At 58.2% G+C, this 57,671-nt stretch carries 50 protein-coding genes and 7 pseudogenes (2 of these 57 only partly in view); 36 read left to right on the top strand and 21 right to left on the bottom strand.

All coding sequences use genetic code 11. The features are described from left to right. From IM739_RS23995 to IM739_RS23975, 5 genes are all read left to right on the top strand, one after another. On the top strand, positions 1-255 hold the final stretch of the coding sequence (locus tag IM739_RS23995) for an ABC transporter permease (RefSeq protein ID WP_237371841.1). 720 nt of this gene lie to the left of the window's left edge; the window shows 255 of its 975 coding nt (coding positions 721-975); its start codon lies beyond the left edge, outside the window; it ends in the stop codon at positions 253-255. Continuing rightward, the gene (locus IM739_RS23990; RefSeq protein ID WP_237371840.1) at positions 252-1,124 is read left to right on the top strand and encodes a MurR/RpiR family transcriptional regulator; all 873 of its coding nucleotides are present in this window, start codon (positions 252-254) and stop codon (positions 1,122-1,124) included. The genes IM739_RS23995 and IM739_RS23990 overlap by 4 nt, the downstream gene beginning before the upstream one ends. Before the next feature lie 6 nt (positions 1,125-1,130). Further along, the gene (locus IM739_RS23985; RefSeq protein ID WP_237371839.1) at positions 1,131-2,003 is read left to right on the top strand and encodes a ribokinase; all 873 of its coding nucleotides are present in this window, start codon (positions 1,131-1,133) and stop codon (positions 2,001-2,003) included. Between the two features lie 37 nt (positions 2,004-2,040). Next, entirely contained in the window at positions 2,041-2,739 is a 699-nt protein-coding gene (locus IM739_RS23980) for a dihydroorotase (protein ID WP_237371838.1), read from the top strand. Positions 2,740-2,848: 109 nt separating this feature from the next. After that, positions 2,849-2,992: a hypothetical protein gene (locus IM739_RS23975; RefSeq protein WP_237371837.1), complete on the top strand. Its 144-nt coding sequence runs from the start codon at positions 2,849-2,851 to the stop codon at positions 2,990-2,992. A gap of 119 nt (positions 2,993-3,111) precedes the next feature. Here the strand turns inward: IM739_RS23975 and IM739_RS23970 are convergent, their stop codons facing one another. Then, complete coding sequence (locus tag IM739_RS23970) at positions 3,112-3,453, bottom strand: helix-turn-helix domain-containing protein (protein WP_237371836.1); 342 nt, start codon at positions 3,451-3,453, stop codon at positions 3,112-3,114. A 55-nt stretch (positions 3,454-3,508) separates the two neighbouring features. Here IM739_RS23970 and IM739_RS23965 point away from each other — a divergent pair. Continuing rightward, positions 3,509-4,349, top strand: a pseudogene (locus tag IM739_RS23965) (LysR family transcriptional regulator). 325 nt (positions 4,350-4,674) lie between these two features. Here IM739_RS23965 and IM739_RS23960 read toward each other — a convergent pair. Then, complete coding sequence (locus tag IM739_RS23960; RefSeq protein WP_442981180.1) at positions 4,675-4,815, bottom strand: type IV secretory system conjugative DNA transfer family protein; 141 nt, start codon at positions 4,813-4,815, stop codon at positions 4,675-4,677. A gap of 589 nt (positions 4,816-5,404) precedes the next feature. Here IM739_RS23960 and IM739_RS23955 point away from each other — a divergent pair. Both IM739_RS23955 and IM739_RS23950 read left to right on the top strand, forming a co-directional pair. After that, entirely contained in the window at positions 5,405-6,391 is a 987-nt protein-coding gene (locus IM739_RS23955) for an AAA family ATPase (protein ID WP_237371835.1), read from the top strand. 3 nt (positions 6,392-6,394) lie between these two features. After that, a complete protein-coding gene (locus IM739_RS23950; RefSeq protein ID WP_237371834.1) occupies positions 6,395-8,908 on the top strand; it encodes a S8 family peptidase in 2,514 nt (837 codons plus the stop codon). 414 nt (positions 8,909-9,322) lie between these two features. Here the strand turns inward: IM739_RS23950 and IM739_RS23945 are convergent, their stop codons facing one another. The 4 genes and pseudogenes from IM739_RS23945 to IM739_RS23930 form a co-directional block, all read right to left on the bottom strand. Next, a complete protein-coding gene (locus tag IM739_RS23945; protein ID WP_237368160.1) occupies positions 9,323-10,156 on the bottom strand; it encodes an IS5 family transposase in 834 nt (277 codons plus the stop codon). 72 nt (positions 10,157-10,228) lie between these two features. Continuing rightward, positions 10,229-10,786 (bottom strand): annotated as a pseudogene (locus IM739_RS23940) (IS3 family transposase); the annotation flags it as partial. 234 nt (positions 10,787-11,020) lie between these two features. Continuing rightward, complete coding sequence (locus IM739_RS23935) at positions 11,021-12,046, bottom strand: IS110 family transposase (protein WP_237371833.1); 1,026 nt, start codon at positions 12,044-12,046, stop codon at positions 11,021-11,023. 108 nt (positions 12,047-12,154) lie between these two features. Further along, positions 12,155-12,498 (bottom strand): annotated as a pseudogene (locus IM739_RS23930) (transposase); the annotation flags it as partial. A gap of 62 nt (positions 12,499-12,560) precedes the next feature. Here IM739_RS23930 and IM739_RS23925 point away from each other — a divergent pair. Beyond that, positions 12,561-13,580, top strand: a pseudogene (locus IM739_RS23925) (IS110 family transposase). A gap of 232 nt (positions 13,581-13,812) precedes the next feature. Here IM739_RS23925 and IM739_RS23920 read toward each other — a convergent pair. Then, positions 13,813-13,929: pseudogene (locus IM739_RS23920) on the bottom strand (transposase); the annotation flags it as partial. A 31-nt stretch (positions 13,930-13,960) separates the two neighbouring features. Here IM739_RS23920 and IM739_RS23915 point away from each other — a divergent pair. Further along, a pseudogene (locus IM739_RS23915) lies at positions 13,961-14,705 on the top strand (IS6 family transposase). A gap of 298 nt (positions 14,706-15,003) precedes the next feature. Here IM739_RS23915 and IM739_RS23910 read toward each other — a convergent pair. From IM739_RS23910 to IM739_RS23875, 8 genes are all read right to left on the bottom strand, one after another. Continuing rightward, on the bottom strand, positions 15,004-15,924 hold the full coding sequence (locus IM739_RS23910) for an electron transfer flavoprotein subunit alpha/FixB family protein (RefSeq protein ID WP_237371832.1): 921 nt from the start codon (positions 15,922-15,924) through the stop codon (positions 15,004-15,006). A 25-nt stretch (positions 15,925-15,949) separates the two neighbouring features. Next, positions 15,950-16,699, bottom strand: coding sequence for an electron transfer flavoprotein subunit beta/FixA family protein (locus tag IM739_RS23905; protein ID WP_113142569.1), 750 nt, complete (start codon positions 16,697-16,699; stop codon positions 15,950-15,952). Between the two features lie 11 nt (positions 16,700-16,710). Then, positions 16,711-18,141, bottom strand: a complete 1,431-nt coding sequence (locus IM739_RS23900) for an aldehyde dehydrogenase family protein (protein ID WP_237371831.1) — start codon at positions 18,139-18,141, stop codon at positions 16,711-16,713. A 13-nt stretch (positions 18,142-18,154) separates the two neighbouring features. Then, positions 18,155-18,889 carry an ABC transporter ATP-binding protein gene (locus IM739_RS23895; protein ID WP_237371830.1) on the bottom strand — a complete coding sequence of 245 codons (735 nt, stop codon included), beginning with the start codon at positions 18,887-18,889 and terminating at the stop codon, positions 18,155-18,157. Further along, positions 18,886-19,704 carry an ABC transporter ATP-binding protein gene (locus tag IM739_RS23890; RefSeq protein ID WP_237371829.1) on the bottom strand — a complete coding sequence of 273 codons (819 nt, stop codon included), beginning with the start codon at positions 19,702-19,704 and terminating at the stop codon, positions 18,886-18,888. Before IM739_RS23890 ends, IM739_RS23895 begins: the two co-directional genes overlap by 4 nt. Further along, on the bottom strand, positions 19,701-21,014 hold the full coding sequence (gene livM / locus IM739_RS23885) for a high-affinity branched-chain amino acid ABC transporter permease LivM (protein ID WP_237371828.1): 1,314 nt from the start codon (positions 21,012-21,014) through the stop codon (positions 19,701-19,703). Before livM ends, IM739_RS23890 begins: the two co-directional genes overlap by 4 nt. Positions 21,015-21,027: 13 nt before the next feature. Beyond that, complete coding sequence (locus IM739_RS23880; protein ID WP_237371827.1) at positions 21,028-21,945, bottom strand: ABC transporter permease subunit; 918 nt, start codon at positions 21,943-21,945, stop codon at positions 21,028-21,030. A gap of 75 nt (positions 21,946-22,020) precedes the next feature. Further along, positions 22,021-23,136, bottom strand: coding sequence for a branched-chain amino acid ABC transporter substrate-binding protein (locus IM739_RS23875; RefSeq protein ID WP_237371826.1), 1,116 nt, complete (start codon positions 23,134-23,136; stop codon positions 22,021-22,023). A 311-nt stretch (positions 23,137-23,447) separates the two neighbouring features. Here IM739_RS23875 and IM739_RS23870 point away from each other — a divergent pair, with 311 nt between their 5' ends. The 6 genes from IM739_RS23870 to IM739_RS23845 are packed head-to-tail and all read left to right on the top strand — an operon-like array spanning position 23,448 to position 32,166. After that, positions 23,448-25,544, top strand: a complete 2,097-nt coding sequence (locus tag IM739_RS23870) for a hydantoinase/oxoprolinase family protein (protein WP_237371825.1) — start codon at positions 23,448-23,450, stop codon at positions 25,542-25,544. Positions 25,545-25,555: 11 nt separating this feature from the next. After that, positions 25,556-27,223 (top strand): hydantoinase B/oxoprolinase family protein, encoded by a 1,668-nt coding sequence (locus tag IM739_RS23865; protein WP_237371824.1) that lies wholly within the window; start codon positions 25,556-25,558, stop codon positions 27,221-27,223. Beyond that, positions 27,220-28,431 (top strand): pyridoxal phosphate-dependent aminotransferase, encoded by a 1,212-nt coding sequence (locus tag IM739_RS23860; RefSeq protein WP_237371823.1) that lies wholly within the window; start codon positions 27,220-27,222, stop codon positions 28,429-28,431. The genes IM739_RS23865 and IM739_RS23860 overlap by 4 nt, the downstream gene beginning before the upstream one ends. A 13-nt stretch (positions 28,432-28,444) precedes the next feature. Further along, positions 28,445-29,257, top strand: a complete 813-nt coding sequence (locus IM739_RS23855) for an NAD-dependent epimerase/dehydratase family protein (RefSeq protein ID WP_237371822.1) — start codon at positions 28,445-28,447, stop codon at positions 29,255-29,257. A 9-nt stretch (positions 29,258-29,266) separates the two neighbouring features. Next, positions 29,267-30,460 (top strand): NAD(P)/FAD-dependent oxidoreductase, encoded by a 1,194-nt coding sequence (locus tag IM739_RS23850; RefSeq protein ID WP_237371821.1) that lies wholly within the window; start codon positions 29,267-29,269, stop codon positions 30,458-30,460. Between the two features lie 20 nt (positions 30,461-30,480). Beyond that, complete coding sequence (locus IM739_RS23845) at positions 30,481-32,166, top strand: thiamine pyrophosphate-binding protein (protein WP_237371820.1); 1,686 nt, start codon at positions 30,481-30,483, stop codon at positions 32,164-32,166. Between the two features lie 129 nt (positions 32,167-32,295). Here IM739_RS23845 and IM739_RS23840 read toward each other — a convergent pair whose 3' ends face one another. Then, positions 32,296-33,027 carry a FadR/GntR family transcriptional regulator gene (locus IM739_RS23840; RefSeq protein WP_237371819.1) on the bottom strand — a complete coding sequence of 244 codons (732 nt, stop codon included), beginning with the start codon at positions 33,025-33,027 and terminating at the stop codon, positions 32,296-32,298. 49 nt (positions 33,028-33,076) lie between these two features. Next, positions 33,077-36,145 carry a D-2-hydroxyglutarate dehydrogenase YdiJ gene (gene ydiJ, locus IM739_RS23835; RefSeq protein ID WP_237372006.1) on the bottom strand — a complete coding sequence of 1,023 codons (3,069 nt, stop codon included), beginning with the start codon at positions 36,143-36,145 and terminating at the stop codon, positions 33,077-33,079. A 97-nt stretch (positions 36,146-36,242) separates the two neighbouring features. Here ydiJ and IM739_RS23830 point away from each other — a divergent pair, with 97 nt between their 5' ends. From IM739_RS23830 to IM739_RS24210, 7 genes are all read left to right on the top strand, one after another. Continuing rightward, positions 36,243-36,992, top strand: coding sequence for an SDR family NAD(P)-dependent oxidoreductase (locus tag IM739_RS23830; RefSeq protein ID WP_237371818.1), 750 nt, complete (start codon positions 36,243-36,245; stop codon positions 36,990-36,992). After that, positions 36,985-37,725 carry an SDR family oxidoreductase gene (locus IM739_RS23825; RefSeq protein WP_237371817.1) on the top strand — a complete coding sequence of 247 codons (741 nt, stop codon included), beginning with the start codon at positions 36,985-36,987 and terminating at the stop codon, positions 37,723-37,725. Before IM739_RS23830 ends, IM739_RS23825 begins: the two co-directional genes overlap by 8 nt. A gap of 48 nt (positions 37,726-37,773) precedes the next feature. Continuing rightward, positions 37,774-39,087 carry a DUF3422 domain-containing protein gene (locus IM739_RS23820; protein WP_237371816.1) on the top strand — a complete coding sequence of 438 codons (1,314 nt, stop codon included), beginning with the start codon at positions 37,774-37,776 and terminating at the stop codon, positions 39,085-39,087. 9 nt (positions 39,088-39,096) lie between these two features. Next, entirely contained in the window at positions 39,097-39,273 is a 177-nt protein-coding gene (locus IM739_RS23815; protein ID WP_237371815.1) for a hypothetical protein, read from the top strand. 20 nt (positions 39,274-39,293) lie between these two features. Further along, a complete protein-coding gene (locus tag IM739_RS23810) occupies positions 39,294-40,079 on the top strand; it encodes a pyrroline-5-carboxylate reductase (protein WP_237371814.1) in 786 nt (261 codons plus the stop codon). A gap of 176 nt (positions 40,080-40,255) precedes the next feature. Next, entirely contained in the window at positions 40,256-40,522 is a 267-nt protein-coding gene (locus IM739_RS24215; protein WP_442981179.1) for a carboxylesterase family protein, read from the top strand. Continuing rightward, the gene (locus IM739_RS24210) at positions 40,494-40,640 is read left to right on the top strand and encodes a carboxylesterase family protein (RefSeq protein WP_442981187.1); all 147 of its coding nucleotides are present in this window, start codon (positions 40,494-40,496) and stop codon (positions 40,638-40,640) included. Before IM739_RS24215 ends, IM739_RS24210 begins: the two co-directional genes overlap by 29 nt. Positions 40,641-41,252: 612 nt before the next feature. On the opposite strand, the gene IM739_RS23805 is transcribed toward IM739_RS24210, so the two are convergent. The 3 genes from IM739_RS23805 to IM739_RS23795 all read right to left on the bottom strand — a co-directional run bounded on the left by IM739_RS23805 (position 41,253) and on the right by IM739_RS23795 (position 43,668). Next, on the bottom strand, positions 41,253-41,924 hold the full coding sequence (locus tag IM739_RS23805) for an HAD-IA family hydrolase (protein ID WP_237371813.1): 672 nt from the start codon (positions 41,922-41,924) through the stop codon (positions 41,253-41,255). An 87-nt stretch (positions 41,925-42,011) separates the two neighbouring features. Then, positions 42,012-42,758 carry a pyridoxine 5'-phosphate synthase gene (locus IM739_RS23800; RefSeq protein WP_237371812.1) on the bottom strand — a complete coding sequence of 249 codons (747 nt, stop codon included), beginning with the start codon at positions 42,756-42,758 and terminating at the stop codon, positions 42,012-42,014. 10 nt (positions 42,759-42,768) lie between these two features. Next, a complete protein-coding gene (locus IM739_RS23795; protein WP_237372005.1) occupies positions 42,769-43,668 on the bottom strand; it encodes a sugar-binding transcriptional regulator in 900 nt (299 codons plus the stop codon). Positions 43,669-43,905: 237 nt separating this feature from the next. Here IM739_RS23795 and IM739_RS23790 point away from each other — a divergent pair, with 237 nt between their 5' ends. From IM739_RS23790 to IM739_RS23745, 10 genes are all read left to right on the top strand, one after another. Then, complete coding sequence (locus tag IM739_RS23790; protein ID WP_237371811.1) at positions 43,906-44,847, top strand: tagatose-bisphosphate aldolase; 942 nt, start codon at positions 43,906-43,908, stop codon at positions 44,845-44,847. Then, positions 44,840-46,273, top strand: coding sequence for an ROK family protein (locus IM739_RS23785; RefSeq protein ID WP_237371810.1), 1,434 nt, complete (start codon positions 44,840-44,842; stop codon positions 46,271-46,273). The genes IM739_RS23790 and IM739_RS23785 overlap by 8 nt, the downstream gene beginning before the upstream one ends. 178 nt (positions 46,274-46,451) lie before the next feature. Further along, positions 46,452-47,441: an ABC transporter substrate-binding protein gene (locus tag IM739_RS23780; protein ID WP_237371809.1), complete on the top strand. Its 990-nt coding sequence runs from the start codon at positions 46,452-46,454 to the stop codon at positions 47,439-47,441. Positions 47,442-47,568: 127 nt separating this feature from the next. Continuing rightward, positions 47,569-48,633: an ABC transporter permease subunit gene (locus IM739_RS23775; protein ID WP_237371808.1), complete on the top strand. Its 1,065-nt coding sequence runs from the start codon at positions 47,569-47,571 to the stop codon at positions 48,631-48,633. After that, positions 48,626-49,372, top strand: a complete 747-nt coding sequence (locus IM739_RS23770) for an ATP-binding cassette domain-containing protein (protein ID WP_237371807.1) — start codon at positions 48,626-48,628, stop codon at positions 49,370-49,372. Before IM739_RS23775 ends, IM739_RS23770 begins: the two co-directional genes overlap by 8 nt. Positions 49,373-49,728: 356 nt before the next feature. Then, on the top strand, positions 49,729-50,805 hold the full coding sequence (locus IM739_RS23765; protein WP_237371806.1) for a Gfo/Idh/MocA family protein: 1,077 nt from the start codon (positions 49,729-49,731) through the stop codon (positions 50,803-50,805). Then, positions 50,805-51,638 carry a sugar phosphate isomerase/epimerase family protein gene (locus IM739_RS23760; protein ID WP_237371805.1) on the top strand — a complete coding sequence of 278 codons (834 nt, stop codon included), beginning with the start codon at positions 50,805-50,807 and terminating at the stop codon, positions 51,636-51,638. The genes IM739_RS23765 and IM739_RS23760 overlap by 1 nt, the downstream gene beginning before the upstream one ends. Then, a complete protein-coding gene (locus IM739_RS23755) occupies positions 51,635-52,444 on the top strand; it encodes an alpha/beta fold hydrolase (protein WP_237371804.1) in 810 nt (269 codons plus the stop codon). Before IM739_RS23760 ends, IM739_RS23755 begins: the two co-directional genes overlap by 4 nt. Positions 52,445-52,448: 4 nt before the next feature. After that, positions 52,449-53,150 carry a ribulose-phosphate 3-epimerase gene (locus IM739_RS23750; protein ID WP_237371803.1) on the top strand — a complete coding sequence of 234 codons (702 nt, stop codon included), beginning with the start codon at positions 52,449-52,451 and terminating at the stop codon, positions 53,148-53,150. A 15-nt stretch (positions 53,151-53,165) separates the two neighbouring features. Continuing rightward, the gene (locus IM739_RS23745; RefSeq protein WP_237371802.1) at positions 53,166-54,158 is read left to right on the top strand and encodes an ROK family protein; all 993 of its coding nucleotides are present in this window, start codon (positions 53,166-53,168) and stop codon (positions 54,156-54,158) included. A gap of 225 nt (positions 54,159-54,383) precedes the next feature. Here the strand turns inward: IM739_RS23745 and IM739_RS23740 are convergent, their stop codons facing one another. Continuing rightward, positions 54,384-54,791, bottom strand: a complete 408-nt coding sequence (locus IM739_RS23740; protein ID WP_237371801.1) for a beta-eliminating lyase-related protein — start codon at positions 54,789-54,791, stop codon at positions 54,384-54,386. A 244-nt stretch (positions 54,792-55,035) separates the two neighbouring features. Between IM739_RS23740 and IM739_RS23735 the strand changes: the two are divergent. From IM739_RS23735 to IM739_RS23720, 3 genes and pseudogenes are all read left to right on the top strand, one after another. Continuing rightward, a pseudogene (locus IM739_RS23735) lies at positions 55,036-55,788 on the top strand (IS110 family transposase); the annotation flags it as partial. 578 nt (positions 55,789-56,366) lie between these two features. Beyond that, on the top strand, positions 56,367-56,876 hold the full coding sequence (locus tag IM739_RS23725; protein ID WP_237372004.1) for a helix-turn-helix domain-containing protein: 510 nt from the start codon (positions 56,367-56,369) through the stop codon (positions 56,874-56,876). A 127-nt stretch (positions 56,877-57,003) separates the two neighbouring features. Continuing rightward, a protein-coding gene (locus IM739_RS23720; RefSeq protein WP_237371800.1) for an ABC transporter substrate-binding protein crosses the window boundary here: on the top strand, positions 57,004-57,671 show its 5' portion. The gene runs 274 nt beyond the window's last position; the window shows 668 of its 942 coding nt (coding positions 1-668); it begins with the start codon at positions 57,004-57,006; the stop codon falls past the right edge of the window.

Below are 57,671 nucleotides of genomic sequence, written 5' to 3'. Positions count from 1 at the left end.
CGCCTGGGCGCTGCCGAACCTATCCTTGGCAACCTCTGGGAACTGGACGCCATCGCGGCAGCAGCCATTGGCGGTGCGTCGCTGATGGGCGGAAAGGGTAGTGTCGTCGGCACAATCCTCGGGGCGATCATCCTCGGCAGCATGCGCAACGGTCTCACGTTGATGAATGTTCAGGCCTTCTATCAACTGCTGGCGACCGGGCTTATAATTCTCGTTGCGATGATGATCGATCGCGTAACGAGAGGTCGTGGATGAATTCCCTGAATGACTTGAAGGCGGTCGGCCCGCGCATTCGAATGATGATGCCGCTGCTCACGCCACTGGAGGCGCGGGTTGTGGAAACGGTGTTCGCATTGCGCAACTTCACCGACGAGACGGCGCTGAAGGAGATCGCGGCGGAAGCTGGGGTGTCCGAGGCGATGGTGGTGAAGATCGCCAAGAAGCTCGGCTTTTCGGGCTATCGCGACTTCAGGTCTGCCGTGTCGCAGTACAGCCAGCTGCCGACCGCTGAAATGCATCAGGAATTGTCGATCGAGGATACATCGCGGGAGATCATTCAAAAGGTGTTTCGGACTTCGATCAATGCACTCGAAGAGACGCTGGCGATCATCGACATGGACGCCTTCGATCGGGCAGCCGACCTGGTCAATCAGTCCGGGCAGCGCGATTTCTACGGTGTTGGCGGATCGGCCCAGATCGCCCGCGACGTCGCTCACAAATTCCTCCGCATCGGCATTCGCGCCAATGTCCAGGACGATTCGCACATGATGCTGATGTCGGCAGCGCTGCTCGGTCCGAACGATGTCGCTATCGGCTTTTCCCATTCCGGCAACACGACGGCCGTGATCGAGGCGATCCAGCTGGCGCGCCGGAATGGCGCACGGACGATCGCAATCACAAACTACAATTCATCCGCGCTGGCGCAGATCGCCGATATCGTTCTCTGTTCAACGGCGCAGGGTTCGCCGCTGATGGGTGAGAATGCGGCCGCCCGCATTGCCCAGCTCAATATTCTCGATGCCTTGTTCGTCGCTGTCGCGCAACGGAACTACGGCGTCGCGGAAAAGAACCTGCAAAAGACCATGGCCGCAGTCATGTCGAAGCGCAAAGACAAGATTGTGTAAGGAACCATGTCCCAGGTCATCGTTTTCGGAAGCCTTCACTATGACATCATCGTCCACGGACCCGGACGCCCGCGCAAGGGCGAGACTGTGACCGGCGATCGCTGGTTTCCCAAATGCGGTGGCAAGGGTGGAAACCAGGCAATCTCGGCGGCCAAGACCGGCGTGCCCACAGCGATGATCGGCGCAGTGGGCGATGACGATTTTGGACGCGTTCTAGTTGCTAACCAGGCCAGCGGGCGCGTAGACAGTAGGTTCATTCGTATAGTCGAGAATGTTGGCAGCGGCATGAGCGTGGCGATCTTCGACCAGGATGGCGACTATGGCGCGGTCATCGTGTCTGGCAGCAATCTTGCCTTGGGGCAGGTGGATGTCGATGCCGCATCCGAGCTCTTTTCCAGGGGCGGTGTTCTCGTCCTGCAGAACGAGATTCCAGATGCTGCCAATGTTGCCGCTGCTCGGGCGACGAGATCGGCTGGTGGACGCGTTGTCCTCAATGCGGCCCCGGCGCGCGACCTTTCTGTTGACCTTATGGAGCTAGTCGACGTGATTGTCGTCAATCAGATCGAGGCAGAGCAACTAACCGAGGGTCCGGTCGTCGACACGCTTGATGGCGCACTGGATGCGGCCCGCCGTCTTGCGCAGATCTACCCTGTCGCAGTGGTGACGGCAGGTGGCGAAGGTGTCGCGTGCGCTACGGGCGAGGGTCTGGAGTTGGCTGTGCCCGCGCTCAAGGTGAAGCTAGTCAGCACGCATGGTGCTGGCGACGAATTTACCGGCGTGCTTGCCGCCGAACTTGCGAAGGGCAGTGAGATCGCCGTCGCTATCAATGCCGCTAATCTGGCGGCCGCGACCCTCGTCAGTACGCCCCAAGCCAATTAGGCTGTCAATCGGCTCGGAGATCGCCGAGATCGAGGCCGTGTCACGGATCATCACCTTCGCTCGCGAGACCGGCACGCGCTGCCATGTTGTACACCTGAGTTCGGGCAAGGCCGCCGAGCTGATCTCCGACGCCCGGGAGACCGCGCCGATTACTGTCGAGACCTGCTCGCACTACTTGCTGCTCGACGAGGATGATCTGGTGCGCATTGGCCCCAAGGCCCGTTGCGGCCCTCCGCTGCGCCCGCGCGAAACCATCAACCTGCTGTGGGATCACCTGCTGGATGGCAGCATCGACATGCTTGCCTCCGATCACTGCCCCCATCTTCCCGAAGCCAAGGCGGTCGGCGAGGAAAGCATCTGGAAGGCGGGCATGGGTCTGACCGGCATCCAGACGACGGTGCCGCTGCTGTTCAGCGAAGGCGTCGTTAAGTGCGGGCTGCCGCTGCATGAATTTGCCCGCCTGACGGCTGCGGCCCCGGCCCAGATCTTCGGGCTCTATCCGAAAAAGGGTACCGTTGCTCCCGGCAGCGACGCGGATCTCGTTTTCTATGATGCCGGTGAGGAATGGACGATCCGCGGAGCGGACTTTCCCGGTGTCGCCAAGTGGACGCCGTTCGAGGGCACCGGCTGCACTGGCAGAGTGGTCCGAACTATGGTGCGGGGAACGCAGGTTTTCCGCGCTGGTAGCATCATGGTGGAAGCGGGATACGGAAGGTTCCAGCGAGCGGTCGCCTAGCAGCAGCTACTGGATGCACAGGAGCGATGCAACAAGAGGTGATCTCACGCACAATTTATCCATCCAACTTCCACGAGAGTGTTCGCCAGATCTGTCAGTCGTGAGCTAGATGACTGGCCATACCTCACTTGAGCGGATCCAGAATTCTGCAGCGAGACGAGAGAAGATCTACGAGGACGACAGCTATCAGCAAATCGAGACGGCCCCCCATGTTATTGGCAAGGCACTGGCGACGGAGAACTGGGGTTTCTAAGTCTTAACGCCTCTAAGAATTCGGATGAGATTGACGCGGAACAACAGCGGGGTCGTAAGTTCGACCCCGCTCAAGGCGACCAAAGACGGCGTCTGGGCACGTCACTCGATAGACAAAATTCATGTGGCGCTATCGCGACGCGCTGTGACAAGTGCTTCGACCATGATTGCGACACGTTCAAGATCGTCGCGATCTAAGACCCGCATTCCAGCAATCACGCGCTCGTGAAGCAGGTCTTTTTGCGTGCTCACCAGAGTTTCTGTAGGTGCTGAAAGCAAATTGTTTACAGACGTGGCCAAAACACCAGCAATCTTCACCAATGTTGCGAGGTCCGGTTCGCGCTGACCGCTCACGTAGTTTCCATACCGGCGCTCACTCAAGCCTGCTCGTCGAGCGGCCTCTGCGTTTGAGATACCAAGTTGCGCGGCTCGTTGGCGTAGATTTGTGGCGAATGGTTCCATACCCACATTTTGTTCATGATAAGAACCACGGGTCCATGTACGATACGTGGTGTCAATGGAACTGCGCCAACTCCACTACTTCGTCGCCGTCGCCGAAGTAGTTGCACTTCAACCGTGCGGCCCTGCGGGTTCACATCGCCCAGCCGGCGCTGAGCACGCAGATCCAGGCGCTGGAGAGGGAGCTTGGCGTTCAACTGCTGTTGCGTTCGACACGACGGGTGGAACTGACCAGGGCAGGGGCGACGTTCTACGATCGCTGTGTCCGGATCCTCAGTGATATCGATCTGTCGACCGAGATCACGCGATCTGTCGCCGGCAAGACGGTGACTCGGATCAAGATTGGCACAATCTATCCGGCCACCACCGGCGTGCTGCCGCGGTTCCTGGCAAAGATCGCCCGGAAGTATCCCAACATCCAGCTTCATATCCAGAGCGGCTCGACCGGCGATATCATCCGCGGGCTGGAAAGCGGCCAGATCAATCTCGGCTTCATCCGTCCAGTGGAGAACATCGGCAGCCTGCGCTCCATGAACATGGCAAGCGACGAGTATCTGCTTGCCGTCCCGAACGACAACAAGCTGGCCGGGCGGAATGATCTGACAATCGATGATCTGCGCGATCAGCGGATCATCTCGTTTTCCAGGCAGAACCTCTCCTATACGGAACGGTATTTCGCGGACGTGTTTGCCGAGCATGATCTGACCCGCAACATCGCCTATAGCTGCGACGACACCTTTGCGCTGGTATCACTGGCCTCGGCCGGTCTTGGCATCGGCTTTGCGCCACAATGGACAAAGGACATGCCGAACCGGAGTTTTGAACTGAAGCGGGTGAGGGGCATCGATTTCCGCATCGGCATGGGTGTCTCCTGGAACTGCGAGGATCCGACTGCGTAGCGTGATGACATCGTCGATATCGCCCGCTCACTGGTCAGGGCAGGATAGTTCAGAGCAGGATAGATCAGGCAGGGCAGGGCAGGCCAGGTAGCGCACTGGTGCGCTGAAAGTGGAATGAGACGACGGGGTCAGTCGGTCCCGGTTCCCGACCCACGCTGGTGCGTGGTTCGGCGCTATGCTGACCCTCCTGCGGCTGACCCGGGAACCGCCGTCTCATGCGCGAATTCCCGAACCTTGGCTTTGCCACCGCTATGCTCGGTCCTCCGATATGCTCATTCTGGTTTGGCTCACGGGCTCGCCGTCGGCTGTCGCCTCTGCGGCCAAGCTATCGCTCGTCCGGATCGAACAGGCCGCTGATGAACTCCCGATCGGCGTGGTAGACGAGCTTGTTCGTAATAATCGGGTGCTGCCCGGCGAGGAACAGCAGCTGCCGGTGCTGTGGCAGGGTTCGAACCTCATCTGTCAATCGCCAGTATACGATGATGATCCGCCAACTCGACGAAGCGGTGAATGGAGTGCCGACGGCGCTCTACACGGGAATCATGAACGGGCTCTCATCCACCGCAAAGGAACTGATGGCAACCCCCATGCCGGGATCGGCGACGGAGGAGACGGCCTGCCCCACCTTCGAGTGGGTCGACTAGATCAAGGTCTAGGAGTTTGGGCAGGGTGGGTTCCTACAGAAAACCCAAGGCTGGGTGAACGATGAAGGTTTGGTGCTCGCGTGGCGAGATAGCCAGCGCGGCCCCTCTGGAAATTCGCGTGCCGATTTCCACTGCACAGCGAACCGACGATTCGGGATGAAAAATCACGTCGCACATACCATCCTTGGTTGCGGTTAAATTTCTTTGTACTGTCTCGTCAATTCCTGGGAACTGTTGCAGCGTTAAATTGATTTTCGCAACGACCATCAATAAACTGGATTTTAACCAGTTCTTGGGGAGAGGCGTCTATCTCTCGAAAGTGCCGATGAGTCGCCGCGAGAGGATCACGATGACGCGAAATTGGATATTTGGATCAGAAGGAGCGCGACGCACGAGCCGAGCGGCTGCGTCATGACGACCGCCCAGCAGTTAATCTCGCTCTTGAAGAGCCACGTTGAAGGCGACGACGAGCAATTCCTGACGATTGCGTTGCAGGCCGCCGCGAATGAGGCCCGAAGAGGCCACGGCAAACTCGCAATGCAACTTCGTGAACTTGTCGACGCAGCGCGTGCCAACAAGGATCGTGCGCCCGGGCGGACGAAGGCTCCTGTTCCCCTCGCGCAGCCGCGAGGCGACCTCGCGAACCTCGTTGCCGTTCGCTATGCCGACGTCCGGTTGTCGAGCATGGTTCTTCCGACTGAGCTCGAGGCACGGCTGAAGCGAGTCATCCTCGAGCAGCGGCAGCAGCACAAACTGCGCAGCCATGGTCTGACACCACGGCGCAAGCTCCTGCTCGTCGGTCCGCCAGGATCCGGAAAGACCATGACGGCGGCCGCTCTCGCCGGTGAGCTCCACACGCCTTTGTTCACCGTTCAGCTCGATGGTTTGATGACGAAGTTCATGGGGGAGACCGCTTCGAAGCTGCGACTGGTGTTCTCGGCTATGAACGAAACTAAGGGCGTCTACTTTTTCGACGAATTCGACGCTATCGGGGCGAAGCGAGCTGAACGAAATGACGTCGGGGAGGTTCGGCGCATCCTCAATTCGTTCCTCCAGTTCCTCGAAGAGGATGAGAGCGACGGTCTGGTGGTGGCCGCGACGAACCATCCGGAACTGCTCGATCCGGCGCTCTTCCGCAGGTTCGACGACGTCATCGAGTACAGCTTGCCCAGCGCCGAGGTCGCAACGGGCATTTTTCAGGCGCGGCTCTCCAGCTTCGACACTCGCGATATCGATTGGGCAAAAGCAGTTTCCGACGCTGCAGGTTTGAGTCAGGCTGAGATCGTCAGGGCCGCGGCTGACGCGGCAAAATTGGTCATCCTGTCCGACCGGGAACTCATCACACAGAACGATCTCGTCATTGCGATCGCCGAACGCAAAGGAGCGGCGTCGCAGTAAACGATGGCAGAAGAACCACCGCGTCCACTCCAACACGTCTATCTGCCCGGTCATGGGGACATTCAGGACTACACCGCCAGAGGTGGCGGTGGCGGCGCGGACGTCCCGGCGCGTGAGCGAGCCGAACATGCGGGAAAGCTGACTGAAGCTCTCACCCGCGCAGTTGCGGATGCCGAGGTCCAGTTGAAGGCCCGCGAGCCGGAACTCGCCGGCGGAACGCCTGGTTTTTATCTCGAATTTGAGCTGCCCTCATCCCAGGGCGAGATCGTCGATAAGCTCGAAAACCGCCAGGGCAAGTTTCCGATCGAACTCGTCAGCGTTCGCCCGGTGGGAGAGGGAGGGGACACGATCGCCGCCACGGTATTCGTTCCCGAACGGCAGCGAGACTACTATCTGAAAAAGGTCGCTCAGTATCGCGACGAGGACCGGATTCAGAAAGTGGAGGTCGACGGGGAGATCGTTGAGAAGAACAACGGCCCCAAGAACGAAGTGCTGGTGGCCTCCCTCGAAACCGCACGCCTGGCGGTAGCGAGATCCCTCTATACCGACGACGAGGCGTTCTTTCCGGCCCCTGCGACCGGCATCTGGTGGGAAGTTTGGCTACGCCTCGGGACAGCAGACACCTTCGCGGCGGCGGCGCGGCGATTGGAGTTGCCTGTCCGTCAACATGCTCTGCAGTTTCCGGAGCGCGAGGTGTTGATCGTCCATGCGACTGCCGAGACGCTCGGCCGGATCATCGCGCACACCGATGCGATCGCGGAGCTGAGAACGGCCCGTGATACCCCGGCCTTCTTCATGGAGATGGATGGCGCAGAACAAAGAGCATGGGCTGCAGAAACTGCGGGCCGCATTGTTGCCCCCGATGGAGACGGACCTTCAGTTTGCCTTCTCGATTCCGGTTCGACACGCCGTCATCCCCTGATCCAGCCGGCTCTTGCTCAGGCGGATCAGCAGGCATTTGATCCGGGCTGGAACGTCGAAGACATCAGCAATCAGGGCCACGGCGGGCATGGCACCCAGCTTTCGGGCGTGGCCCTCTATGGTGACAACCTGGCCGACGTCCTCGCCGGCGATGGGCAGATCGTCCTGACACACCGTCTGGAGTCGGTGAAGATCCTGCCGGACCACGGCGCAAACGATCCCGACCTCTTCGGCGCGATCACTGCCCAATCGATCGCGCGCGCCGAGATCGTGGCACCGAACCGGCCCCGGGCCATTTGTCTCGCGCTCACCAGCGATGGAGATCACTGGCGCGGCCGCCCTTCGTCCTGGTCCGCCGCGCTCGATAAGCTCGCCTATGGCGCCGATAACGCGCCGCGGCTGATCGCGGTCTCTGCAGGCAATATCCGGGAAGACATCCACCAGAACGACTATCTCGAACGCAACGATACCACGCCAATTGAGAGCCCAGCGCAGGCATGGAACGTACTGACAGTCGGTGCTTTCACCGAGAAAACAACGATCACTGATCCTGTCTTCGATGGATGGGGTGTGATGGCGCAGGTCGGCGATCTTATGCCTCGCAGCCGCACCTCCGTCAGCTGGAACCACGATTGGCCGCTCAAGCCGGATGTCGTGTTCGAAGGCGGCAATCTCGGCATCGATCCAGCCACGCTCGTCGGGGACCATCTCGACGACCTTGCCCTCCTGACGACCTACCGGACGCCAGAGAACCGTGCGTTCACGACGACCGGCGAAACCAGTGCGGCAACGGCGCTTGCGGCAAGGATGGGCGCGCGCATCCTTGTGCAGCGTCCCAACCTGTGGCCTGAAACAGTCAGAGCCCTGATCGTGCATTCGGCGGAATGGACACCGGCGATGAAGGCCCATCTCGGCGCGATCAACAAGAACGCGCTGCTGCGGCGCTATGGTTTCGGGGTGCCGTCCATAGTGCGGGCCCTCGGCAGTCTCAACAATGACGTCACCATGGTCGTCGAGAACGAGATGCAGCCCTTCATCACCATCGGGAGCAAGATCGAAACCAAGGATATGGTGCTGCATGAGCTGCCTTGGCCAACCCAGGAGCTCGAAGCTCTTGGCGAAACCCAAGTTCAGCTGCGGATCACCCTCAGCTATTTCATCGAGCCAAACCCAGGTGAGCGCGGCCAGACCCGGCGTCACAGCTATGCCTCGCATGGACTGAGGTTCGCGTTGAAGCCGAGCGACGAACGTGCCGACGTGTTCCTGCGCCGTATCAACGCTGCCGCGGGCGCTCGGCCGCCAGCACGGGCGGCCGGAGACGCAGGTTGGACACTGGGGCCGGTGCTGCGCAATCGGGGCTCCCTACATGCGGATATCTGGGAGGGCAATGCAGTCGAGCTTTCCCAGCGTGACGCGATTGCCATCTATCCAACCGGCGGTTGGTGGCGGGAGAACACGGGACAGAGAAGGGGCAATACGGTCGTTCGATATGCGCTTGCGGCAACATTGCGAACCGCGGCGGAGGTCGATCTTTATACCCCGATCAACACCCCCATCCAGCCAGAGGTGGCGCCTGAGATCCTGATTGAGACTTAGCCATGGCGCGTGCAACCGCGCGGGTGGTTGTAGACCTCGGCCACTCGCGTGGCTCCAAACGGAGGATTTCATCAATCGGGCTGTCGAATTGTCGAAGCACCGTCGCATGGCCAACGGTCTGGGTATCGCCGTCGGTCCCTCAATGTCAAACCGATCTCTTGATGCTGGTGCGACGACGGCGGGCTCGGCGAAGGGCTTCATGGTTCTGACGATGGAGGACGAGGCCGGCGCTGCAAACGTTAAAGCGCGGGATTTCAGGTGGAAATGTGTCGTTGAGCGACCGAGGCAAAGGAGGAAGCGTGCGTCTAACAAAGGCGGATGGTAATCCTCCCGTTTTTAACGGGGCTCCGCAGTAGAATTCACGCGGCCATCTTCAGTTTCTGTGCGGGCGTTAGAGCCTGACTCGAAAAGACCTCAATAGGCATGGTACCTTGCGAGCCTCCGAGTGAGAATGCGGATATGAGCGATAAGCATCCAGGCTTCAGCGGAAGCGATTGATTTTTCCCAATCCTTGGCCAGTCGTCTGCATCGGCCAAGCCAGGCGAATGTGCGCTCCACGACCCAGCGACGCGGCAGCACTTCAAAGCCTTTTGCCTTGTCTGTTCGCTTGACGATTTGCAACGTGAACTTCGCGACCTTGCGCAATGCGGCCCGCAGCTTCGGACCGGCATAACCGCCGTCAGCAAAGATGTGCCTGAGCCAAGGCCAGCGTCTGAGGATGGTTTTGAGAGCCGCCACTGCACCATCGCGGTCTTGAATGTCAGCGCTGTGGACGGCGAGCCCCACCATCAAACCGAGCGTGTCGACAACGATATGACGCTTGCGGCCTTTGATCTTCTTGCCCGCGTCAAAGCCCGCAATCCCGCCGCTTTCAGTCGTTTTGACGCTCTGACTGTCTATCACGCCTGCCGTCGGTGAGGCTTCCTTTCCTTCCAGCTCTCGCGTCTCCATAACGAGATGATGGTTGATCCGCGTCCACAAGCCAGTCGCCCGCCACTCGTAGAAGTAACCCTGCACAGTTGAATAGGGTGGAAAATCTTTCGGTAGCATCCGCCATTGGCATCCGGTCGACGCGATATATAGCAGTGCGTTTAAAACTTCGCGCAATTCCGTCTTGCGCGGTCGACCAAGCCTACGGGGCATCGGCATAAACGGAGCAATCAGCGACCACTCCCTGTCCGTCAGATCACTTGCATAACGCCCCGTCCGTCGGCCATATTGGCGACGGGTGAAATCAGTCCAGCCCATTGCGGTCTCCATCGAATCCTAAGCAAATCCGAAGGAATCACAACTGGCTGATTTCACTCAATTCTTTTTCGGTCAGGTTCTTATGCCGCCGATGCCCATATTGGGCCGTTCGTTGTTATAGGTCCATAGCCACTGCGTGGCGAATTCCTGCGCCTCCTCGATGCTTTCAATGATGTACTGGTCAAGCCATTCATGTCGGACGGTGCGGTTGTAGCGCTCGACATAGGCATTCTGTTGCGGCTTTCCGGGCTGGATGTGGCTCAATGCAATTCTTTGCGTTGCTGCCCATTCCATCAGTTTGCCACTGACATACTCAGGTCCGTTGTCCACACGAATGGCGAATGGTCTGCCTCGCCATTCGATGATCTGGTTCAGGCTGCGGATGACGCGTTCAGCAGGCAGCGAAAAGTCCACCTCAATGCCCAGCCCCTCGCGGTTGAAGTCATCCAGGACATTCAACAGCCGGAATTGCCTACCGTCTTCCAAACGATCCGCCATGAAGTCCATTGACCAGACCAGGTTCGGCGCATCAGGCACAGTCAGAGCGTCGGGCTTGTCCCGCCTCAAACGCTTGCGTGGCTTGATCCTGAGGTTCAACTCCAGCTCACGATAGATGCGGTATACGCGCTTGTCGTCTAATCGTTCAAGGTATTTTCCAGGTCGTCTTTGTCGCTGTTAAGCCAATGCGTTGTCGTCTTCGAGGTCAGGTGTTCATAACTGCCTCACAATGGCGCCATGCTTTAAAGTCTCTCGATGTGATTCACGCTGTCAGCGCTTGTCATGATGCGTGCAGCAAAGCGGGTCTCGAGATGACTTTGGCCAGACCTGGAACGTGCCTGGCATTCTTTGTTTATGCTTGTCAGTTTATCCGGCGAAACTGCGGTTCTCGAACATGGTGTTGGTCTTCCACATCGTGAGGAGCGTCACTGCCAGCTTGCGTGCCAGTGCAACGCGCGCCTTCCAGCTTCCGCATCGAGCACTCAGGCGTAAGCCCCATTGCTTCAATGCGATTGCAGGAGATGCACGATACAGGATCACCGTTGCCACCTCGAAAAGAAGTTTCCTTGTTAAACGATCTCCCGTCTTCGAAATACGGCCGCCAATGTCGACTTCGCCAGATTGATATCGCTTCGGTGTCAGCCCAAGATATGCGCCGACGTCGCCGGTAGCCCGAAACCGCGTCGGATCATCGACGGCGGTTACGAATGCGATCGCTGCAAGGCTGCCTACCCCAGGTGCGCTTGCAACCAGCCGACAAGTCTGGTCTTGCCGTGCGAGGCGAGCAAGTAGTCGGTCAAAAGCTCGGCGCTGATCCTTAAGACCGGATAGCACCGACAACAGCCTCTCGAACAAATCGCGCAAGATAACGTCGTCTGGCAGGGCTCGACGAACTGACTGCTCAAATACCTGTCCTTTACCCGCCGACAAAATCAATCCGAAGGTCTTTGCCAGTCCTCGGATCTGATTGATCATGGCTGTGCACATCCGGACGATGCGTTCCCGCGCCGTGAGCACGGCCCGAATGCGGTATCGGTCGAAGGACTTTATCGACACCGGCTCATACCAACCACTAAGCACCAAACGAGCGAGCCCATAGGCATCGTTGCGATCCGTTTTATTAGCTTGCAACTTCAATGCCGCCGCAGCCCGCCGCGCGTGGATGCAATCGACCTGGACGCCGCACTCCCGCAGAGCATGCCACAGCCATACAGCCTGGGGACCAGTCTCCATACCCGCCCGGACCAGATCTGGCGCCTTCTCACGGATGATCGCTGCGATCTTGTCAGGACAACTGCGCACAGTGCCCTCCCAAATCCTCTTGCCAGCCTCGTCCACAACACAGACAGCCGTTTCCTTCATTGACACGTCGAGTCCCACAAAATGCTTCATCTTCTCCTACTTGCTGATGAAAGCAGCAATTTAGCACGAGGGCTGCCTCTCTGATTACGCCATGTGATTCCACAGATGCCCCCGGACATTGCGCAGGTAAAGGAATCACAGACCGAAGCCCCAGCTCTTCTTTGCTCGCGTCAGCCCAATGAGGAGATCGGCGATCTGTTCGTTCTCCTCGTTCAGCTTGGCGCTGTAACGATAGCAGGTCTCGCTGACCTCGAAGGTGTGGCCGGCGAGCGCAATGCTCACCCCGCGCAACGCCACTGCTTTCCCGGCCATCTCCCGGCGTTGAGATGGCCGCGTCACTTTTTTCCCAGAGCCTCTTTGAGCAGTTCGGCCTGCATGCTCATCTCCGCATACATCTTCTTCAGTCGACGGTTCTCGTCTTCCAGAGCCTTCATCTGGCTGATCATCGACGCGTCCATGCCGCCGTATTTGGATCGCCATTTAATGGGATGGACTGTTCCCCCACCCCGCAGTCAAACTGGTCGCGCCTACAAAGGAGGTTGTCATGGCAAACGTTGCGGTTCTGGGAATTGATATCGCCAAGAATGTGTTCCAGCTTCATGGCGTAGACGCTGATGGTCAGGTTGTCCTGAGACGACGCGTGATGCGCGATCAACTGCTGCAGGTAACCGAGGCTATGCCACCTTGTCTGATCGGGATCGAAGCTTGCACGGGTGCCTTTCACTGGCAGCGGCATTTTGAGGCCCAAAGGCATACTGTGAAGATCATCGCGCCGCAGTATGTGAAGCCGTTCTTGAAGGGCCAGAAAAATGACGGCAACGATGCGCAGACAATATGCATTGCCGTTCAACAGCCACATATGCGCTTCGTGCCGAAGAAATCGATCATCCAGCAGGATATCTAGGGCCTCCACCGTGCTCGGCAGAGGTTGGTCAATCACCGTGTCGCCCTAATCTCTCAGATGCGGGGCTTGCTTCTTGAGCGCGGCGTAGCGATCGCAAAGTCGGCCTCGATCGCCCAGCGAACGATACCGGAGATCATCAACAATCCAAGAATCGATATCACCGAGCTGACACGCGATATCATCGGCACCCTCCATGCCTTCCTGCTGCAGATCAATGAAAAGATCAGATACTTCGACAAGCAGATCGAAGCCGTCTTCCGCGAGAGCGACGTCTGCCAGCGTATCGCCAAGATACGTGGCGTCGGCCCAAAGACTGCAACGGCAGTCGTTGCCGCTGTCGGTGATGGAGCCGACTTCAAGAATGGCCGGCACCTGGCTGCATGGATGGGCCTTGTCCCGCAACAACATTCCAGCGGCGATCGCCGCGTACTGCTTGGAATCAGCAAGCGAGGTAGTCAGCATCTACGAACGCTTCTGGTCCATGGCGGGAGGTCAGTGGTGCGAACAGCACAACGGAAATCCGACCCTGCCAGCGAATGGGTCAACGAGCTTAGGGAAAGGCGTGGTTACAATCGCGCAGCGGTTGCCGTCGCCAACAAGAACGCAAGGGTGATCTGGGCCTTGCTTCAGCACGGTGGTGAATACCGAGCCAATCCCTGAGAGCAGGCATGCGAATTGCAGGCTGAAAGTTGAAATGGAATGAACGGTCGGACCGGCACATACGGAACCTGTCTTTTATAATGGCCGACAAGGCCTCCCATTTGTTGAGGCTTATGTGTGCGGATACCCCATTTGGGCGCTTCGGAAATGATGACGCCGTATAGATGTTTGCAATCGACCAGCGTCAGACCGCTTCAACATCAAGCTTGCAAAGGGGGAACAGTCCATAGATGTAAAAGCTAGCAGTGCTCATCCCGTGTTCCCGGCAAAGCTCAGGCACAGGGACCCCACCTTCTGCCTGGCGCAGGATGGCCAATATCTGCGGTTCGCTAAATCTGCTCGTCTTCATCAAAATCTCCTCGATCATAAAGCCCGAGAAAATTCTACTTTTGAAGCCCGTTAATTGCCGGGGGGATTACCATTTCAAAGGCAGGCATTTCGAGGCCTGGCTGATTGTACAGGCGGTTGCCTGGTACCTGCGCTACCCGCTCAGCTATCGGGACTTGGAAGAGATGTTTCGCGAGCGGGGCTTCGAGGTCGATCATAGCACCGTCAACCGCTGGGTATTGGCTTATGCGCCGATGATCGAGAAACGGCTGCGGCAGTTTCGGCGACCCCATTGCGGCTCGGTCTGGATCGATGAGACCTACGTCAAGATCCGCGGCAAATGGCGCTATCTGTACCGAGCCATCGATAAACACGGCAATCCGGTGGATTTCCTGTTTGACCGTTAAGCGCGATCTCGACGCCGCCAAGCGGTTCTTCCGCAAGATGCTCAAAGACGAACCCTTGTTATCGCCGAACAGGATCGGGACGGACGGGGCCAACACCTTCCCTTCAACGATCAAAACGTCGGTTGATGATGGGCTTCTACATGCCGATCCCGTCCACTATGTCACCAAGCACCTCCAGCAAGGCATCGAAAGTGACCATTTCCGGGTAAAGAAGAATATGCCAAAGATCGGTGGCTTCCAATCCTTCAACACGGCGCGGCGAGCCATTGCGGGTTTCGAGGCGATGCTGTGGTTGAGGAAAGGCTTTGGCTTTTCCGGCGGCTGGACTGTCAACGACCAGAACGATTTGCTTGCGCGCCTCTTCGGACTGCAAAAGGTTAACAAAGCATGAAAATGAGAGTGCGCAGGGGTAATCGCGCGCTCCGAAAATGTTTGCGACAGGCCCAGTTCCATCTCAGTCCGAGTTTTCATCATGGTGCTTTACGCCTGTCGGGTATGCGGTGTCGGATTTTGTTTCTGTCTTGTGCTCACGGCCGGAGCTGACCGGATGTTGATTAACAGGTCCCAACGGGGTGTCGTTTTCCAAAATTCGCACCACATGTTCCATGCTGATTTGGCAAGGCATCTTCATTGAAGTCACTCCTTTGATCGATCGGTCAGTCTGAAGTAGAGTGCAGATGCTACGCCATTTAGACGAGTTCCGGCAGGGCTTCGAAGAGATCGGCGACGAGGCCGTAGTCGGCCACCTGGAAGATCGGCGCTTCCTCGTCCTTGTTGATCGCAACGATGACCTTCGAATCCTTCATGCCGGCAAGATGCTGGATGGCACCCGAAATGCCGCAGGCGATGTAGAGCTGCGGGGCGACCACCTTGCCGGTCTGGCCGACCTGCCAGTCGTTCGGGGCATAGCCGGCATCGACCGCGGCGCGCGATGCGCCGACGGCGGCGCCGAGCTTGTCGGCCACCGGCAGGATGACCTGCTGGAACTTTTCCGACGAACCCAGTGCTCGACCACCGGAGATGATGATCTTGGCCGAGGTCAGTTCCGGACGGTCCGAAGAAGACAGCGCGTCCGAGACGTGTGTCGACAGGGCCGGGTTGGCAACGGCTGCGATCGTTTCCACGGCCGCGGACCCACCTTCGGCAGCGGCGGCAAACGAGGCGGTCCGCACCGTGATCACGCGTTTCGCGTCGGTCGACTGCACGGTCTGGATGGCGTTGCCGGCATAGATCGGACGCTTGTAGGTATCGGCGGACACCACTTCGATGATTTCCGAGACCTGCATCACGTCGAGCTGGGCCGCCACGCGCGGCAGGACGTTCTTGCCGACCGACGTGGCCGGCGCGATGATCGTGTCATAGCTGCCGGCAAGCGAAACGATGAGGGCTGCCAGCGGTTCCGCGAGGTTGTTGGCAAGGCTTGCATCGTCGGCGAGCAGGACCTTGGTGACGCCCGACAGCTTGGCGGCCGCATCGGCGGCTGCCTTGGCGCCGGCACCCGCGACCAGCACGTGCACGTCGCCGCCGATCTTGGTGGCGGCGGTCAGTGCCTTGGCGGTCTGATCGGACAGCGTTGCGTTGTCATGTTCTGCCAGAAGAAGAATGGCCATTTTCGTAATCTCCTATCCGTTCCGCTTACAGCACGCCGGCTTCGTTCTTGAGCTTGTCGACCAGTTCGGCGACGCTCTTGACCTTGACGCCGGCCTTGCGGCCCGACGGTTCCTCGGTCTTCAGCACCTTCAGGCGGGCCGTCGTGTCGACGCCGAAATCGGCCGGCGACTTCTTGTCGAGCGGCTTCTTCTTCGCCTTCATGATGTTCGGCAGCGACGCGTAGCGCGGCTCGTTGAGGCGAAGGTCGGTGGTGACGATCGCCGGCAGCTTGACGTCGATGGTCTGCAGGCCGCCGTCGACTTCACGCGTCACGGTCGCCTTGTCGGCGCCGAGGTCGAGCTTCGAGGCGAAGGTCGCCTGGCTCCAGCCGAGCAGGGCCGACAGCATTTGGCCGGTCTGGTTGCTGTCATCGTCGATCGCCTGCTTGCCGGTGATCACCAGGCCCGGCTGTTCGGCTTCGACGACGCCCTTGAGGATCTTGGCGACGGCGAGCGGCTCGACGGCATCATCGGTCTCGACCAGGATGGCGCGGTCGGCGCCCATGGCGAGCGCCGTGCGCAGCGTTTCTTCCGCCTTGGCCGGGCCGATCGACACGACGACCACTTCCTCGGCCTTGCCGGCTTCCTTCAGGCGCAGTGCTTCCTCGACGGAGATTTCGTCGAACGGGTTCATCGACATCTTGACGTTGGCCAGCTCGACGCCGGTGCCATCCGGCTTCACCCGGATCTTCACGTTGTAGTCAACAACCCGCTTTACGGTCACTAGGATTTTCATGGGTTCCTTCCTCAGGCAAGCGTGTAGGCTGTTTTCACGGATGTGTAGAATTCCGAGGCATACCGACCCTGTTCGCGTGGCCCATAGGAGGATCCCTTGCGGCCGCCAAACGGTACGTGGAAGTCGACCCCTGCCGTGGGAAGATTGACCATCACCATGCCGGCTTCCGAGTTGCGCTTGAAATGGGTGGCATGTTTCAGGCTCGTGGTTGCAATGCCGGACGACAGCCCAAAATTCGTGTCATTGGCGACAGAAAGGGCTTCGTCGTAGTCGCGAACACGGATAACTGCGGCAACCGGACCAAATATTTCCTCGCGCGCAATGCGCATCGTATTGGTCGCTTCCGTGAACAGGGCAGGCTGAAGGTAAAAGCCGGGGTTGCAGCGTTCTAGGCGCTCGCCGCCGAAGGCCAGATTTGCACCTTCCTCTTTGCCGATCCCGATATAGTCGAGATCCTGTTTGAGCTGGCTTTCGTCAACGACCGGACCAATATGGGTTCCAGCTTTCAGCGGGTCGTCGATGACCAGGGATTGCAGCCTGTTCGTCAGCGCCGCGACGAAGCGGTCGTGAATGCCTTCCGTTACGATCAGGCGAGAAGATGCCGTGCAACGCTGTCCTGTCGAGAAGAATGAGGAATTCGCGGCGGCCTCGACTGCGACATCAAGGTCGGCATCGTTGAGCACGACGAAGGGATTCTTGCCGCCCATTTCGAGCTGGAACTTGCGATTGTGCTCGATTGAGGCAAGTGCCACCCGCTTGCCGGTTCCGGTCGAACCGGTGAAGGTCAGCGCGCTGACGTCGGGGCTGTCAAGTAGCACCTGACCAACGACACTGCCACGGCCCATGACCAGATTGACGACACCAGCCGGAGCGCCAGCCCGGTAAAGGATGTCGACAAGTGCCCAGGCGCAGCCTGGAACCAGATCCGCCGGCTTCATGACGATCGTGTTGCCGTACGCCAGTGCGGGTGCAATTTTCCAGGCTGGAATGGCAAGCGGGAAATTCCACGGCGTGATGATACCGACGACCCCAACCGCTTCACGCGTTATTTCGACACCTACACCCGGACGGACGGAGGGAAGTATCTCTCCTGACAGGCGCAAAACCTCCCCGGCAAAGAAGTCGAAGATCTGTGCCGCACGTGTGACCTCGCCAATGGCCTCCGGTAGCGATTTGCCTTCCTCGCGCGCCAGAAGACGCCCGAGTTCTTCTTTGCGGGCGAGGATTTCATCGCCGGTTTTACGCAAAATGGCATGGCGTTCGAGAATGGGGGAACGTGACCATGCCGGGAAAGCCGACTTGGCAGCTGCAATTGCAGCCCTTGTCTCATCCGCATTGGCGCGGGCATATTCTCCTACGGTTTCATTGGTGTTGGCGGGGTTGATGTTGAGCGAGACCTCGCCCGAAACCCATTCGCCACCGATCAGATTCTGGTGCAGCATGTTGTAACTCCGTTCAATGGAGGCCGAGATAGGCTTTTCGCACTTCGGCATTGTCGAGCAGCGACGCGCTGTCGCCGGAAAGATGGATCCTGCCGTTCACCATCACATAGGCTCTCTGTGAAAGCTTGAGGGCATGATTGGCATTCTGCTCGACGAGAAAAATCGTCTTTCCCATCGCCGCAATTTCGCGCAGCACTTCGAACACCCGTTTGACGACAAGCGGCGCAAGGCCGAGCGAAGGCTCATCGAAAAGGATAAGTTCGGGTCGCGCCATCATGGCACGGGCAATCGCCAGCATCTGCTGCTCGCCGCCTGACATGGTGCCTGCCGTCTGGTTTCTGCGTTCGCGTAGTCGGGGGAACAGGTCGAACATTGTTGTCCGGTCTTCGTCGAAATGATCCATGCCGATTGGCGTCGTGCCCATCATCATGTTTTCTTCAACAGACATTTCCTGGTATATCTGTCGGCCCTCCGGGACGAGCGCGATGCTTCGACGCGAGATCTGGTTTGTCGGAACCTTGGTGATATCCTCGCCGCGGTGGAGGATCTTGCCGGTCGACGCACGTGGATTGCCGAAGATCGTCGAGAGAAGCGTTGTCTTTCCAGCGCCATTGGCACCGATCAGGCTGACGATCTCGCCTTCGCAGATATGGACATTTACCTCCTTCAGTGCCTCTACGGGGCCATAGAAGGTGTGAACGCCGACAAATTCAAGAAGTGTCTTTTTACCGTTTTCAGATGCGCTCATGACTGAACCTCTTCTTCACTCACTCCGAGATAGGCGGCCACGACAGCTGGGTCGTCGGCCACGTGCGCGGGTGTTCCGTCCGAAATGACTTCTCCATGGTCAAGCACGACAATGTGGTCTGAAATGCTCATGACCAGCCCCATATCGTGCTCGATGACAAGAACCGTGAGTTCGTGCTCGGCGCAGAGGCTCCGAATGACATCCGACAACTCGCGCGTTTCTGAAGGGTTGAGGCCGGCGGCAGGCTCATCCAGGCATATGAGACGGGGATAGGTGCACATCGCACGGGCGATTTCCAGGCGCCTTTGACGCCCGTAGGGCAATTCGCCCGCCAAACGATTGGCATCGCTGAGAAGGCTCATCTGTTCGAGCCAGAAATAGGCGCGATCAATTGCGTCCCTCTCTGCTCTTCGAAACGCTGGAGTGCCAAATATGCCGCTCAGCATGTTGTTGTTTGTCGCACGATGCTGTGCGACCAACAGGTTTTCGATAACCGACATTTCCTTGAAAAGGCGAATGTTCTGGAATGTCCGAGCGATGCCCGCGCGGGTGACCAGATGCGAGCCGCCGGTGATCGGTCTCGTAACCAGATCGCCAATGTCTTGCGCGCCATTCTCGCCGTTCAGGACAATACTGCCTTCGCTGGCCCGATAAAAGCCTGTGATGCAGTTGAACATGGTCGTCTTGCCGGCACCATTCGGCCCGATCAGCGCTGTGATGGCGCCTTTCTCGACGGAAAAGCTGACGTCGCGGTTTGCGATAATACCGCCGAAGCGCATGGTTACATTGTTGATTTCGAGCAGTGGCGCGTTCATCGGCCGGCCTCCTGTGCGTTCAATTCAACAGCTTTGGCAGCCATCTGTTCTTTGGCGCGTGAGGAGGGGAAAAATGCCGGGCGCGTGACGCGCACAAGTCCGCGCGGCTTCCAGATCATCATCACGACCATGAGAATGCCGAAGACCAGAACGCGATATTCTGCAAATTCCCGCAGCAGCTCTGGCAGGATTGTCAGGACGAGGGCCGCCAGGATGACGCCGACGGTAGAGCCCAGGCCTCCCAAAACCACGATCGCAAGAATGAGCGCGGATTCGAAGAAGGTGAAGGAGGTCGGGTTCACAAAACCCTGGTGGACGGCGAAGAAGACCCCGGCAAGGCCACCGGTGGATGCGCCCAGCATGAATGCGGAGAGCTTGGTGAAGACGTGGTTGACGCCAAGCGAACGGCAGGCAATCTCATCCTCGCGAAGTGCTTCCCACATACGGCCGATCGGCATAACCCTCAGCCGTTCGACCGCGAAGATGACCCCGCAGACGACGAGAAAGAGCACGATATAGATGAACCAGAATTTATAGTCGGCGCTATAGGGTATGCCGAGCCATTCATGAATAGGGGTGCCGCCCTGTTTGGCAGTTCTGCTGAACTCGATGCCGAACAGTGTTGGAGCGGGGGCTGGTGCGCCATTCGGGCCTCCGGTGAACGCCAGCCAATTGTTGAGCACAAGCCGGATGATCTCTCCGAAGCCGAGCGTGACGATGGCGAGATAGTCACCATGCATCTTGAGGACGGGGAACCCGAGGATCATGCCGAACAGGCCGGCCAGGAAAGGAGCGATGATCAACGCGCTCCAGAAGCCGAGACCGACGTATTGCGAGCCGAGTGCCAGAAGGTAGGCGCCCACGGCATAGAATGCCACAAATCCGAGGTCGAGCAGGCCTGCTAATCCCACTACAATGTTGAGCCCAAGTCCGAGAAGGCAGTAGATCAGGGCCAGGATGGCAATGCCGAGAATGTATTTGTCGGCAAAGAGGGGCAGGGTCAGTGCTGCAACGAAGGTGACGGCCAGAATAAGCAGCGGTGACGCTTCCTTGCCGGTGCGAACCGTTACGCCGCCGCTGCCGCTGGAAATCCGTTCCCACAGGCTGCGACCGGTCCTGCTTGAGCTGATCAGGGAGATTGCCACCCGTCCGGCGGTGACGACAGCGGCGAGGCTTACCGCGCTCATAAGTTCGTTGTTGAAGGAGAAACCATCGAGGACAAGGCCGGATATGGGGCCGAACAGGATCAGCGAGATTGTGAATGTGATGAGTGCTTCCTTGAGAAGCGCTTTGAACCGTGTTGCTCGCATTGCTAATCCCTCCTCAGACTTTCTGGATTTCGGGCTTGCCGAGCAGGCCGTAGGGTCGGAAGAACAGAAGGGTGATCAGAAGGCTGAAAGCAAAAACGTCCTTGTAGTCGGTGCTCACATATCCGGCGAACAGTGCTTCGGTCAGGCCCAGCAGAATGCCGCCGAGAACGGCGCCGGGCAGGGAGCCGATGCCGCCAAGAACGGCGGCCGTAAAGGCCTTGATGCCCATGACGAAGCCGATGAAGAAGTTGAAGGATCCGTAGTTGAACGTGACCAGGGTTCCGCCGACGGCGGCTGTTGCTGCTCCGATGACAAAGACAGTGGAGATGACCCTGTCTGTGTTGACGCCCAGGATCGCGGAAATGCGGATGTTCTGCTGGGTGGCGCGGCACTCACGCCCGATCCTGGTGTAATTGATCACATAGGTCAGAATACCCATGGCGATCAGTGAGGCGAACAGGATCACAGTCTGCATGTAAGTAATCTGGGCGAAATGCACGTCGCCGCCGAAACGGAAGGCGCCGTGTATCAGCGTGGGAACGCCCTGGTCGCGTGCGCCCTGGGCAATCTGCGCATAGCTTTGCAGCATCAGGGAGATGCCGATGGCGGAGATCAGCGGCGCAAGCTTGGTCGAGCCACGCAGCGGCCTGTAGGCAACCCGTTCGATGGCCCAGCCATAAACGGCGGTGATGGCGCAGGTGATGACCAGAACCGAGATCAACGCGAACGGAATGGATTGAACGCCGAAATATGTCAGAACAGCGAGCGTGATGGCTGCGATATAGGCCGACACCATATAGACGTCGCCATGGGCGAAATTGATCATGCGGATGACACCGTAAACCATGGTGTATCCAACTGCGATCAGGCCGTAGATTGTGCCCAGCGTGATGCCATTGATCAGCTGTTGCGCCAATATGAAAAAATCCATGGCGGACCCCTTTTATTTGCTTTTTTGGCATGCAAGTCCGGCCGGACGGAAAGTCCGACCGGATACGTGAAGATCTTACTTCACGAGGACAGGGGTGCCCTTGTCGTCGAAATTGTAGAAGACGAACTGGAAGTCCTTGATGTCGCCCTTCTCGTCCCATGTGATCTTGCCAATGGCAGAATCAACGGTGTTGCTGCGCAGCCATATGGCCTGCGATTCGAGATCTTCGCCGGCCTTCAAAGCTGCAACGACGGCCTGTGCATTGGCGTAGCCGTACAGGACGTAGTTGGCAGGCGTTACGTTTTCTTTCGTCAGGGCTTCCTGCACGGCCTTCGTTGCCGGGTCGGCGAGCGGGTCAGGCGTTGCGGAGTAGTAGACGTTGGAAAGGTTGGCCGCGCCGCCGACAGCAGCAACCAGCTCTGTCTGGGCAAACGCATCGCCACTGACGAACGCGACATCGATACCCTGCTCCTTGAGCTGGCGGATCAGCGGGCCACCTTCAGGAATGAGGCCGCCGAAATAGACAGCCGTTGCGCCGGAGCTCTTTATCTTGGTGACCAGCGCGTTGAAGTCGCGTTCACCGCGCGTCAGGCCTTCATAGAGAACAGGCTTGATGCCGCGCGCTTCGATTGTGTTCTTGACAGCGTCCACCAGGCCCTGGCCGTAGGTGTCCTTGTCATGGATCAGCGCAATCTTGTCCTTCTTCAGTGTGTCGAGGATGAAACTGCCGGCAACCACTGCCTGCTGGTCGTCGCGACCGCAACCGCGGAACAGATTGTCGAAACCACGATCTGTGACGGTCGGATTGGTGGACGAGGGGGTCATTTCCAGAATTCCGGCGTCGTTATAGATCTCTGACGCAGGAATGGTGCTGGACGAGCAGAAATGGCCGATGACGGCCTGGACTTTGTCCTGGTCAACAAATCTGTTGGCAACGGCTACGGCCTGCTTGGGCTCGCAAGCGTCATCGCCTTTTACCAGTTCAATCTGTTTGCCGTTGATGCCTCCGGCCGCATTCACTTCCTTGACGTATACGGAGACGCCGCTGAAGACCTGTTCGCCGAATGTGGCGTTCGCGCCGGTATAGGGGCCCGCGACGCCGATCTTAATCGTGTCGGCTGCAAAGGCATTCGAAAGAAGCAATGCCGATGCGAATGCGGATGTCGCAAGAAGCTTGGTGATCGTTTTCATGAAGATTCCCTCTGGTTGAAGCTAAAGCACGTTCAAGTCAGCTCGATGCAGGTTGCTCCCGCATTCCAATCTTGTTGGTCAAACTAAGTACCTAAATAATATAGGTAAAATCTCCTCGCCTTTGGGCGGGAGTGGATTTGGAGCAGGTGATTTTGCTGCCCTTACCAGTTGACACTTATATGATAAGTGACATATACGAGAGGCGTCAAGCGGAAATGTTGCGACGGCTCTTGCGGCGCCGGCAAATGACTGGATCAATGGCTGCGGGACTTGGATTCAGGCGCAAACCTAAGCGCCAGATTAATGTTAAAATGGGGAACAAGACGGTGAACAAAACACCACGAAATTGCCGGGTCGGCGTCGATATCGGCGGGACATTCACGGACGTCGCGCTCGACCTTGATGGCGCGCTTCATTCAACAAAAGTTCTGACCGACTACACCGCGCCCGAGCGGGCCATTCTAGGTGGTGTCAGGGCTGTCGCCGAAATGGCGGGCGTTGCGCTGTCGGAAATCGATATCCTGATCCATGGTACGACGCTTGCGACGAATGCGCTGATCGAGCGGCGCGGCGCGGCAACGGCTTTCGTAACGACAGAAGGCTTTCGCGATGTGCTCGAAATGCGCACCGAAAACCGTTTCGAGCAGTATGACCTGAACATCACATTGCCACCGGCTTTGATCGCCCGTGCAGACAGATTTGTTGTTCGCGAGCGTATCGACGCGGCAGGCAAGGTGCTGCTGCAGCTTGACGAAGAATCGGTCGCTGCGGTCGTCGAGAAGATCGCGGAGGGTGGTTATGAGAGTGTGGCCATCGGCTTCATCCATGCCTATGTCAACGGCGCCCACGAAGTTGCTGTTCGTGAAGCGATCTTGAAGCGGCTGCCTGGTGTTTCTGTCTCGATTTCGTCCGAAGTTTCACCGCAGATGCGTGAATTTGAACGTTTCAACACGGTCTGTGCCAATGCATATGTTAAGCCTGCGATCAAATCCTATCTTGATCGCCTCGTTGTCTCCCTCAAGGAGATGGGCGTCGGCTGCCCGGTTTTCATGATCCATTCCGGCGGCGGCATCGTCTCGGTTGATAGCGCGGCCGAATTCCCCGTTCGGCTTGTCGAATCTGGTCCGGCCGGTGGAGCAATTTTTGCTGCCGACATAGCGCGTCGCCATGGTCTCGATACTGTTCTCTCTTTCGATATGGGTGGTACGACGGCCAAGATCTGCCTGATTGAAAACCAGGTGCCCAAAACGGCCAAGACTTTCGAAGTCGCGCGGACTTATCGCTTCCGCAAGGGTTCCGGTATGCCGATTTCGATCCCGGTCGTCGAAATGGTCGAAATTGGTGCGGGTGGCGGATCGATCGCTGGCATCGATGCGATGCGCCAGATCCGTGTCGGGCCGCATAGTGCAGCTTCTGAGCCGGGTCCTGCCTGTTACCTGCGTGGTGGCAAGAATCCGACAGTGACCGATGCCGACCTCATTCTTGGCAAGCTCGATCCCGACAATTTTGCCGGCGGCGCCATCCGACTTTCGGTCGAGGCAAGCCGCAAGGCGATGGTAGACGATATTGGCTCTGTGATCGGCCTGGATCCGGAAGCCTCGGCCTTCGGAACCTGCGAAATGGTTGATGAGAACATGGCAAATGCCGGACGTGTTCATACGGTCGAAAACGGCAAGAATATTTCCGATTTTACGATGATCACCTTCGGTGGTGCCGGTCCGCTTCATGCGGCGAGGCTCTGCGAGAAAATGGGAATTTCCACGTTTCTCGTCCCGCCGGGTGCTGGTGTGGGTTCGGCTATCGGTTTTCTCAGGGCGCCGTTCGGCTATGAATCGGTGCGCAGTGCCGTGTTCAATCTGTCGAATTTTGACGTCGTTGAGGCAAACCGTCTGGTCGATTCAATGCAAGCTGAAGCTCTCGGCTTCGTTGAAGGCGGATTGAACACGGGTTCGCCCGTGATCGAACGCACTCTTTTCATGCGATACGCCGGGCAGGGTTGGGATATTCCCGTTCCCCTGAGTGCGGGCGGTTTTAACGCGAACAGTGCTGCTGCGTTGCGCGCATTGTTCGAAGAAGAATATGCGCGTTTCTTCGGTCGTGCGATCGAAGGTCTGGATGTCGAGGTCGTCAGCTGGTCTGTTAGGGTGAGTTCGCCTCTTCCTACAGTGGCGCGCATTGCCAGGGTTGCTGAAGGTGCCGTTGTCCTGGCGTCGACGACACGACCGCTGTTTGAGGCATCACAGGGCGCATACCTGCAGGCTGGCATTCACGAGCGTGAAAGCCTCAACCCTGGCGATGTCGTGAAGGGTCCAGCCGTTATCGTTGAGCGCGAAACCTCGGCAGTTCTCACTTCGTCCTTCAGGGCTATCGTTCAGAACGATGGCTGCCTCCTCGTCACCCGGATTTGAGGAATATGCAGATGAACCAGTCTATAGTCGATATTCACATGCAGGTCATGTGGAACCGCCTGATTTCCGTCGTAGAGGAACAGGCACAGACACTAATTCGTACCGCCTTTTCAACCTCAGTGCGTGAGGCGGGCGACCTTTCGGCCGGCGTCTTTGACCTTGAAGGCCGCATGCTGGCGCAGGCAGTGACCGGTACTCCGGGTCATGTCAACGCGATGGCAGAATCGGTTGCACATTTCATCAATGATATCGGACCGGAGAACATTTTCGAAGGTGACGTCTATATCACCAACGACCCTTGGAAGGGCACGGGCCACCTGCACGACATAACCGTCGTCACGCCGTCCTTCCACCACGGAAAACTGGTCGGCTATTTCGCGTCAACGGCACATGTCGTGGATGTTGGCGGGCGTGGCTTCGGACCGGATGCGCGGGAAGTTTACGAGGAAGGCCTGTTCATTCCGATCATGAAGTTCTTCGAGCGAGGCGAGCTGAACCGCACGCTCGTGCATATCGTGCGCAACAACGTGAGGGAGAACGACAAGGTCGTCGGCGATTTTCATGCTTTGGCCGCCTGCAACGAAACAGGTCACCGTCGCCTCATCGAGATGCTGACGGAGTTCAATCTGGACGACCTCTCCCAGATCGGTGGCTTCATCCTGAAAAACAGCCGTGAGGCGACACTTGAACGCCTGCGGAACCTGCCGCACGGATCCTGGTCCTATAGCCTCGATCTGGACGGCTATGACGAGCCTGTTCACCTGGCCGCAAAGCTGACCATTGGACCGGATGGCGTCCTGGTTGACTTCGACGGCACATCCGGCATGAGCAAGTTCGGGATCAACGTCCCGCTGGTCTATGCGAAGGCCTATGCCTGCTACGGTATCAAATGCGTCGTTGCGCCGGAAATTCCCAACAACGCAGCATCCCTTGCGCCCTTTGATGTTGTGGCTCCGGCTGGATGCATTCTCAACGCCAAACGACCGGCGCCGGTTGCAGTTCGCCATGTGCTTGGTCATTTCGTTCCCGACCTCGTCCTCGGCGCGCTGCATCAGGCCTTGCCCGGTCAGGTGCCGGCCGAAGGCGCCAGCGCGCTCTGGAACCTGCATATGAGCGTCCGCGCCGTTGCCGACCAGATTGGTGGCAAGGGTGCGGAAATCCTGATGTTCAACTCCGGCGGCTCCGGCGCACGCACAACCCTTGACGGTCTCAATGCGACGGCATTCCCGAGCGGCGTCCACACGATGCCGATCGAAGCGACGGAGAATGTGGGGCCGGTGATCGTCTGGCGTAAGGAACTGCGCGAAGGCTCGGGCGGCGCTGGCGAACAGCGTGGAGGTCTCGGCCAGACGATCGAGATCGAGGCGGCAGAAGGGTACACATTCCGCTTCTCGGCAATGTTCGATCGCCTGAACCATCCGGCTCGCGGCCGGGACGGTGGCCTCGAAGGCGCGCGTGGCTCTGTATCGCTCGATGACGGAACCGTGCTGAAAGGCAAGGGACTGCAGTTCGTTCCGGAAGGCAGAAAGCTTGTGCTTCAGCTTCCGGGCGGCGGCGGCTTCGGTGATCCCGCACGCCGGTCTTCGGAAGCTGTCGAACGCGATCTGAAGCATGGCTACATCAATGAGGAGCAGGTTGCACTTTACAAGGCGACCGACGAGCGGGGGGAAAAGGAATGAATATGATCAAGTTCGAGAATACGCGCGCTGCGACGATCCAGTCATCTCCGTCGATGGCGGTATCGATGGCCGCCAAGGCAATGATGGCCAAAGGCGAGTACGTCATTGATCTGTCACTTGGTGAGCCGGACTTCAATACGCCGGGCCATATCATTGAAGCGGCTATCGACGCCATGAAGCGTGGTGTGACCCGATACACCGCACCGGATGGCTTGCCGGAGCTGCGACAGGCAATCGTTGCGAAGTTCAAGAGAGAGAACGGCCTAGATTATGCGATGGATGAAGTATCCATCGGCAATGGTGCGAAGCAGATCCTTTTCAATGCCTTTCTCGGTACGCTCGAGCCCGGCGATGAAGTGATCGTTCCAGCTCCCTACTGGGTTTCCTACACGGATATTGTCATCCTGCACGGGGGCGTTCCGAAAGTCGTTCCTTGCGGTGTCGAAGATGATTTCAAGCTCACCCCGGAGCGGCTGGAAGCGGCAATCACGCCAAAGTCGAGATGGTTCCTGTTCAATTCTCCCTCCAACCCAACCGGCGCCATCTATACGGCTGACGAGCTGAAAGCCCTCGGCGTGGTGCTGAGGCGCCATCCGCATGTTGCGATCATGTCGGACGAAATCTATGAGCATCTCGTCTGCGGATCCGTACCCTTTACGTCCTTTGTCTCGGCCTGCCCGGATCTGCAGGATCGCACGCTGATCATCAACGGCGTTTCGAAGGCCTATGCGATGACCGGGTGGCGTCTTGGCTATGCCGTTGGTCCGAAGGGTCTGACCAAAGTTCTGAACAAGCTGCAGTCCCAAAGCACGACCTGCCCCTCATCGGTGACACAGGCCGCTGCAATTGCCGCCCTGAATGGCCCGCAGGATTTCATCGTAACCGCTCTTGCGGAATACAAGACGCGCGGCGAACTGGTGACGAAAGGCTTCAGCGCCATTCCCGGTCTCGAGGTGCGCGCACCGGAGGGCGCCTTCTATCTCTTCCCGAAATGCACAGCCTTTATCGGCAGGACTGCACCGGACGGGACAAAGATCGAGAATGATACGATGCTGGCATCCTATCTTTTGAGCCAGGGCAAGGTTGCCACCGTCCCGGGTTCTGCATTTGGCGTGGGACCTTTCATTCGGCTGTCTTTCGCAACCTCGCGGGACAATCTTTCAATTGCCGTCGAACGCATTGCTGACACACTGGCATTGCTTAGCTGACAGGGAGATTAAGATGACGGATTACAAGAGAACATTGCTGACGGGCGCTGGTGGCGGCGTTGGAACTCAATTGCGCAAGTCGGAAACCAGACTGGGACAGATTGTACGGCTCTCGGACCTGAAGCCTTCCTCGGATCTGGCGGCGCATGAAGAAGACTACCCGCTTGACCTCTCCGATTTCGATGCAGTCAGCGAAGCGGTCAAGGGATGCGATGCCATCGTGCATATGGGCGGACATGCCCTGGAGGGCCCCTGGAAAACCGTGCTCGATTCCAACATCACCGGTAGCTACAACATTTATGAAGCGGCCCGCCGTCATGGTGTGAAACGCGTGGTCTATGCGAGCTCCGTGCATGCGATCGGCTACTATGAGCGCACGGAGACGATCGACGGCAATGTGTCGACCCGGCCGGATAGTCTCTACGGCGTCTCCAAGACTTTTGTTGAAAATCTCGGTCGGTACTATTTCGACAAATTCGGGATTGAAACTGTCAGTATTCGCATCGGCTCGTGTTTCCCGGAACCGACCGACAGGCGCCATCTGATTACCTGGCTCTCCTATCGTGATTGCCGGCAGCTGGTTGAAAAATCTCTGTCTGCGCCGCGCGTCGGCTTCATGGTCGCCTACGGGATGTCCAACAATTCCGAAGCTTTCTGGGATAACCGGACGGCGGCTGTGCTGGGCTACAAGCCGCAGGACAGCGCCGATGACTATCGCGAAAAGGTTCTCGCCATGACGACGCAAGGTGATCCGAACGATCCGGCTGTTCGCTTCCAGGGGGGCAGCTTTGTCGCTGCCGGCCATTTCGAAGACAGCGAGAAGTGAGGCCAGACCATGAATGCTTCTAAGTCATCTTATGACGTGATTATTGTTGGCGGCGCAGTGGTCGGTAGCTCGACAGCCTATTTCCTCGCGACCAACCCGGATTTCAAGGGGTCAGTTCTGGTCATCGAAAAGGACTGGACCTATCAGCGATCCGCAACGGCGCTGTCTTCCAGCTCCATCCGCCACCAGTTTTCCAATGCTATCAATGTGCAGGTTTCCCAGTTTGGGACCGAGTTCATCCGGAATTTCAAGGAAAACGTCGCTGTTGACGATGATACGCCGGAAATCGGCTTTCATGAGAACGGCTATCTCTTCCTTGCGGATGACGATCGCGGCGCCGAGGTTTTGCGCAGAAATCATGCCACGCAGATCGATTGCGGAGCCGAGGTGACACTTCTCGATCCGGAAGCCTTGGGAAAGCGCTATCAGTGGCTCAATCTCGATGGTCTCGTTCTCGGGAGCACCGCAGAGCGTGGCGAAGGCTGGTTCGATAGCGTCGGATTGATGCAGGGTTTTCGCAAGAAGGCCAGAACTCTTGGCGTCGAGTATATCGAAGACGAGGTTGTTGCGATCAATCGCGAGGGAGATCGCGTGGTGTCAGTCACAACTAGGAGCGGCCAGACCATTTCCTGCGGGACCATGGTCAACACCTCCGGTACCAATGGCAAGATAATGGCCCATCTGGCAGGCCTCGAGATTCCAGTTGAGCCGCGCCGCCGGTCGCTTTTCGTTGTCGATTGCCGCACGCCGCTTGGTCCAGGCGTCGGCCTGACCATTGACCCCAATGGCTGCTTCTTCCGTCCGGAAGGTCAGTTCTATCTGATGGGCACCTATCCCAAGCACGATCCGGAAGTCGAGCCGAACGACTTCGATGTAATGCACGAGGAATTCGAGGAAGAGATCTGGCCAACGCTCGCAAACCGCGTTCCAGCTTTCGAGGCGATCAAGGTGGTGAACAGCTGGGCCGGCCACTACGATTTTTGCACGCTTGATCACAACGTCATTCTGGGGCCGCACACGGAAGTGAGCAACTTCCTGTTTGCGAACGGTTTTTCCGGTCACGGCCTGCAGCAGTCTCCAGGTATGGGCCGCGGGCTTTCCGAACTCATCACATACGGAGGCTTCAAAACTCTCGATTTGTCGCCGTTTGGTTACGAACGTGTAGTGGCGAACCGCCCCTTCCTCGAAGACGCTGTCATTTAACGAAAGATCTGGGGAACATCATGAACACCCTCAAGAAGACCCGCAACGGCGGCCAGGTTCTGGTCGACGCACTCCGGATCCATGGCGTCGATCGCGTATTCGGCGTTCCGGGAGAGAGCTATCTTGCTGCTCTCGACGCATTTCACGATGTTGAAGATGTTATCGAATTTGTCATCTGCCGACAGGAAGGTGGCGCGGCCTATATGGCTGAAGCCTATGGAAAGCTGACCGGAAAACCCGGCATCTGCTTCGTCACGCGTGGGCCCGGCGCAACCAATGCCTCCATCGGTGTGCATACGGCATTCCAGGACTCAACGCCGATGATCCTGTTCATCGGTCAGGTCGCCCGTGACCAGATGGAGCGCGAGGCGTTTCAGGAGATCGACTATCGCCGGATGTTCGGCCAGATGGCGAAGTGGATTGTCGAGATCGAGGATGCTGCGCGTATACCCGAGCTTATCGGTCAGGCGTTTCATCGCGCCGTCAACGGCCGTCCGGGTCCTGTCGTAGTTGCCCTCCCCGAGGACATGCTGACGGATCTGGTGACGGTTGCGGATACGCCGGCTTACAAACGTGTCGAGATGTATGCCGGTCAGCCTCAGCTTGATGAACTCGTCGAACTGCTTGCCCAGGCAAAGCGTCCCTTGGTTGTCGCCGGCGGCGGTGGCTGGAACCAGCAGGCCGTTGCCGATCTCAAGGTCTTTTCCGAGACCTTCAGCCTGCCGGTGGCTGCATCGTTCCGTTGCCAGGATCTGTTCGATAACACGCATCCCAATTATGCCGGGGACCTCGGTCTTGCTGCTGGGCCGAAACTTATTCAGCTCGTCAAGGATTGCGATCTGCTAATTTCGCTCGGCGCGCGTCTCGGTGAGATGACAACGGGCGCCTACTCGCTGATCGACATACCTGTTCCAAAGCAGACCCTCGTCCATATCCATTCGGGATCGGACGAGTTGGGTCGGGTCTATCATGCGGCCCTGCCGATCAATGCAAGCGTTGCGGGCTTCCTGTCCCAGGCCGCCAAGCTTAAGCCTTTTGTTGCACCGGCCTGGGTGGCCATGACCGAGACCGCTCATGCCGATTACCTCGGCAATCTGATTCATGCGCAGGTGCCGGGCGCTGTCCAGATGGGTGACGTCATGGAATGGTTGCGTGGTCATCTGGCAGACGATGCGATCCTGACGACTGGTGCTGGCAATTATTCTGCATGGGCGCATCGCTTCTACCAGTATCGTACCTTCCGCACCCAGCTTGGCCCGACCAATGGCTCTATGGGCTACGGTGTGCCTGCCGCCATTGCTGCGAAGATCACCGCGCCTGAGCGGACTGTCGTTGCCTTTGCCGGTGACGGCTGCTTCCTGATGAATGGTCAGGAACTGGCAACAGCGATGCAATACGACGCACGCGTGATTTTCCTGGTCATCAACAATGGAATGTACGGGACGATCCGCATGCATCAGGAGCGAAGCTATCCAGGGCGTGTATCCGGAACGCGGCTGACCAATCCTGACTTCGCATCGCTTGCTCGCTCTTACGGTCTGCATGGCGAGACGGTGGAGAAGACAGCCGACTTCGCAGCGGCTTTCGAACGGTGCGAAGCGTCCGGCAAGCCCGGTCTGATCGAAGTTCGCATTGACCCGGAGGCATTGACCCCGAAGATGACGTTGTCGCAGATCCGCGAACAGGCGGTTACTCAAGGCAAGTAAATACAAAACCCCGCCCGGGTTGGCCCGGGCGGGGTACTCATTGCATCTTCAATGTTGCACGAGTGCAGCCATGCAGAGCGCTGCCTTGGTCGGCCTAAAGACAGAAGCAACAAATGCTTCTCTGTTGTCTTACTCGGCTGTCTCGTTTGCGAATGGTTCGTCGAGCATGGCGCGGTAGCGAATGAGGCTCTCTTCCAGGTGTGCAGCCAAAGCAACCTTCGCAGCTTTTGCATCGCCCTGGGTGATCGCGGCAAGGATCGCAGCGTGCTCCTTGTTGATCTTCTTCAGATAGGCGCTGTAGGCGCGTGAGGACTGCTTGTGCTTGAGCACGAGTTCGAAATTTATGCTCTCCATAACCGCTTCCAGAAAGCTCGGGAAATGCGGATTACGGGTTGCGCGGGCAATCGCCAGGTGGAACTCGAAATCGGCGCGGGCTTCGACTTCGGCGTCGTCAGTCTCCAGATTCTCGAGATAGTCGAAGGCTCGGGCAATCTCGGCCAGTGCCTCTGGGGTGCGCCGTGTCGCTGCAAGGGCGACGGACTGCATTTCCACACCGAGCCGAAGCTCGAGGATCTGCATGGCGGAGCGAATATCCTCGATCCGGCTGATCTCGAAATTGAGGGTCTTTGCATCCTTGTCGCTGACATATACACCAGCGCCTTGCCGGGATGTGACGCGGCCTCCGACTTTCAGCGAGGTCAGAGCCTCGCGGATTACCGTTCGGGAAACCCCGAATTCTTCACAAAGCTGAGCACTTGAGGGAAGCTTTTCGGCAGGCGCATACAGGCCGGAATCGATCCTTTCGGTCAGCTTCGCAACCACAATCTCGGCAAGATTGCCGCGCTGTGTAATAATTGACACCTAGATCACTCCGATTAAATTTTCCAATTAATTGTGCACATATCACATATCATGCCACTTCGTATTGTGCGATTTCTTGTAATTCAGGGATCATTTCGTCTATCACCTGAAGTGGGTGCGGAACCACGGCGCCGTCGACCTGTTTGATCTGTGATCGACAAGAATAGCCTGTCGACATGAGCACATCGTCATTTCCGGCGCTATCGATTTCACCTTTCCAGCTCATGTTGTAAATGCGCTCGGAAATATCGCGATTTCGCGCTTCGTGCCCGAACGTACCTGCCATGCCGCAACAGCCCACATTAGCCATCTCAACGGAAATGCCCAGCGCCCTGAATATGGCCTTCCACTGCGGCATTGCGTCAGGCGCGTTGGTGCGCTCGGTGCAGTGTGCCAGCAGGCGGAAGGTCTTGCCTACGGTGTCAATCGTGTTGCAGTCCATTCGCTCCAGAGTGCTCATCAGCCATTCCTGCGGCAAGAGGACATTTGCCATCAGCTGTGGTGTCACGCCCATGTATTCACTGCGATAGGCAAGCGTCATCGACGGGTCCAGGCCCACAAGAGGAATGCCGGTATCTGCGAGTGAATGGAGATGCTGCGCAGTTTTCATGGCTGCTCTTTCGAAACGTCCGAGATAGCCGTGCACATGCAATGCCTTGCCATTGATGTGTGGGGCCGCAAGATACGGCATAAGTCCCAGCTTCCTGGCAAGATTGATGGCCGAGAATGCCACTTGTGGATCGAAATAAGCGGTGAAAGCATCCGCAACGAAAATGACCGCCTTCTTTCGCTCGTGTTCCGGCAACTGTCGCAAGCGGGCAGGGTCTGCGATTGGGACGCCCAGAGCCGAGGCCCGTCTGGCAAGTGACATGCGTGGCAGAAGCGGCAAGGACGTCAGACCGGCCAGACGCATCAATGCTTTGCCCGGCGCTGTCCCCGCAATCAGATTGTATACTGGCCGTATTCGCGCCATCCAGGGCAGGGTGATCTCAATCGCGGCAACCAGGGGATCCTTGATCGGCCTCAGGTAGCGGCCATAATAGAGCTCCAGGAACTTTGCGCGAAAGGATGGCACGCTGACCTTGACGGGACATTGGCCAGCACAAGCCTTGCACGCAAGGCAGGTATCCATTGCCTCGCGCACTTCATGGGAGAAATCGCTGCGATTGCGCGGATCAAGGGTATGGAAAAGACGCAGTGGAAGTTGGAGTGCCGCACTGCGGAGCCGCAATCTTGCTGCTTCTTGCCGAGGGTCGATCTTCTGTTCTGCCAGGAGGCGTAACCACTCGCGCATCAATGCGGCACGTCCTTTGGGCGAGAAGCGCCGATCGCGGGTCGCCTTGTATGATGGGCACATGGGGCTGTTTGCGTCAAAGTCGAAACAGGCCGCGTTTCCGTTGCAATAAGCGGCGTTGTCGAAAGCTACGCGGATCTCGTTGCCGATCGTCCGGTCCGTGGTTCCTCTGAGTGGAACTTCGTCAATCTTCAGCAGAGCTTGCTCTGGAGACGGAGTAGCAATCTTGCCGGGGTTGAGCCGATTGTCTGGATCAAAGGCATGTTTTATGTGTTGCAGGCATGGATATAGGTCGCCGAAAAATTCCGGCACATATTCGGACCGAATTCCTTTCCCATGCTCCCCCCACAACACGCCCCCGTATTTGCGGGTTAGCGCCACAACGGCATCGCTGATTTCCCGAACCAGTGGCACATGGTCTTCACGGCTCAGATCGAGTGCTGGACGCACATGCAGGACACCGGCGTCGACATGCCCGAACATCCCGTAGGAAAGCCCCGCATCATCCAGCAGTGCCCGGAATTCGCGGATATAGGCTGCCAGATGTTCTGGCGGCACGGCGGTGTCTTCGACAAAGGCAACAGGTCTGACAGCTCCGTCCACGTTGCCGAGCAGTCCGACCGCACGCTTTCGCATCGACCAGATAGCCTCTGTATCGGCATGGGATCGGGCAATCGTGTAGCCGACATGGCGCGCAGGCATGTTCTTATCAAGAGCTGCAGTGACTTCACTCAATTTTCGGTCAAGCTCATCGGGATTGTCGGCGAGCACCTCGGCAATGTTGATGCCATTTGTTGCGCTGTCAGTGTCGTTGGGGAAGAAGCGCGCGATGGCAGGCCAGTTGATGTCACCCTTGGCCAGGTTCAAGACCCTTTCATCGACGGTTTCCACCGAAGCGACCTTGAGGATGGTCAGCGTGCGTGCGTCTTCCAGCGCAGTGTTGAAGTCGCCATAGCGGATATTGATCAGCGCAGCATATGCAGGGATAGGCAGCAGGTTGAGTTCCGCCTCAGCGATCATCGCCAGAGTTCCCTCCGACCCACAAAGAATGGCGTTCAGATCAAAGCATCCGTCCTCTCGTCGAATATGGGCGAGGTCATATCCGGTCATGTACCGATTGATTTTCGGGAAAACGTCAGCGATCCGGTCTCGCTTTTCTCGTTCGATGCGGTCCACGGTCCTGTGGATCTCGCCGATTTGGTCGTCGCGCTTGAGCACTTCGTCCAGCGCTGCGGCTTTCAGCGGACGCGACCACCAGTCAGCTCCATCTGCAAGCACGATATGCAAGCCAAGTACATGATTGCTTGTCTTGCCATAAAGGCACGAGCCTTGACCGCAGGCATCGGTGGAAACCATTCCGCCGATGGTTGCCCGATTGGAGGTTGACAGTTCCGGCGCAAAGAACAGTCCGTGCGGTTTCAACGCGCGGTTCAATTGATCCTTGACGACACCTGCTTGAACGCGTGCAACCCTGCGCACCGGGTCGATCGATAGGATGGAATTCATGTGTCGCGAGCAGTCGACGACCACGCCTGAGGTCAATGATTGACCATTTGTTCCAGTGCCGCCGCCCCTAGGTGTTATGGTGATGTCGCGGAATTCAGGTTCAGACAGGGTCCGTGCGATGACCTGCAGGTCTTCTGCGCATTTCGGGAAGAGTACGGCCATTGGCTCTAGTTGGTAGATCGAATTGTCGGTGCCGTAAACGGTACGGCTTGCGGCGCCAGTGTCGACATCGCCAGCAAAACCAGCTTCGATCAGTCGGCCAAAAAAGCCAAGTGCGGTATGGTTGGCGGAGAGGTTGGAACGCAGGCGTGGAATCATTTCTGAGCCTTCAGAAAGCACTTGAGGTTTATTTAAGTTAGCATATAAGTGATAACATACAATTCTACTGGCGCAACGTAAAACAAAGAGGTGGAACTTGAAGAACCAGACCGCAGTCATCGTCGGTGGCGCTTCCGGGCTCGGACTGACAACAGCAAAGTTGATGATCTCCCATGGTGCTACGAAAATTGGTCTGATTGACCGCAACGAGCAATTGCTTGTTGCGTCGGCAGAAGCGCTCCGAGCGCTCGGCGCAGAAGTTGCCACTGCTGTTGCAGATATCTCCCGGTCGGACACCGCGCATCGTGGCTTTAGCGAAATTGCAGCGCAGCTGGGCCGCATTCATGTGCTGGTCAACAGCGCAGCAATCTATCCCCGAAGCCCGATCCTCGAGATTTCGGACGACGAATGGGATCTTGAGAACGCCATAAATGTAAAGGGTACCTACCACATGATGGTAGCTGCCGTTCTTCATATGCGCCAATATGTCAAGGCACCGGAGGTGACGGGTCGTATCGTCAACGTGACGTCTGTCGACGCCTTCAAGGCGCATCCGCAAAATGCGCACTATGCGGCGACCAAGGCTGCTGTCGTCAGCCTGACCAAGTCCTTTGCCCAGGAATGCGCCAGCGATCAGATCCTGGTCAATTCCGTGGCTCCTGCCGGTTTCGCAACGGATCGAGCCAAGGAACTCGGCTTCCTTCCAGAGCTTGCGAAAGCAAGCGCGCTCGGCCGCGCCGCGGAGCCGGTCGAGATGGCTGAATGGATCGTCATGATGGCATCTAGCCGCAACACTTATGCCACCGGCGAAAACGTCGTGATCAGCGGAGGCTACATCTATGTCTGATGCCTACCACGTCGCTGTCGTAACAGGTGCGACCAGTGGCATCGGCAAGGCAACGGTTGCAGTCCTTCGCCAGCGCGGCTTGACGGTTTACGCCGTCGGCCGCAATGAAGCGGCTTTGATGGAGCTGTCTGAGGGATGCGGTGCGATCGCAGTCAAGGCTGATGTTCGCGATGTCGGTGCAATCGTCGCAGCCCTTAATGGCGTTAACGTCGATGTCCTCGTCAACAATGCCGGTATTTTATCGACGCGTGCCGCATTTCAGGAGATTGATCCTGCAGAAATTGACGCGATGATTGACGTCAATCTGAAGGCGCCCATGCATCTGACACGCGCCTTCTTGCCCGGCATGGTCGCCCGCAAGCGCGGCCATCTGATCTATGTCGGTTCCAGTGGCGGGCAGGCGCCGTATCCGGGTATGGGCGCTTACGGTCCGTCAAAGGCCGGCATCAGCCTCTTCTGTGACAATCTGCGCTGTGACCTGCTCGGAACATCGGTGCGCGTGAGTGAAATCGTCCCGGGTCGGGTCGAAACGGCGTTGTACCGAACTTCGATCCCGGATGATCAGGCGAATGCCGTTCTCTATGATGGCTACCGTGCAATTCAGCCAGAAAACGTCGCCCGCATCATCAGCGACGTCATCGACCTTCCCGATTTCGTCAACGTCGCCCGAGTTGAGGTCTTCCCGACCGATCAGGCGACAGGCGGCGGCACAATGGTGAAATTCCAGAAATAGGGCGGGTAATCTCTCATGCGCGCCTCGCCTTTCAAAGAGGATCAGATCTTGGATCCATCCCACTTTCTGGTGCCGCACGAAGATCGGGATGCCATTCTGAGAGAGGTGCATGCGCGGCCGTTCAGGCCGATTGAAACACCGGCACGTCTTGTGCATTTTGCGTTTCTCTCGAAAGAACTCGAGCGTGATGCAGAGCGAGACGCTCTTTCCGATTTTTGTCAGGCAAATGACAGCGAGGCTTTGCCTGACAATGCCAGACATCACCGTGTCTCATTCGGTGACGTGCATCTTCGTTGGGAGCGCCACAGCGAGTTCACTACCTATTGCTGGTACTACAAGCATGCGGCCGAAGACGTCTCTGCTGCAGATATTACCGGTCTGGCACCGCAGATGTATGCTATCCAGCAGCCGGGGCCACATCTGGTCGCCATCGACTTGCAGATTGTTGAACCGTCGTCAGCGCCGGATATGTACACTCTGTTTGCCAAGGAATCGCTCTGCGTCATGAGTGCTGAGGGCGGTAGCGCAACGATCGCGACGGACTTCCAGGTGGACGCGGCGGGGTTTGTACGGATCCTCGTTGTCAATGATGGCGTTCCGGCCATGCGCATTGGCGCGCTCGCGCAGCGTCTTCTTGAACTGGAAACCTACCGTGTTTTGGCGCTCCTGTGCCTGCCGGAGGCGCAACGGCTCGAGCCATCCGTCCGCCAGATCGAGCGCGCGCTGGTGGATGCGACGCAGGCAATGACACAGACCGAAACCCTCGAAGATAACGAGAACCTGCTCGAAAAGCTCGTAGTGCTGGCGGCTCGCCTCGAGGCCGGTGCCGCCAAGTCGCTGTTTCGCTTCGGCGCAAGCCGGGCCTACCAGAATATCGTCCTCGGGCGAATTGCGGCGATTGGGTTCGAGCCCTTGCCCGACCGGGAGACCTTTCCGGCCTTCCTCAATCGGCGCATGGCACCTGCATTGCAGACCTGCTTTTCACTCGAAGAGCGACAAATCAACCTGTCCCGAAAGCTGGCGCGCGCAACGCAATTGCTGCGCGCCAAAGTCGATGTCGCCATGGAGCGGCAAAACCGGGATATTCTCGAGACAATGAGTGAGCGAGCACGGCTTCAACTGCGGTTGCAGCAAACGGTCGAAGGATTGTCGATCGCTGCAGTCAGCTATTACGTCGTCGCGCTACTTGCCTATTTTCTCAAGGGCTTAGCGCACACGTCGGATTGGTTTGATGCTGAAGCCGCGATGGCAATCGTGAGCCCGATCGTCGTCATTCTGGTCGCGATCACGATCACATTTCGCGTCAGGAACGCCCACAGCGCTGGCCGTAATCGCGTCGTTGCCCGGCGAAAAGCAATCTGAGGATTTTCAATGAAACCACTCGACAAAAAGACCCCTGGTGAGCATTCGGACGTGATTGAAAAATACCGTCCGCTCGCCGTCAAGGCGGTGGTTGCCGCATGCAGCATACCGTCACCTCCGAAGGAGGTCCTGACGCCTGTGGACTATCCTCGAACGCCGGGATTTCACGGATATGATGTTGATTGAACAGCGTTAAGGGGCTTGAGATGAAACTGGGTTTTGTTGGAGCTGGCACAATTACAGAAGCGATCGTGACGGGCTTTCTATCTCAAGTGTCCGGCGATGAAGCGGTCATCGTTTCTCCGAAAGGGGCAGCTATCGCCGCCAGGCTTGCCGATCGGCATTCGGCAGTCACAATTGCCCGGGATAACCAGGAGGTTGTCGATATGGCGGACGTGCTGTTCCTGGCGGTGCGGCCGCAAATTGCCGAAGAAGTTGTTCGTTCGGTCAGCTTTAGGCACGGACAGATTATCGTAAGCCTGGTCGCTACGATCGAAACTTCTCGATTGCAGAGCTGGATCGATGCTGACGTCAAAATCACGCGTGCAGTCCCATTGCCTTTTGTCGCCGAACGTCGCGGCGTCACCATCGTTTTCCCGCAGGACGAGGCTGTCCGGAGTTTCTTTGCAAAACTGGGAACCGCCGTCGAATGTCGTTCGCAGAATGAGTTCGACCTTCTGACCACTGCCAGCGCATTGATGGGCACTTATTTCGGCATTCTTGAACATGCCGTCGGCTGGATGACAGGTAAGGGTATCAGCGAAAGTCAGGCGCGAACCTATCTTGTTTCGCTGTTTTCCAGCTTGGCGCACACGGCTCAATCGTCCAGTTCTCAATCGCTGCAGCAGCTCAGACATGACTTTTCCACAAAAGGTGGACTGAACGAGCAAATGTTTCGCGACTTCGAAGCAGGGCAGGGCATGAAGGCATTGGAGATAGGGTTGGAGACTTTGTTGGCTCGGGTTCGATCCAGTGGTGTCAAACAGGGCTAGCTATGTCACCCACGGTTGCGGTTCAGTTTTGAAAGCTCTGCATCGCATTGATCCCTCGGAAAATTAACGCGATATGCACTCAAAGCCGATGATGGCTTGGACCAGCGAGTATCTGACGCCGACGACGCCGGGAGTGAGTGAGGATTGCCTGAGCTTGGACATCTGGGCACTGTCCGATGGTCAGTCTAACAACGAAATGTGACACAGCGTCTTATCCGGTCCTGGTCTTTATACATGGTGGCGGTTTCACGGAAGGTGGCTGTGCCGTCCCCATCTATGATGGCGCCAATCTCGCAAAGCGAGGCATAGTGGTCGTCACATTGAACTATCGGCTTGGAACGCTGGGATTTCTCGCTCACCGCTCCTCTCGCGTGAACAAAACGGCGGGTCTGGAAATTATGCTTTCAGGACCAGATTGCGGCCCTCAACTGGATCAAGAATAACATCGGTCAGTTCTGTGGGGATGCCGCGAGGGTTACCCTCGCCGGTCAGTCAGCTGGAGCGTGGTCGGTTGTAACCCTGCTCGCCTCGCCGAGGGCTGATGAGCGCTGCCAAGGATAGTCCGATCGTCAGGGATAATATCCAGCCCTTTGCGATGCTGGGCGCTTCGTATCGGTTGTAATTCGCGCGGTTTCCATCGCCACACTCACCTCTAGGCCTCGACAGCATCACCGGCGTTTCGACAACGGCTGGTGTTGATTTGGTCAGGCATTGTTGATTGTCGCGGGAGTTTAACCCATTTTTCCATTTCTCTGTGATCCGGTCAGGCACCGAAAGGGTGTTTGCAGACAATTGGTTACAACGAATTTGCTAGCTTAACGCGAAACGGGGCTAGTTCCTAACCGAAATCAACACGATGTGGCCGGCAAGATGCTCGGGGGGCTTCTGACGGTAGTTGATCACCTCGTCCGCACCCAGATAGTCGATGAGTCTGTGTCGAGACGTCAGTTTGAGCACGTCGGTATCGGTCCCGCTGTGTTTCAGCGTGCCAAAGAAGGAGAAGCGGACAGGATGTTGGTCCACATGTCGAGAGGAAGGAATTTTGCCGTCACAAAGGGTGCGATTGATCAGTCCCGGCTGCCTCACCCAAGGCCTTTTCCGCAGTAACTAAACATCCTCGAGATTGGAGAACGCTCATACACACCCTTAGGACGAGATATTCCATCCCGTCTCTCATCTTTCCTTTTGAAAAAGGCGAAGATACCCGTCCGCAGTGAACCGTCCGGCAATGTCCTTGTAGTCCGCCACACTCGGATGCGGCGTTTCGAGACGTGTCCGGTGCGTAGCGCTTATGACGATCACGCTCGCGCCAGCGGCCTCGGCCGCTTCGATACCGGCAGGCGCATCCTCGAACACAAGGCAGTCTTCGATACGCTGCCCCAGCCTTTCCGCAGTGAGCAAGAAGCAGTCCGGCGCAGGCTTCCCATTCTCGACATCCTCGCCGGCGATCAAAAGTGGAGGCGTGCGAAAGCCGGCTGCCTCGAGGCGAACAAGCGCCAAGGCTCTTGGCGCTGATGTGACGATCGCCCACCTGCCCGCCGGCAAGGCATCGAGAAAATCGGCGGCACCCGCTATAGGTTCGACGCCCGCGACGTCGGCGATTTCGGCCAGCGTGAGAAGCCTCACTTCTTCTGCCGGGTCGATACCGGGGAGGCCAAGTCGGGCGATCGTTTCAATCGCCTTTCGTCCATGGATCGTTGCCAGCAGGGCCTCGACATCGACGTCGTGCCGCAAAGCCCATTCGGTCCAAACCCGCTCGGCCACTTCTATCGAATTGAGAATGGTTCCGTCCATATCAAACAGGAAGGCAGCGAAGGTTTTATCGTGATGGATGGTCGCCGGCATTCGTACACCATAAGTTCGATGGTTTAGGGCGAGAAGATCGGATTGGTCGCTTCCGGAGCGCGTTCATCGGGCGGGGGTGTCGGGAGATTACCCTTCCTTCGTTCGAAGCGCTTCTCCATAGGCCTTTATGGTTGCGGGAAGGCCGAGCGCAAGTGCGTCCGAGATCAATGCATGGCCGATCGAAACTTCTGCCAGTTGCGGGATTGCGGATTTCAAAGCTGGAAGGTTCTGCAATGTGAGATCGTGACCGGCGTTGACCTGAAGTCCCGCCCTTGTCGCCGCCCCTGCAGTATTTTGCAGGTTTTCAAGGTGTAACTGGATCGCCTCCGACGTAAACGCACTTCCATAGGGGGCCGTGTAGATCTCGATGCGATCGGCGCCCGCCGCTTTGCAAAGTGCTGGGACGTCGGGATCCTCATCGATAAAGAATGAGACGCGGATGCCGTGCTTCTTAACCCGCTCTGTAGCAGCCTGCAGGAGATCAGCATTGGCAATCACGTCCCATCCATGATCCGATGTCGACTGATCAGGCGTGTCCGGCACGAAAGTTACCTGATCCGGCTTGGTGCGGCATACAAGATCGAGGAAATCGTCGCTTGGATAGCCTTCGATGTTGTACTCCCGGTCTGGAAAGTTCAGACGCAGCAAGCGCTCCAGCACCTGGACGTCGTCACGTCGAATATGCCGCTCGTCAGGCCGTGGATGAATGGTGATGCCGTCAGCACCGCTTTCGAGAGCAAGTTTTGCAAGACCCTCGACGCTTGGCCAAGGAAGGTTTCGGCGGTTGCGCAGGAACGCGATGGCATTGACGTTGACGGATAGTGAGGTTTTCACGATTTTCTCCTCAATTGGCCATCGACAGGCGGTCGAGAATGGCTTGCGCGGTCGTCACATCTGTCACAAGGGCATTGATCATGCCCGATCGGGCTGCACCGATAATGCCGGGCGCCTTGGCGGGTGCCGCCGCGACGGCAATTGTCAATTTAACCTTGCGGAGCTGTTGCGGGGATGCGGCAATCATGCGCTCTTCCCCGTCCCAGTGCAGGATCTCGCCGCTCTCGGTGACATAGTGACGCAGAACGTCGCCTGAAGCCTGGCCAAGGGCTTTTTCGCCCGGGAGCGCTCCGGTCGCTTCGGAAGGATTTGCCGAGTGTCTCAAACCGACGCCGACGATTGCTGCATCCAGCTTGTTCCAGAGCGAGGTTACTTGCTGGACTGTGGGATCAGCGAGAAACGCATCCCGCAGTTCCGATGAGGAAATATAGGGCGCATGCAGAAAGTGCGGGGTCCCCCCCAACTGTTCGGCGGCCTGGCGGACGAATTCATTGGTCTGGAAGTGCGGAGCGGCCTGCTGCATCCCGCCATTGAGCGCGACGGTCGCAACTCCGGGCAATGAGGGGAGGCCGGCAAGCGTCACTTGCCGGACAGCCCGTCCCCATCCAATGCCGATGGTTGAGCCTGATCGCAGTCCTGCTTGCTTCAACAGGGACCCCACGGACGGTGCCAGTGCGCTCAGTACATTGGTCGGTGGCGCGTCGATGACGGCTGCCGTTTGCAATTTCAGCGCTTCAATCAGCGCCGCGGTCAAATCTTCAGATGGCGAAAGATCGATTACTTCGATGCGGACGATCCCCGCAGTGCGCGCCTTTTGAAGCAGACGCGAAACCGTCGCCGTTGATAAGCCTAGCTTTTTGGCAATATCAACCTGCGACATTTCCGATTGGTAGTGCAGCTTTGCAACCATATGCAACAGCGTACGGCTTGCCATAGCCTCTTGTGACTGAGATGAATTCAGGTTGAAATTCCTTTCTGCAATGTGTTACGTTCACTGTGACACATAGGAGTTATCGCTCAAACCCGCCCGTTTCGCAACGAATATGCGGCTGCTGGGCTCTTAATGTTCAACGATCGCTTTCCCTCCGGACCTTGGAGCGGAAGAAATTTCAGTATCCCGTTTCGGGTGACATAGAGGGAGGACTTGATGTCCAGATTGACGACAGCCGAAATGCGTGGTTACCAGCAGATCTGCGGAAGTGACGGAGCCATGATGGTCATAGCCTGCGATCAACGCGGCGGCATGCGCACCTTGCTTGCCAAGGACCCGCAGGAACAGGCGGCGATCTCCGACAAGACGCTGGGGGACACGAAAGCCGATATCGCCAAATTTCTTGCAAGCAAGGCATCTTGTGTTCTGGTCGATCCGATCTGCGCCGTTCCTGCGCTTGTCGATGACCGCATCATTCAACGCGACACCGCATTGCTCATTGGCCTTGATGCCTCAGGCTGGGATACCTCGCCGGAAGGATATCGGCTTTCCAAGCTGGTTCCCGGCATTACCGCCCGCCGGGTTCGCGAGCTCGGTGCGACGGGGGGCAAGATCATGGTTTACCTCCGCTCTGATCGCGACGAAGCGAACGTTCACAACATCGAGATGCTGCAGCACTGCATCGAGGACTTCGCGCGCGAGGACCTGTTGCTCGTGGTCGAGTTCCTGACCTATAAGCTCGATGATGAAGACGAAGCTGCCTACAAAGAGCGGATTCCTTCGCTGATCGTCGGCGGAAGCAAGATTTGCCTCGATTGTGGATCGAAAGTTCTGAAGATTCCTTATCCGGGAACACCGGAAGCCTGCGCTGAAGTCACTACGCTTGCAGGCGACGTGCCGTGGGCCGTGCTGTCTGCGGGCGTTGACCACTCAACGTTCTTGACACAAGTTGAAGATGCGATGCGCAATGGGGCTTCGGGGGTCATCGCGGGCCGATCGCTCTGGAAGGATTGCATTTCGCTGGATCGCTCAATCACGAAGGAGCGGTTGGAGTCGGTGGCGGTTCCGCGGCTTCGCGAAATTCAAGCCGTCATTGCCGCTCATTTTAAACACGCAACGTCCCATAGTGCCCGTCAAGGTCAGAAAGCAAATGCCTGAGATTGCCGTTGGTATAGACATTGGCGGCACGAATGTTCGTGCTGCTCTCGTCTCAAGGGAAGGCAACATCCTCGAAAAGCTGTCCGAACGAACGCCGGCAGATCCTTTGCAGGTCATTGAGCGCATCAAGACGATGGTAGGTCTGCTCGACGCGCCCGCAGATGCCGGCGTCGGCATAGGCATTCCCGGCCGTGTGGATGCTGCGAACCGGACGATCCTATCCGGTGGAATTTTGAACCTGGCCGGAATCGATTTCGCCAATCAGTTGGAGGACGCTCTTGGCCGGGCCGTCGTCATCGAAAATGATTGCAGCATGGCACTTATCGCGGAGATTGCCCTCGGTGTCGCCAAGGGGTACCAAAGCGTGGCGATGCTGACGATCGGAACCGGCATCGGTGGCGCGGTTGCAAACAACGGCCGTATCCATCGCGGCCGGATCACTGCCGGGCAGTTGGGCCATATTTCCGTCGCACAGGACGGCCCCCTATGCCCATGCGGAAGGCGAGGGTGCGTCGAAACCTTCAGTTCGGGCACCGCGCTGCGGCGCCACATGAATGAAGCAGGTCTGGAAGCCGTCTCCGCCAGCGATATTTTCGATATGGCGGCGAGCGGCAGTGAGACGGCCAGGGCTGTACTGCATGCCTGGGCATCCCCCTTACGGATCGCAGTCGACAACATTGCGGCGATGATGGATCCGGATATCATTGTATTGGGCGGTGGTCTGGGTTCGGCGGCCGCACGGGCGCTCACCGATTTTCCGGCTGTGGCTCCATGGTTCCAGCCGAGGATACTTGCTGCGAAACTCGGAGATGATGCAGGCGTCATCGGCGCGGGCCTGTCCACCTTTTCAAGCGGGGGCAACCGGGTTGAAAAACGCGTCGTTCTTGTCAACGGGGTCCCTGCATCGGGCAAAAGCCGCCTGGCAAAAGCGCTGTCGCAGCGCACCGGGTGGCCAATTCTCTCGCTCGACGACATCAAGAATCCGTTCTTGCAGCACATTGGTGGCGTCGATCGGGATTTCAACCGAACCTTGGGGAAGGCAAGCTACCAGGCGATCTGGTCGCTCATTGGCGAAGCCCCAGCGGGATCGACATTCATCGTCGACGCCTGGTTCGGATTCCAGCCGAAAGCTGTGCTGGAAGGCTATATCAAAGATGCAGGTGTCGAACGCACCGCGGAACTTTGGTGCAAGGTGCCGGGAAAGGTCGCCGGCGATCGCTATGCCAGTCGGTTGAAAGACAGGCTGCCGGGCCATCCGGGGGCTGAATACGTCCAGGAACTGGTGGTGCTCGCCGATTGCGCGGAACCCATCGGATGCGGCCCCTTTTTGACGGTCGACCAAACCAGGGAACCGGACATACAGGGGGTGATCGACTGGATTTCGGGGGTGTTCAACCCAACCGACGAACATAGGCGCTTGCGGTGATCCGTCACGCTCGACGGCTGGCGATACGGATGCGTTTTACCGCCGCCGCAACATCCAAAACCAAGATAAAGCCGATAGCAATTCATTGCAGCAAAAAATTACTTGACGAACCGTCATAACCAGCGTGATTATTCGTTTTGCCGGAAAGGGAGTTCCGGCTTTCAAGGAGGAGGAAAGCATGGAACGTCGTTCATTCTTAAAGGCCGGTGTAGTCGCAGCGCTTGTGAGCGTTACCGCCGTCGCTGGACAAGCGCAGGCACAGGACAAGAAATTCACAATCGCCCTTGTACCGGGCCTCACCACTGACGCTTTCTACATCACCATGCGCAAAGGCGCCGAGGCGGCCGCCAAGGCGGTGGGTGCCGAACTGGTGTTTCAGGGTGCGCCGGATTTTAATCCGGTGACGCAGGTTCCGGTGCTCGATGCGATCATCGCCAAGAAGCCCGATGCGATCCTGATTGCTCCAACCGACAAGGACCAACTGATACAGCCGCTGAAGAAGGCCCATGATGCCGGCATTCCGGTCATCACGGTCGATACCTTCATTGGCGACGGAATTTATCAGACCGGTGCCGGCGACGCCGAGTTTCCGCTGTCCTACATCGCTTCCGACAATGTTCTCGGTGGCGCAATTGCAGCGCGTGCCCTGGCAAAGGCCGTTGGCGAGAAGGGCAAGGTCTATGTTTCGAACGTAAAACCCGGCATCTCGACCACCGACCAGCGCGAGCAGGGCTTCAAGGACGAGATGGCCGCAAACCATTCTGGCATCGAAGTTCTGGAAAGCCAATTCAACGACAACGATGCCAATAAGGCGGCCTCGCAGCTTCAGGCCGTGTTTGCACGAAACTCCGATCTCGTCGGCGTCTTCGGCGCCAACCTGTTCTCGGCACTGGGTGCCGCAAACGGCGTCCAGCAGGCTGGCCAGACAGGCAATATCAAAGTTGTCGCCTTCGATGCGCCGACCTCGATCGTCGACAACATCAATTCCGGTCTGGTCGATGTCGCCATCGCCCAGCATCCGGCGGAAATCGGCTATTTCGGCGTGATGTCGGCCTATGCCCATCTGACCGGGAATTCGATCCCGACCGCCATCGGCACCGGCTTCACGATTATCGACAAGGCGAACCTCGCCGACCCGAACGTTGCGAAGTACATCTATTCGGATTGATACGACCGGCTGCGGCGCCCTTGCCGGAAGGCGGGCGCCGCACAGACGTGTGTCGTTGCATGATTCCACAGGATGACCCTTAACGCATGCCGCAAGCCATTGCGCATGCCTCATTTCCGGACGTACCATGACAAGCACCGTTGACGAGCCGCCGAAGGTGGACCCACATATCGCGCCGCAGGCAGATCATGCCGACCAGACACAGACGCTGATCGGCCACATCGCACAGTTGCGCGCATGGCTGTTTCTCGCAGCCCTTATCGTCATATTCGAAATCTGGTCGCGCATGTCTTTCGGCGGCACCTTTGTCTTCTCGCCGTTCAACTGGCAGTCGATCGCCATTTTCGCCGTCGCGCCCCTCCTGCTGGCCATCGGCCAGACCTTCGTCATCATTTCCGGCGGCATCGATCTGTCGATGGGCTTCATCATGGGGCTGGCGGCCGTTATCGCCGCGCACATGACAAATCTTGCCGGCCTTTACATGCCGCTGCCCCTGGCCATGCTGTTCGGCATTCTCGTCGCTGTGCTGGTCGCGACCGTTCCCGGCATCATCAACGGACTGCTGATCTCGCGCCTCAAGGTTCCGCCCTTCATCGGCACGCTCGGCATGTTCGGTGTTGCACGCGGCACGGCCTTTCTGCTGGCCGGCGGCACGACGGTTCCGGTGAAGAACGAATATTTCGCCATGCTCGGCAATGGCCGTATCCTTGGCATTCCCTATCTCGTGCTGGTGACGGCGGTCTTCGTCCTGATCATGCACTATATCCTGAGCCAAACGCGCTTCGGCCAGCACAACTACGCGATCGGCGCCAATGCGCAGGCCGCAAGACGAGCCGGCATCGACATCAAGCGCCATATTCTCAAGCTCTATGTCCTGTCCTCCGTGTGCGCCGGGCTCGGCGGCGCACTCTATGCCGCCCGCTTCACCGCAGGGGCTGCGCAGGCAGGGGAACCGCTGCTGCTCGATTGCGTCGCAGCCGTGGTCATCGGCGGCGCCAGTCTCTTCGGCGGTTCCGGTTCGATCCTCGGCACGGTCGCAGGCGCTCTGGTCATCGCCGTCATCCAGTATGGTCTGGTCTTTCTCGATGTCGAACCGTTCTGGCAGTTCATCGCCGTCGGCGTCGTCATCATCATTTCCGTTCTCATCGACCAGGCGCAGCGCCGGTTCAGCGGAGCAAAACAAGATGAATAGTCAAACCCCGCTGCTCGAGGTCCGCAATCTCTCCCGCCACTTCGGTGCGGTGAAGGCACTCGAAAACTGCTCCCTTGTCGTGCATCCGGGCGAAGTCGTGGCGCTGGCCGGCGACAACGGTGCCGGCAAGACTACGATGATAAAGGCAATTTCCGGTGTTTATGCGCCGACCTCGGGCGAAATCCTGATCGAGGGTCGGCCCGTTACCTTCTCCTCGCCGCAGGATGCCCGTGAAAAAGGCATCGAGACGATCTATCAGGATCTTGCGCTGGCCGACAATCTGACGATCGGCGGCAACATCTTTCTCGGCCGCGAGCCGATGCGCAAGGCCTTCGGTTTCCTGCCGGTGATAGACCGCAAGGCGATGGCGGAGGCTGCGCGCAAGACGATGGCGATGCTCGACTTCCATGTGAAGCGGCTTGATGCGCCGGTGAGCAATTTCTCCGGCGGCCAGCGCCAGGCCGTCGCCATCGGCCGTGCCGTCTACTGGAACGCCCGCATCCTGATCATGGACGAGCCAACGGCGGCGCTCGGCGTGCCGGAGCAGCGCAAGGTCGTCTCGTTAATAAAGTCGCTGAAGGCGCAGGGCCGCGGCGTCGTTTTCATCTCGCACAATTTGCAGGATATTTTTGCAGTGTCAGATCGGATCGTTGTCCTTCGTCGTGGCATCGTCGCTGGTGAGCGCAATATCAACGAGACCACACATGACGAAGTCGTCAAGCTGATGATCGGTGGATAAGATTTTAGTGCGGCTTGAAGCTCAAAGATTGCGTAAGCAGACTGGATTGGGCGACTGAAACTGCAGGAAAATCCTCTGCAAAATGTGCAGTAATGGTTGTCGTGTCAGCGTTCACTTTAATATCGATTCGGTTCGTATGGATTCCGGCGACCGGGGTTCCGTTGAGACGTGAGGGGTACTGCCAATGCGGCGGCAAAATTCGAGGCGACCAGCAGCGTGGCCCTAGGCGATCGACCTGGTAAAGCTGCACTTCTTCGATCCACAGACGCACCTCGCCCGGCCGCACGTCGTTGCTTCGGGGACGGATTCTGACAGCCGCGACGCTGCAATGAAACACACAGACACGAGAGTTACGCATGCCAGCAAAGCAAGAAAAACGCCTCCGCGTCGGCGTATTGGGAGCGGGCCAGATCGCCCAGGCGGCCCATTTCGAAAGCTGCACCAAGGCTGCCAATGCCGATCTCTACGGGATCTGCGACGTTGCCGATGATCTGCGCGAGCGCATGGCGATCACCCATGGCGCGAAAAAGACCTACAACGACTATGACAAAATGCTGGCCGATCCCGATATCGACGCGGTGATCATCGCAACCGCCGATGCCTTCCACGTTCCTGCCTCCATCAGAGCACTCGAAGCCGGCAAACATGTCCTGTGCGAAAAGCCGGTCGGTCTGACGGTCGAGGAATGTAGCGAGCTGAAAGTCGCTGTCGAAAAATCGGGCCAGGTGTTCCAAGTCGGCCACATGAAGCGCTTCGACGCCGGCCTCCAGGCGGCAAAATCCTTCATCCGCGACGAGATGGGCGCGCTGGTCGCCCTGAAGGCCTGGTATTGCGACAGCACCCATCGTTATCCGATGACCGATGCGGTTCAGCCGCTGATCGTCGCAAGCGCCAATGCCCGGAAGCCCTCGACCAATCCCAAGGCCGATCTGCGCCGCTATTACATGCTGGCACATGGCTGCCACCTGATCGATACGGCCCGCTATTTCGCCGGCGATATCGTGTCGGTCGACGCCCGTCTGTCGGAGCGTGCCGGCATCTGGTGCTGGTTCGTCGATGTCGAATTTGCCTCCGGCACGCTCGGTCATCTCGACCTCACCGTACAGGTGCGCATGGACTGGCATGAAGGTTTCCAGATCTACGGAGAGAATGGCAGCGTTCTCGGCAAGACTTTCAATCCCTGGTATTACAAGTCGAGCGAGGTGGATATTTTCCGCGAAGCTGACGGCGCCACCCATCGGGTGCTCGGGGCCGACGGGCATTTCTATCGCCGCCAGCTGGAAGGCTTTGCCCGCACCATCCTCGACGGCACGCCCAATGAAGGCGCCGATATCGATGACGGCCTGGCTTCGGTCCAGGCGATGGTGGCGATCGCCCGCTCGGTGGAAAGTGGTAAGGCCGTCGCGCTGGCCGACACGACGGGTGGTGTGTGATGAAGCTCGGCATCTTCGCCAAGACCTTCGAGGGCAGCGATCCGGAAACGGTGCTGAGATCCGTTGCCGATGCGGGCTTTGCCTGCGCGCAGTATAACATGGCCTGTTCCGGGCTTGCCGCAATGCCGGACGCCATCAGCGAAGAACAGGCGTGTTCGGTGGCGGCGGCTGCGAAGGCAAGCGGTATCGAAATTGTAGCCGTTTCAGGCACCTACAACATGATCCATCCCGATCTTGCCGTGCGCGAGGCCGGCCATCGCCGGCTGGCGGTTCTGGCCGAGCGCTGCGCTTCTATGTCGACCGGTCTTGTCACGCTCTGCACGGGAACGCGCGATCCGCTGGATCAGTGGAAGGAGCATCCCGACAACAACTCGCCAGAGGCCTGGCGCGATCTGCTGGATGCCATGGAGACGGCGGTCGAGATTGCAGAGCGCTTCGACGTCGATCTGGGCATCGAACCGGAACTGGCCAATGTCGTGAATTCGGCGGCCAAGGCGCGACGCCTGATCAATGAGTTGAAAAGCCCCCGCATCAAGATCGTTCTGGACCCCGCCAATCTCTTCGAGGTGGAGACGCTGGAAGAACAGCGGACCATCGTGTCCCAGGCGATCGACCTCTTGGGCGACCGTATTGTCATGGCCCATGCCAAGGACCGAACACAAGACGGGCGCTTCGCCACCGCAGGCAAGGGTGTTCTCGACTATGTCTACTATCTGCGCAAACTTGCTGAAATCGGGTTTGGCGGCAGTCTGGTCACGCATGGGCTGTCGGCTCAAGAAGCCCCCGGTGTCGCGACATTCCTGAAGACCAGCCTTGTCGGAGCAAGGCGATGAGCGACAGGCGGCTGTTCGAGACGAACGACGGAACGCGCCTGAACGTCGATACGGCTGGCGAAGGACACGCTGTCATTTTTCAGCACGGCCTGTGCGGCGATGCCGGCCAGCCGCAAGAAGCCTTTCCCATCGAACCCGGCTTTTGTCGCATCACGGTGGAAGCGCGTGGCCATGGCAGTTCGCAGTCCGGCCCGCTCGAGCGCCTGTCGATCGCGACATTCGCCGACGATATCGCCGCCTATATCGAAAGCCGCCTGCAGGCGCCGGTGGTCGTGGGCGGCATTTCCATGGGGGCAGCCATTGCGCTGCGCCTGGCCGTCAAGCGACCGGATCTCGTCAAGACCCTGATCCTGGCGAGGCCTGCCTGGGTGACCGCAGCGGCACCGGACAACATGATGCCCAATGCCGAGGTTGGGCGGTTGCTGGAGACAATGCCGCCCGCAGAGGCGAAGGCGGCCTTTTTGGCCGGACCTATCGGTCAGCGCCTTGCTGCGGAGGCGCCCGACAATCTGGCTTCGCTGACGGGGTTCTTCGCCCGGCAGCCGATTGCGGTGACAGCCGCCTTGCTGACCGCGATTTCCAATGACGGACCCGGAGTGACCGAGGAGGAGGTTTCGCGCATCGCCGTGCCGACCCTGGTCATCGGTCACGAGCAAGACGCCATTCACCCGATCGCCTATGCGCGCGCCCTGGCCGAACGGATACCAAAGGCGCGGTTTGAACAGATCACGCCCAAGACGGATAGCCGCGCGCAATATGTCGCCGACTTCCGACATGCCATGCGCACATTTTTGAAGGAGCTTTAGGACCATGACCGCCCCCTCCAAGACGTGGATCGCCGAACTTCCAAAGGATCGCCTGATTGCGGAATTCTCAGTCTGGTCGGCCGACCTCGTGCGCCTGGCGGATGATCTCGCACGTGTCGATCCCTTTGTGGATGTCTTGCATATCGATGTCGCCGACGGCCACTTCGCGCCGGCCATGCTGTTCTTTCCCGATCTCGTTGCCGGCGTTCGAAAGATCTCCGCGCGTCCGATCCATGTCCATCTGATGGTGGCCGACAGCATACTGCTGTCGCAGATCGAGCAATTCGCCGATGCCGGTGGCGACCTGATCAGTTTTCATGTCGAGAACGAGGCGGTGGCCGAAGTCGCTCTCGACTTGATCGCGCATCGCGGCATTGCTGCCGGCATGGTTCTGCGGGTCGAGACGCCGGTCGAAACCGTCCGCAAATATGCAGCGCGCCTCGATTTCATCACCTTACTTGGCACCGCGATCGGCGTGAAGGGGCAAGGGCTCGATGAAAAGGCGGGCGAGCGTCTGCAACAGACAAAAAAGATCATCTCCGATTGTGGCGCAGCGCACCGTATCGTCCTTGCCGCCGACGGCGGCATCCGCGAGCATACCGTGCCGCTGCTTCGCCAGTCCGGCGCGCAAACCGTCGTGCTTGGCTCGCTTGCCTTCAACGCGCCTTCGCTTTCAGAGCGCATGGCGTGGTTGCACGCCCTCTAGCCGGCAGGTCGCCAGATGCAGCAGGTCGCGATCGGAATTGATCTGGGAGGGACGCAGGTTCGCGCGGCGCTGGTTGGCGAGCAGGGGACAGTCTTCGCCCAGGCCGAGGACCGGACCGAAGCGGCTGCCGGCCCCGAGCGCGTTCTCAGCCAAATCCTCTCCCTGGCCGAACAGGTCCTCGCGGCTGGGCAGCCCTTGTCGGTTGTGGGTGTCGGAGTGTCGACGCCCGGCCCGGTTGATACGATCGCCGGAGTGGCAAGCGTTGTGCCGACGCTGGCCGGCTTTGCCGGCTTTCCGTTGAAAGCAGAACTGCAGAAGCGTTTTGCCTATCCCGTCAGCCTGGAAAACGACGGCATTGCCGCAGCGATCGGCGAGTGGCAATTCGGCGCCGGCAAGGGACGCGAGAACCTGATCTATGTCACCGTCAGCACCGGGATTGGCGGCGGCATCATCACGGATGGACGGGTGGTTCGCGGCCGCAAGGGCATGGCAGGCCATATCGGCCACATGTCCGTCATGCCGAATGGCGAACTCTGCCCCTGCGGCAACAGGGGATGTTTCGAGGCTTACGGATCGGGGACCGCCTTTGCATTGCGGGCGCGCAGCAGAGCGCTGACCTGTACTGAAACGGCGCTCGGAAAAAATAGTGCCGAAGTTCATAGCCGCGACGTCTTTGCGGCCGCCAGGAATGGCGATGCCCTCGCCAGTATTCTGATCGAAGAGGAGGCCGAAATCCTTGGCCGCGGCTTCACGAGCCTAATTCACATCTTTAGCCCCGAAATAGTGGTCATGGGGGGCGGCCTCTCCCATGAGTTTGACCGTCTGCAGCCAGGTATCCAGAAGTACATCGCCCAATGGGCCATGCCAGCCTTCAACGACGTTCCCGTCATCCGCGCAGCGCTTGGTCAGAATTCCGGCCTTGTCGGCGCGGCGGCTCTCGCCTTCCTTGCCAACATGCCGCCGGAAAACCAGCCCGGCTTTTCGCAAACTTCCAAATCGAGGACTTAAAAAATCATGCTGACAATCAAGAGACTGAGCCTGGAAGATGCCCGTATCCGATCAACATATACGACAAACCTCAAATCAGGAATTGTCGCACAGTCTCATATTCCGACAGGGTTTGTCGCGTAAAAAATCGCCGGGCTGCCCCATCGATTTCGACCCGCCGAACCGCTACGCGGAAATCATCTGTTTTCCGTCATCATAAATTGAGTTTTGGATTTTCGGCCAACTCTATCGGCTAAGGAAGCGGCCGACACATTTCAGCGCCTCTTTGACGGATGCGCCTCCCACGTCCATATGAGTAACCCACCGCTGGCTCTTTCCGCCGCGGCTTGAGGTTATCCCGATACCTTGTTCCGCAAGGAAAGCAGCCAGCGTCGCCGCAATGGCTTCGTCCACATCTACGAACACGATATTGGTATCAGGTAGGCGCGCGCGCAGTCCCGGAAGCTGGCTCAACCCATCGGCAAGCTCGCGCGCGAGCGCGTGATCATCGGCTAACCGATCAACGTTGTTTTGCAGGGCATAGAGTCCGGCTGCCGCAATTATGCCAACCTGACGCAACCCGCCACCCACCATCTTACGCAGCCTGCACGCGCCGTCGATGAAGGCAGCATCCCCCGTCAGCACCGAACCCATCGGCGCGCCAAGCCCCTTGGACAAGCAAATGGACACACTGTCAAAGGGTAGAAACGGGTCGTGATAGGCTGCTAGCTGGAGGGGAGTTGCCGAAGGCTTATTGGAGGCGTTCAACCCCGTTAAAAAACGTGGCACATGGGCTGTTGCGTACTTGAGAGTGGTGACGTCGCGTTAGCGGCGATCCCGGTTAGGAAATTGACGAACTTGCGCGGCCCAGCCCCTCCGATTCCAAGGAGGAGAAGCCATGCCCAAGATCCGTTCTTCCACACCACAGAACCTCACCCAAGTTCATCCCGGCGCGGCGGCCGTGGACATCAGGTCCACGATGCATATGGCGGCTGTTAATCCGGAACAAACCGATACGCCCATACGCGCCTTCGGCACCTTCACCCACGATCTGCATGATATGGCTGTCTGGTTCAGATCGTGTGGCGTTACCAGCGTGGCGATGGAGTCGACCGGCGTTTACTGGATCCCGGCTTTCGAGATTCTCGAGCAGCATGGGTTTGAGGTGATCCTGGTCAACGCACGTCATGCGAAGAACGTGCCGGGCCGGAAGACTGACGTCAGCGATGCGGCCTGGCTACGGCAGCCGCATTCCTATGGCCTTCTGCGTGGGAGCTTTCGTCCAAACGCAATGGTCGCCACTTTACGCGCGTATCTGCGTCAGCGAGAGCGGCTGGTCGAATATGCTGCGGCTCACATCCAGCACATGCAGAAGGCCTTGATGAACCTGCAGCTCCATCACGTGGTCTCCGACATCACCGGCGCGACAGGTATGAAGATTATCCGAGCAATCGTTTCCGGCGAGCGCGATCCAGACGTGCTGGCATCTTTGCGCGATGTTCGCTGCCACTCTTCCACCAAAACAATCAGGGCATCCTTGATCGGCAACGACCGCGATGAACACGTGTTTGCCCTTTGCCAATCACTGGACCTTTACGACTTTTACCAGGTGAAAGTGCTTGAATGCGACCGCAGGATTGAGTCGGTAATTGCGTGTTGCTTTTCGCGTCCAGTACGAAGCTGGACGCCGCCACCTTCTGGTGGACGGAGGCAGGGGCGATCCGATGCAACGAGCAGGCATGCCGGTGCCTGTTCCTGCGGCGGCGTCGTGATCGACGATGACATAGAACCCACCAGGGTTCAGCCGCTCGTCGACGGCTCGGTTGAAGCCGGCCGCCTTCGTGCCCCTGGCGTGGATTAGCGTGGTGTGGCGATCGTGGAAGAACAGATGCAGCCAAAGGACGGGCAACATTGTCCGTTCAATCGTGCTCCAAACTCGATAAATTTGACGTCCCGAACCAGCCTCGGATGTAAAAATCCGGGAAGGTAATAATTCAAGTGACTTGATCCAAGTGAAAGATAGGTGGTAGTCATTTGTCAATGAAGGCCGGCGATCCTTTAGGGCGGTAGGTGGAAGATCCCTTAGTGCCTCACTCCAACCAATAGAAGAAAAAGTGCATGAAAAGCGGGTTAGGATTAATTGCAGTAATTCCCGATGACACTGATGTGCAGACTGCCAATCCAGTCCGGCTGGGGACGCGTTTGCGGTTGGCGCGTCAGACCCGGGGGATGACGCTGAAGGCCCTTGCTGATGCAGCCAATTGCTCCGAAAGTCTGCTGTCGAAAATTGAAAATGGCAAGGCGTCGCCCTCATTGCCAATGCTGCACCGCTTAGCTGGCGCACTTGATACGAATATTGGCTGGATGTTCGAAGAATCTGACGGAGAAGAGGGTATCATCTTCCGTGCCGGAACGCGGCCATTGATCGCCCTTGACCCCTTACGGCGGGGCGAGGGAATTTCGCTGGAGCGGATCATTCCCTACTCCGCCGGCCATCTTCTCCAGTGCAATATCCATCACATAGAAGAGAAAGGCGAAAGCGCCGGCCCGATCCAGCATGCGGGAGAAGAGGTCGGCTATGTGCTGGCCGGCAAGATCGAGCTGATTGTGGACGGGAAAAGCTTTACGCTCTCTGCTGGCGACGCCTTTGTGTTTAAGTCCGAGCTGCCGCATCACTATCGCAATGCCGGCCATGAGCGCGCCAGCATCTTTTGGGTGAACACGCCGGCAACCTTCTAAGCAGTTTCCTCTTCGGAAAGTCGAATTCAAGAGGCTTGACAAAAATTCAAGTCTCTTGAATTATGCTGCGGCGCTCACGCGCTTGTTGAGCCCGGCTACGGGCCTTCCGAAAACAAGGGGAACCCGAATGCGCCTTTCCAGACTTTTGATCCGCAGCACCGCAGCCCTCGCCATGACGCTGGCTGTCGGTGTTGCATCCGCCAGCGCAGATACGTTTGCGCTCGTCACCATCAACCAGCAGGCCCTGTTCTTCAACCAGATCAACGATGGGGCGCAGAAGGCTGCGGACGCCGCCGGTGCCAAGCTGGTGATCTTCAACGCCAACAACGTGCCTGCTGCACAGAACGACGCGATCGAGAACTACATCACCCAGAAGGTCGACGGCATCATTCTGGTCGCCATCGATGTCAACGGCGTGAAGCCTGCGATCACGGCAGCGAAGACTGCCGGCATCCCGGTCATCGCCATCGATGCTCAGATCCCCGATGGCGACAATGTCGCCTTCATTGGCGTCGACAATGCCAAAGCCGGCGAAGACATCGGCAAGTTCTTCTCCGACTACGTGAAATCCGATATGGGCGGCACAGCCAAGACCGGCATCGTCGGCGCGCTCAATTCCTTCATCCAGAACCAGCGTCTCGACGGCTTCAAGAAGGCCGTGACTGACGGCGGCCAGGCCGTCACCTTCCTCGACACGGTCGATGGCCAGAACCAGCAGGACATTGCGCTCGGTGCCGCCGAGAACCTGATGACCGCCAATCCTGATATGACGACGATCTATGCCACGGGCGAGCC

It is taken from the genome of Rhizobium sp. SL42 (genome assembly GCF_021729845.1).
Taxonomy (GTDB): Bacteria; Pseudomonadota; Alphaproteobacteria; order Rhizobiales; family Rhizobiaceae; genus Allorhizobium.
Note: the sequence above shows the minus strand (reverse complement) of the source record. Positions and strands in the feature narration are given on the sequence as shown.

Excerpts from the sequence above, each read along its gene's own strand:
- IM739_RS23990 (WP_237371840.1), top strand. The coding sequence starts at position 252 with ATGAATTCCCTGAATGACTTGAAGGCGGTCGGCCCGCGCATTCGAATG.
- IM739_RS23985 (WP_237371839.1), top strand. The coding sequence starts at position 1,131 with ATGTCCCAGGTCATCGTTTTCGGAAGCCTTCACTATGACATCATCGTC.
- IM739_RS23975 (WP_237371837.1), top strand. The coding sequence starts at position 2,849 with ATGACTGGCCATACCTCACTTGAGCGGATCCAGAATTCTGCAGCGAGA.
- IM739_RS23970 (WP_237371836.1), bottom strand. The coding sequence starts at position 3,453 with ATGGAACCATTCGCCACAAATCTACGCCAACGAGCCGCGCAACTTGGT.
- IM739_RS23955 (WP_237371835.1), top strand. The coding sequence starts at position 5,405 with ATGACGACCGCCCAGCAGTTAATCTCGCTCTTGAAGAGCCACGTTGAA.
- IM739_RS23950 (WP_237371834.1), top strand. The coding sequence starts at position 6,395 with ATGGCAGAAGAACCACCGCGTCCACTCCAACACGTCTATCTGCCCGGT.
- IM739_RS23945 (WP_237368160.1), bottom strand. The coding sequence starts at position 10,156 with ATGGGCTGGACTGATTTCACCCGTCGCCAATATGGCCGACGGACGGGG.
- IM739_RS23935 (WP_237371833.1), bottom strand. The coding sequence starts at position 12,046 with ATGAAGCATTTTGTGGGACTCGACGTGTCAATGAAGGAAACGGCTGTC.
- IM739_RS23910 (WP_237371832.1), bottom strand. The coding sequence starts at position 15,924 with ATGGCCATTCTTCTTCTGGCAGAACATGACAACGCAACGCTGTCCGAT.
- IM739_RS23905 (WP_113142569.1), bottom strand. The coding sequence starts at position 16,699 with ATGAAAATCCTAGTGACCGTAAAGCGGGTTGTTGACTACAACGTGAAG.
- IM739_RS23900 (WP_237371831.1), bottom strand. The coding sequence starts at position 18,141 with ATGCTGCACCAGAATCTGATCGGTGGCGAATGGGTTTCGGGCGAGGTC.
- IM739_RS23895 (WP_237371830.1), bottom strand. The coding sequence starts at position 18,889 with ATGAGCGCATCTGAAAACGGTAAAAAGACACTTCTTGAATTTGTCGGC.
- IM739_RS23890 (WP_237371829.1), bottom strand. The coding sequence starts at position 19,704 with ATGAACGCGCCACTGCTCGAAATCAACAATGTAACCATGCGCTTCGGC.
- livM (WP_237371828.1), bottom strand. The coding sequence starts at position 21,014 with ATGCGAGCAACACGGTTCAAAGCGCTTCTCAAGGAAGCACTCATCACA.
- IM739_RS23880 (WP_237371827.1), bottom strand. The coding sequence starts at position 21,945 with ATGGATTTTTTCATATTGGCGCAACAGCTGATCAATGGCATCACGCTG.
- IM739_RS23875 (WP_237371826.1), bottom strand. The coding sequence starts at position 23,136 with ATGAAAACGATCACCAAGCTTCTTGCGACATCCGCATTCGCATCGGCA.
- IM739_RS23870 (WP_237371825.1), top strand. The coding sequence starts at position 23,448 with ATGGGGAACAAGACGGTGAACAAAACACCACGAAATTGCCGGGTCGGC.
- IM739_RS23865 (WP_237371824.1), top strand. The coding sequence starts at position 25,556 with ATGAACCAGTCTATAGTCGATATTCACATGCAGGTCATGTGGAACCGC.
- IM739_RS23860 (WP_237371823.1), top strand. The coding sequence starts at position 27,220 with ATGAATATGATCAAGTTCGAGAATACGCGCGCTGCGACGATCCAGTCA.
- IM739_RS23855 (WP_237371822.1), top strand. The coding sequence starts at position 28,445 with ATGACGGATTACAAGAGAACATTGCTGACGGGCGCTGGTGGCGGCGTT.
- IM739_RS23850 (WP_237371821.1), top strand. The coding sequence starts at position 29,267 with ATGAATGCTTCTAAGTCATCTTATGACGTGATTATTGTTGGCGGCGCA.
- IM739_RS23845 (WP_237371820.1), top strand. The coding sequence starts at position 30,481 with ATGAACACCCTCAAGAAGACCCGCAACGGCGGCCAGGTTCTGGTCGAC.
- ydiJ (WP_237372006.1), bottom strand. The coding sequence starts at position 36,145 with ATGATTCCACGCCTGCGTTCCAACCTCTCCGCCAACCATACCGCACTT.
- IM739_RS23825 (WP_237371817.1), top strand. The coding sequence starts at position 36,985 with ATGTCTGATGCCTACCACGTCGCTGTCGTAACAGGTGCGACCAGTGGC.
- IM739_RS23815 (WP_237371815.1), top strand. The coding sequence starts at position 39,097 with ATGAAACCACTCGACAAAAAGACCCCTGGTGAGCATTCGGACGTGATT.
- IM739_RS23810 (WP_237371814.1), top strand. The coding sequence starts at position 39,294 with ATGAAACTGGGTTTTGTTGGAGCTGGCACAATTACAGAAGCGATCGTG.
- IM739_RS24215 (WP_442981179.1), top strand. The coding sequence starts at position 40,256 with ATGGTCAGTCTAACAACGAAATGTGACACAGCGTCTTATCCGGTCCTG.
- IM739_RS23805 (WP_237371813.1), bottom strand. The coding sequence starts at position 41,924 with ATGCCGGCGACCATCCATCACGATAAAACCTTCGCTGCCTTCCTGTTT.
- IM739_RS23795 (WP_237372005.1), bottom strand. The coding sequence starts at position 43,668 with ATGGTTGCAAAGCTGCACTACCAATCGGAAATGTCGCAGGTTGATATT.
- IM739_RS23790 (WP_237371811.1), top strand. The coding sequence starts at position 43,906 with ATGTCCAGATTGACGACAGCCGAAATGCGTGGTTACCAGCAGATCTGC.
- IM739_RS23785 (WP_237371810.1), top strand. The coding sequence starts at position 44,840 with ATGCCTGAGATTGCCGTTGGTATAGACATTGGCGGCACGAATGTTCGT.
- IM739_RS23780 (WP_237371809.1), top strand. The coding sequence starts at position 46,452 with ATGGAACGTCGTTCATTCTTAAAGGCCGGTGTAGTCGCAGCGCTTGTG.
- IM739_RS23775 (WP_237371808.1), top strand. The coding sequence starts at position 47,569 with ATGACAAGCACCGTTGACGAGCCGCCGAAGGTGGACCCACATATCGCG.
- IM739_RS23770 (WP_237371807.1), top strand. The coding sequence starts at position 48,626 with ATGAATAGTCAAACCCCGCTGCTCGAGGTCCGCAATCTCTCCCGCCAC.
- IM739_RS23765 (WP_237371806.1), top strand. The coding sequence starts at position 49,729 with ATGCCAGCAAAGCAAGAAAAACGCCTCCGCGTCGGCGTATTGGGAGCG.
- IM739_RS23760 (WP_237371805.1), top strand. The coding sequence starts at position 50,805 with ATGAAGCTCGGCATCTTCGCCAAGACCTTCGAGGGCAGCGATCCGGAA.
- IM739_RS23755 (WP_237371804.1), top strand. The coding sequence starts at position 51,635 with ATGAGCGACAGGCGGCTGTTCGAGACGAACGACGGAACGCGCCTGAAC.
- IM739_RS23750 (WP_237371803.1), top strand. The coding sequence starts at position 52,449 with ATGACCGCCCCCTCCAAGACGTGGATCGCCGAACTTCCAAAGGATCGC.
- IM739_RS23745 (WP_237371802.1), top strand. The coding sequence starts at position 53,166 with ATGCAGCAGGTCGCGATCGGAATTGATCTGGGAGGGACGCAGGTTCGC.
- IM739_RS23740 (WP_237371801.1), bottom strand. The coding sequence starts at position 54,791 with ATGGGTTCGGTGCTGACGGGGGATGCTGCCTTCATCGACGGCGCGTGC.
- IM739_RS23725 (WP_237372004.1), top strand. The coding sequence starts at position 56,367 with ATGACGCTGAAGGCCCTTGCTGATGCAGCCAATTGCTCCGAAAGTCTG.